At 51.6% G+C, this 57,671-nt stretch carries 47 protein-coding genes and 1 tRNA gene (1 of these 48 running past the window's edge); 38 read left to right on the forward strand and 10 right to left on the reverse strand.

What is annotated here, in order from left to right:
• Positions 1 to 364: 364 nt before the first annotated feature.
• Entirely contained in the window at positions 365 to 1,843 is a 1,479-nt protein-coding gene (locus PCH05_RS23055) for a DHA2 family efflux MFS transporter permease subunit (protein ID WP_127606330.1), read from the forward strand.
• A 149-nt stretch (positions 1,844 to 1,992) separates the two neighbouring features.
• On the opposite strand, the gene PCH05_RS23060 is transcribed toward PCH05_RS23055, so the two are convergent.
• On the reverse strand, positions 1,993 to 2,904 hold the full coding sequence (locus PCH05_RS23060; RefSeq protein ID WP_127606332.1) for a serine hydrolase domain-containing protein: 912 nt from the start codon (positions 2,902 to 2,904) through the stop codon (positions 1,993 to 1,995).
• A 573-nt stretch (positions 2,905 to 3,477) separates the two neighbouring features.
• On the opposite strand from PCH05_RS23060, the gene PCH05_RS23065 reads away from it, so the two are divergent.
• The 7 genes from PCH05_RS23065 (at position 3,478) to PCH05_RS23095 (ending at position 14,939) form a co-directional block, all read left to right on the forward strand.
• Complete coding sequence (locus PCH05_RS23065; protein ID WP_127606334.1) at positions 3,478 to 4,236, forward strand: alpha/beta hydrolase; 759 nt, start codon at positions 3,478 to 3,480, stop codon at positions 4,234 to 4,236.
• 20 nt (positions 4,237 to 4,256) lie between these two features.
• Positions 4,257 to 5,213 carry an ABC transporter permease gene (locus tag PCH05_RS23070; RefSeq protein ID WP_127606336.1) on the forward strand — a complete coding sequence of 319 codons (957 nt, stop codon included), beginning with the start codon at positions 4,257 to 4,259 and terminating at the stop codon, positions 5,211 to 5,213.
• Between the two features lie 18 nt (positions 5,214 to 5,231).
• The gene (locus tag PCH05_RS23075) at positions 5,232 to 6,134 is read left to right on the forward strand and encodes a carbohydrate ABC transporter permease (RefSeq protein WP_127606338.1); all 903 of its coding nucleotides are present in this window, start codon (positions 5,232 to 5,234) and stop codon (positions 6,132 to 6,134) included.
• 54 nt (positions 6,135 to 6,188) lie between these two features.
• On the forward strand, positions 6,189 to 7,787 hold the full coding sequence (locus PCH05_RS23080; RefSeq protein WP_127606340.1) for a type 2 periplasmic-binding domain-containing protein: 1,599 nt from the start codon (positions 6,189 to 6,191) through the stop codon (positions 7,785 to 7,787).
• Positions 7,788 to 8,191: 404 nt separating this feature from the next.
• Entirely contained in the window at positions 8,192 to 10,360 is a 2,169-nt protein-coding gene (locus PCH05_RS23085; RefSeq protein ID WP_127606342.1) for a glycoside hydrolase family 3 N-terminal domain-containing protein, read from the forward strand.
• Positions 10,361 to 10,479: 119 nt separating this feature from the next.
• Complete coding sequence (locus PCH05_RS23090; RefSeq protein ID WP_127606344.1) at positions 10,480 to 13,839, forward strand: GH36-type glycosyl hydrolase domain-containing protein; 3,360 nt, start codon at positions 10,480 to 10,482, stop codon at positions 13,837 to 13,839.
• Positions 13,840 to 13,946: 107 nt separating this feature from the next.
• Entirely contained in the window at positions 13,947 to 14,939 is a 993-nt protein-coding gene (locus PCH05_RS23095) for a LacI family DNA-binding transcriptional regulator (protein WP_127606346.1), read from the forward strand.
• Between the two features lie 76 nt (positions 14,940 to 15,015).
• Here PCH05_RS23095 and PCH05_RS23100 read toward each other — a convergent pair whose 3' ends face one another.
• Positions 15,016 to 15,918, reverse strand: coding sequence for a TetR/AcrR family transcriptional regulator (locus PCH05_RS23100; RefSeq protein WP_127606348.1), 903 nt, complete (start codon positions 15,916 to 15,918; stop codon positions 15,016 to 15,018).
• A 79-nt stretch (positions 15,919 to 15,997) separates the two neighbouring features.
• Here PCH05_RS23100 and PCH05_RS23105 point away from each other — a divergent pair, with 79 nt between their 5' ends.
• Both PCH05_RS23105 and PCH05_RS23110 read left to right on the forward strand, forming a co-directional pair.
• The gene (locus PCH05_RS23105) at positions 15,998 to 16,771 is read left to right on the forward strand and encodes an MBL fold metallo-hydrolase (protein WP_246049920.1); all 774 of its coding nucleotides are present in this window, start codon (positions 15,998 to 16,000) and stop codon (positions 16,769 to 16,771) included.
• Positions 16,761 to 17,852 (forward strand): AbrB family transcriptional regulator, encoded by a 1,092-nt coding sequence (locus PCH05_RS23110; RefSeq protein WP_127606353.1) that lies wholly within the window; start codon positions 16,761 to 16,763, stop codon positions 17,850 to 17,852. The genes PCH05_RS23105 and PCH05_RS23110 overlap by 11 nt, the downstream gene beginning before the upstream one ends.
• Positions 17,853 to 17,971: 119 nt before the next feature.
• Here PCH05_RS23110 and PCH05_RS23115 read toward each other — a convergent pair whose 3' ends face one another.
• The gene (locus PCH05_RS23115; RefSeq protein ID WP_127606355.1) at positions 17,972 to 18,919 is read right to left on the reverse strand and encodes an MraY family glycosyltransferase; all 948 of its coding nucleotides are present in this window, start codon (positions 18,917 to 18,919) and stop codon (positions 17,972 to 17,974) included.
• Between the two features lie 224 nt (positions 18,920 to 19,143).
• Here PCH05_RS23115 and PCH05_RS23120 point away from each other — a divergent pair, with 224 nt between their 5' ends.
• The 4 genes from PCH05_RS23120 (at position 19,144) to pstA (ending at position 23,400) form a co-directional block, all read left to right on the forward strand.
• Positions 19,144 to 20,577: a stalk domain-containing protein gene (locus PCH05_RS23120; protein WP_127606357.1), complete on the forward strand. Its 1,434-nt coding sequence runs from the start codon at positions 19,144 to 19,146 to the stop codon at positions 20,575 to 20,577.
• 30 nt (positions 20,578 to 20,607) lie between these two features.
• A complete protein-coding gene (locus tag PCH05_RS23125; protein ID WP_127606359.1) occupies positions 20,608 to 21,462 on the forward strand; it encodes a phosphate ABC transporter substrate-binding protein in 855 nt (284 codons plus the stop codon).
• A 106-nt stretch (positions 21,463 to 21,568) separates the two neighbouring features.
• Complete coding sequence (pstC, locus tag PCH05_RS23130) at positions 21,569 to 22,522, forward strand: phosphate ABC transporter permease subunit PstC (protein ID WP_371860577.1); 954 nt, start codon at positions 21,569 to 21,571, stop codon at positions 22,520 to 22,522.
• Positions 22,519 to 23,400: a phosphate ABC transporter permease PstA gene (gene pstA, locus PCH05_RS23135; RefSeq protein ID WP_127606361.1), complete on the forward strand. Its 882-nt coding sequence runs from the start codon at positions 22,519 to 22,521 to the stop codon at positions 23,398 to 23,400. The genes pstC and pstA overlap by 4 nt, the downstream gene beginning before the upstream one ends.
• Positions 23,401 to 23,524: 124 nt before the next feature.
• On the opposite strand, the gene PCH05_RS23140 is transcribed toward pstA, so the two are convergent.
• From PCH05_RS23140 to PCH05_RS23150, 3 genes are all read right to left on the reverse strand, one after another.
• The gene (locus PCH05_RS23140) at positions 23,525 to 24,358 is read right to left on the reverse strand and encodes a carbohydrate ABC transporter permease (protein WP_127606363.1); all 834 of its coding nucleotides are present in this window, start codon (positions 24,356 to 24,358) and stop codon (positions 23,525 to 23,527) included.
• An 18-nt stretch (positions 24,359 to 24,376) separates the two neighbouring features.
• The gene (locus PCH05_RS23145; protein ID WP_371860578.1) at positions 24,377 to 25,324 is read right to left on the reverse strand and encodes a carbohydrate ABC transporter permease; all 948 of its coding nucleotides are present in this window, start codon (positions 25,322 to 25,324) and stop codon (positions 24,377 to 24,379) included.
• Positions 25,325 to 25,415: 91 nt separating this feature from the next.
• Complete coding sequence (locus PCH05_RS23150; protein WP_246049921.1) at positions 25,416 to 26,672, reverse strand: ABC transporter substrate-binding protein; 1,257 nt, start codon at positions 26,670 to 26,672, stop codon at positions 25,416 to 25,418.
• A gap of 395 nt (positions 26,673 to 27,067) precedes the next feature.
• On the opposite strand from PCH05_RS23150, the gene PCH05_RS23155 reads away from it, so the two are divergent.
• From PCH05_RS23155 to PCH05_RS23170, 4 genes are all read left to right on the forward strand, one after another.
• Positions 27,068 to 28,276, forward strand: a complete 1,209-nt coding sequence (locus tag PCH05_RS23155) for an ROK family transcriptional regulator (RefSeq protein ID WP_246049924.1) — start codon at positions 27,068 to 27,070, stop codon at positions 28,274 to 28,276.
• Between the two features lie 139 nt (positions 28,277 to 28,415).
• The gene (locus PCH05_RS23160) at positions 28,416 to 29,084 is read left to right on the forward strand and encodes a phosphatase PAP2 family protein (protein ID WP_127606369.1); all 669 of its coding nucleotides are present in this window, start codon (positions 28,416 to 28,418) and stop codon (positions 29,082 to 29,084) included.
• A gap of 194 nt (positions 29,085 to 29,278) precedes the next feature.
• Positions 29,279 to 29,995 carry a FadR/GntR family transcriptional regulator gene (locus tag PCH05_RS23165; protein WP_127606371.1) on the forward strand — a complete coding sequence of 239 codons (717 nt, stop codon included), beginning with the start codon at positions 29,279 to 29,281 and terminating at the stop codon, positions 29,993 to 29,995.
• Positions 29,988 to 31,211, forward strand: coding sequence for a CynX/NimT family MFS transporter (locus PCH05_RS23170; protein WP_127606373.1), 1,224 nt, complete (start codon positions 29,988 to 29,990; stop codon positions 31,209 to 31,211). The genes PCH05_RS23165 and PCH05_RS23170 overlap by 8 nt, the downstream gene beginning before the upstream one ends.
• 157 nt (positions 31,212 to 31,368) lie before the next feature.
• Here the strand turns inward: PCH05_RS23170 and PCH05_RS28045 are convergent, their stop codons facing one another.
• On the reverse strand, positions 31,369 to 31,821 hold the full coding sequence (locus PCH05_RS28045; protein WP_307719575.1) for a hypothetical protein: 453 nt from the start codon (positions 31,819 to 31,821) through the stop codon (positions 31,369 to 31,371).
• Between the two features lie 18 nt (positions 31,822 to 31,839).
• Entirely contained in the window at positions 31,840 to 32,157 is a 318-nt protein-coding gene (locus tag PCH05_RS28050; RefSeq protein ID WP_307719576.1) for a class I SAM-dependent methyltransferase, read from the reverse strand.
• Between the two features lie 304 nt (positions 32,158 to 32,461).
• Between PCH05_RS28050 and PCH05_RS23180 the strand changes: the two genes are divergently transcribed.
• Both PCH05_RS23180 and PCH05_RS23185 read left to right on the forward strand, forming a co-directional pair.
• Positions 32,462 to 34,207, forward strand: coding sequence for an ABC transporter ATP-binding protein (locus tag PCH05_RS23180; RefSeq protein WP_127606375.1), 1,746 nt, complete (start codon positions 32,462 to 32,464; stop codon positions 34,205 to 34,207).
• Positions 34,200 to 36,017, forward strand: coding sequence for an ABC transporter ATP-binding protein (locus tag PCH05_RS23185; RefSeq protein WP_127606377.1), 1,818 nt, complete (start codon positions 34,200 to 34,202; stop codon positions 36,015 to 36,017). Before PCH05_RS23180 ends, PCH05_RS23185 begins: the two co-directional genes overlap by 8 nt.
• A 270-nt stretch (positions 36,018 to 36,287) precedes the next feature.
• Here the strand turns inward: PCH05_RS23185 and PCH05_RS23190 are convergent, their stop codons facing one another.
• The gene (locus tag PCH05_RS23190; RefSeq protein ID WP_307719577.1) at positions 36,288 to 37,265 is read right to left on the reverse strand and encodes a ketopantoate reductase family protein; all 978 of its coding nucleotides are present in this window, start codon (positions 37,263 to 37,265) and stop codon (positions 36,288 to 36,290) included.
• Positions 37,266 to 37,381: 116 nt separating this feature from the next.
• On the opposite strand from PCH05_RS23190, the gene PCH05_RS23195 reads away from it, so the two are divergent.
• Positions 37,382 to 37,948, forward strand: coding sequence for a TetR/AcrR family transcriptional regulator (locus tag PCH05_RS23195; RefSeq protein ID WP_164766778.1), 567 nt, complete (start codon positions 37,382 to 37,384; stop codon positions 37,946 to 37,948).
• Positions 37,949 to 38,054: 106 nt separating this feature from the next.
• On the opposite strand, the gene PCH05_RS23200 is transcribed toward PCH05_RS23195, so the two are convergent.
• A tRNA-Arg gene (locus PCH05_RS23200) sits at positions 38,055 to 38,128 on the reverse strand.
• Between the two features lie 396 nt (positions 38,129 to 38,524).
• Between PCH05_RS23200 and PCH05_RS23205 the strand changes: the two genes are divergently transcribed.
• The 17 genes from PCH05_RS23205 to hemB form a co-directional block, all read left to right on the forward strand.
• Entirely contained in the window at positions 38,525 to 39,379 is an 855-nt protein-coding gene (locus PCH05_RS23205) for a hypothetical protein (protein ID WP_127606383.1), read from the forward strand.
• A 139-nt stretch (positions 39,380 to 39,518) separates the two neighbouring features.
• Positions 39,519 to 40,841, forward strand: coding sequence for a trigger factor (tig, locus tag PCH05_RS23210; protein ID WP_127606385.1), 1,323 nt, complete (start codon positions 39,519 to 39,521; stop codon positions 40,839 to 40,841).
• A gap of 340 nt (positions 40,842 to 41,181) precedes the next feature.
• A complete protein-coding gene (clpP, locus tag PCH05_RS23215) occupies positions 41,182 to 41,772 on the forward strand; it encodes an ATP-dependent Clp endopeptidase proteolytic subunit ClpP (RefSeq protein ID WP_127606387.1) in 591 nt (196 codons plus the stop codon).
• Positions 41,773 to 41,784: 12 nt separating this feature from the next.
• Positions 41,785 to 43,041 (forward strand): ATP-dependent protease ATP-binding subunit ClpX, encoded by a 1,257-nt coding sequence (clpX, locus tag PCH05_RS23220; RefSeq protein ID WP_127606389.1) that lies wholly within the window; start codon positions 41,785 to 41,787, stop codon positions 43,039 to 43,041.
• A 126-nt stretch (positions 43,042 to 43,167) separates the two neighbouring features.
• Positions 43,168 to 44,265 (forward strand): flavodoxin-dependent (E)-4-hydroxy-3-methylbut-2-enyl-diphosphate synthase, encoded by a 1,098-nt coding sequence (ispG, locus tag PCH05_RS23225; protein WP_127606391.1) that lies wholly within the window; start codon positions 43,168 to 43,170, stop codon positions 44,263 to 44,265.
• Positions 44,266 to 44,481: 216 nt separating this feature from the next.
• On the forward strand, positions 44,482 to 46,254 hold the full coding sequence (gene lonB, locus PCH05_RS23230) for an ATP-dependent protease LonB (protein ID WP_127606393.1): 1,773 nt from the start codon (positions 44,482 to 44,484) through the stop codon (positions 46,252 to 46,254).
• Between the two features lie 88 nt (positions 46,255 to 46,342).
• Positions 46,343 to 48,679, forward strand: a complete 2,337-nt coding sequence (gene lon, locus PCH05_RS23235; RefSeq protein ID WP_127606395.1) for an endopeptidase La — start codon at positions 46,343 to 46,345, stop codon at positions 48,677 to 48,679.
• A 15-nt stretch (positions 48,680 to 48,694) separates the two neighbouring features.
• Positions 48,695 to 49,330, forward strand: a complete 636-nt coding sequence (gene yihA / locus PCH05_RS23240; RefSeq protein ID WP_127606397.1) for a ribosome biogenesis GTP-binding protein YihA/YsxC — start codon at positions 48,695 to 48,697, stop codon at positions 49,328 to 49,330.
• A gap of 344 nt (positions 49,331 to 49,674) precedes the next feature.
• Positions 49,675 to 50,262: a non-ribosomal peptide synthetase module gene (locus PCH05_RS23245; RefSeq protein WP_127606398.1), complete on the forward strand. Its 588-nt coding sequence runs from the start codon at positions 49,675 to 49,677 to the stop codon at positions 50,260 to 50,262.
• A gap of 401 nt (positions 50,263 to 50,663) precedes the next feature.
• Positions 50,664 to 51,062 (forward strand): adenosylmethionine decarboxylase, encoded by a 399-nt coding sequence (gene speD, locus PCH05_RS23250; protein ID WP_127606400.1) that lies wholly within the window; start codon positions 50,664 to 50,666, stop codon positions 51,060 to 51,062.
• A gap of 123 nt (positions 51,063 to 51,185) precedes the next feature.
• A complete protein-coding gene (locus PCH05_RS23255) occupies positions 51,186 to 51,710 on the forward strand; it encodes a hypothetical protein (protein ID WP_127606402.1) in 525 nt (174 codons plus the stop codon).
• 226 nt (positions 51,711 to 51,936) lie between these two features.
• Complete coding sequence (hemA, locus tag PCH05_RS23260; protein ID WP_127606404.1) at positions 51,937 to 53,331, forward strand: glutamyl-tRNA reductase; 1,395 nt, start codon at positions 51,937 to 51,939, stop codon at positions 53,329 to 53,331.
• Positions 53,332 to 53,352: 21 nt separating this feature from the next.
• A complete protein-coding gene (gene ccsA, locus PCH05_RS23265; protein WP_127606406.1) occupies positions 53,353 to 54,174 on the forward strand; it encodes a cytochrome c biogenesis protein CcsA in 822 nt (273 codons plus the stop codon).
• An 8-nt stretch (positions 54,175 to 54,182) separates the two neighbouring features.
• Entirely contained in the window at positions 54,183 to 54,848 is a 666-nt protein-coding gene (locus tag PCH05_RS23270) for a precorrin-2 dehydrogenase/sirohydrochlorin ferrochelatase family protein (protein WP_246049922.1), read from the forward strand.
• Complete coding sequence (gene hemC / locus PCH05_RS23275; RefSeq protein ID WP_127606408.1) at positions 54,833 to 55,789, forward strand: hydroxymethylbilane synthase; 957 nt, start codon at positions 54,833 to 54,835, stop codon at positions 55,787 to 55,789. The genes PCH05_RS23270 and hemC overlap by 16 nt, the downstream gene beginning before the upstream one ends.
• 12 nt (positions 55,790 to 55,801) lie before the next feature.
• Positions 55,802 to 57,355, forward strand: a complete 1,554-nt coding sequence (gene cobA, locus PCH05_RS23280) for a uroporphyrinogen-III C-methyltransferase (RefSeq protein WP_127606410.1) — start codon at positions 55,802 to 55,804, stop codon at positions 57,353 to 57,355.
• 36 nt (positions 57,356 to 57,391) lie between these two features.
• A protein-coding gene (gene hemB / locus PCH05_RS23285) for a porphobilinogen synthase (protein ID WP_127606412.1) crosses the window boundary here: on the forward strand, positions 57,392 to 57,671 show its start. It continues 722 nt past the right edge of the window; only the first 280 of its 1,002 coding nucleotides appear in the window; it begins with the start codon at positions 57,392 to 57,394; its stop codon lies beyond the right edge, outside the window.

Below are 57,671 nucleotides of genomic sequence, written 5' to 3' on the forward strand. Positions count from 1 at the left end.
GTGAGAACCCATTATTTGTAGGCCGACCGCTTAGCGTACGAATCTTTCCTCCAATCGCAGTTGCCTTATCCATGGGTATAAACTCGGGGACAAAGTTTATGCTTCCGATGCCAGCTTTCTGTTGGGAAACTATGTGGCTGACTGACTGAGATTACTAGATCTTTATAAACTATGGGATCGCTTATATTCGAGGCGTTGAGTACTGCAAAGAGATGAGTTGAAATAAAATATATTATATTTCTACCTGGGATGTAAGGCGAAAGTTATGCTAGAACTGAGCAAATCATCGCTACGGAAGACAATCGTTTTCTTTGGATGCATGGCGTAAAGGAAGTGAGAAGGATGATTCAACGAGGAGGATTGTATGGAAAATGAAGTGGTGGAACCAAAGCAGAAGCTAAAGCTCTTGGCGCAGGTCGGCTTGTTGATGGGACCGTTTTTGTCGATGATGGACAGCAATATCGTGAACGTGGCACTCCCTGATATCGCCAAGGGTTTGAGCAGCAACTTGACAGATGCACAGTGGATTGTTTCCGGCTATATGCTTGCGCTGGCTGCTTGCTTGGCAGTGAGCGCCTATTTGGCCAAACGCTTCGGTACGTTGTATGTGTACCGTATTTGTTTGCTCGGCTTTACGGCAGGCTCCGCTTTTGGCGCATTGTCCACGTCGATGAGCATGCTGATCATCGCCCGGATTGTACAAGGATTATTGGGAGCTCCATTGATCCCTCTGGCGATGAGTATGATTTTTGGTGGAGGAGAGAAGAGCAACAACCAAGATATCCCGCCTGTGCTCGGGATGATGCTCTTTTTCGCACCTGCGATCGGCCCGACGATCGGTGGCGTCTTTCTCCATTATTTCGACTGGTCATCCGTATTCTGGATCAACGTTCCAATTGGTCTGCTCGGTTTCCTGTTCATCTTCTCCATGCCCAAGCCAATGTATCATGCAGGCGACCCGTCCGTACGTTTCGATCCGCTTGGATTGATTCTCTTGTCCGGTGGCTTGACGCTGGGGGTGTTTGGTTCCTCTCGTGGCCCGATCGACGGTTGGGCTGCGGGTCAGTGCTGGCCTTACTGGGCAGGCGGCGCTCTACTGCTAGTGCTTTATGTCGCGTGGGCTGCCAAGAAAAAGAACCCGGCGGTCGATTTGAAGCTGTTACGCAGCGGTTATACCGCGTTGTCAATCATGTTGTGCGCGTTGACGTCGGTCATTATGTTTTCCATGATTGTGATTATTCCGCTCTTTATGGAGAACGTTCAGGGCAAGTCACCGTTGACCGCTGGTCTCACCATCTTCCCGCAAGCGCTGATCACGGGGATGGGTACGGTAATTGGTGGGCAATTCTCCAAACGATATGGCGTTCGAGTCAGCACCGTCGTCGGGTTGACATTTTTGACGATCGGGTCCGCTTTGCTTCTTGTAATAAACCAGAATTCAGCTAGCTGGTTGATCGCCATTCTTCTGCTGTTCCGGGGACTTGGCATCGGCTTGGTTATCCAACCATTGTTGAGCGCGATTTTGCAAGGTTTGAATGAGAAGGAAAATGCGGATGCCAATACGCTATTCAACATCTCCGAGCGGATCGGCGGTGCAGCCGGTGTGGCCTTGGTTATTACCTATCTGCAGGCTCGGCTGCAGGTCCGTCTGGATGATGCGAAGCATACAGGTGGCAGCCCGCAGGATGTGATGAAAAATGCAGAGGTGATCGGTTTTCATGATACGTTCCTCTTGCTAACATTCCTTGCTTTCATCGGATTGTTGGCTGCGGTAATCTTTCTGCGTAAAAAAGCCTGGAACTCGGTCGCGGATTCGACTTTATCCCAGACGACCGGTAAATAGGCATGAATGAACAAAGGCTACTCTCGCAGGAGAATAGCCTTTGTTTTTGTTTGAGGGTATTTAACGTCCATTATGAATACCTTCATGAACAACTTTTGAGTCAGCGATCCATCAGGAGATTCTGGTCTGAAGAACGCATTCGCTAAAATCTACAACAGAGGCAGAATCTCTTCCCATACGACATCCAAAATCCCCTGCATATCATCTTCCTCGCTGTTGATAGCAATGACTGCCTCTTTGCCGGGAATCACCACGCACAGCTGTCCGCGTGCACCATCGGCGCGGTAGGCGTCATGACGGCACATCCAGAACTGGCAGCCATACCCCTGGCTCCAATCCGGACCGCCTTCATTGTCGATCTGCTTGCAGGTCACAAAGTCGATCCATTCCGCGGGTACCAGCTGTCGTCCGTTCCACTGCCCTTTTTGCAAAAGCAGCTGGCCGAAACGGCTGAGCTCTTCATTGCTGATGGAAAGCCCTGCGCATCCAAGCGTCACGCCAAGCGGGGAAGTTTCCCAGCTGACGTCGTGTATGCCGAGCGGCTCGAACAGGCGCGGCGTCAGATAATCCTTTACCGTTTGCCCGACTGCAGCCTGCACCATTGCCGAAATGACGAACGTATCGCCGCTGCTGTAAGTGAAGGTCGTTCCCGGAATCCGGTCCAGCGGAAGGGACATATAGTATTTCACCCAGTCCTTCTCCTCCAGCGAGGCTCGTTCCTCGGCCCAGAGGGGAGGGGAGTCATGCCCCGTGGACATGCGCAGCAGGTTGTACAGCGTAATTTCACCAGGACGAAGCGCGGGCTCGACTTTGTCGTTCTCCGGTGCATAAGCAGGGAAAAAGTCCTTCAGCTTGGATTGAAGGGACAACTTGCCCTCCTGAATGGCCAAGCCTACGGCCATGCACGTAAACGATTTGCTGATCGAATGCTGCAAGCGACGTTCATCCCCCGCAAGATCCCAGTGCGCGGCCTGCTCGCCATGCTGCAGAACCCGTGCGGACAGCACGTTTAATCCTCGATCGGAGAAGCCGCGGACGAACCCGTTCAATGATATCGACATGGAATATTCCTTCTTTCTATCGTTCTCGTTTGAAGTATCCTTGTTGCATTTCATCCGGAGCCGGGACAATCACCTATAATCCTTTACCGGTTCGAACCTTCGGTGTGGAGCTTCCAAAATCCTGTCTAGTAGAAACGTTTCCATGATTTTCTTCAAACTCGAATGTATTACAGAAGCCTCCGCACTGTCAAATCGCGACACAGAGGCGGTTATTAAGCTACTAAATGGGATTAAATGGAGTATTTATTGCAAAAAAATGAACATCGTTAACGGCTTTACGTCATTTTTACATTTGATAGTTGACACCGGTTGTTAACAGGATTATGATGTTATCGAAACGATTCGAATGAATCGCTTACAAGAGTCGAGATTGAATCCTATTTTCTATATCATTTCATGCTTTGCATAAGCTGGAAAGCCCTGCATGATAAGCTCTGAAGCCAATTCCGGAAATTGATTGCTCTTTTTTGGGAATTAAAGAAACGTTTCGTTTCATTCTTGGGCTTCGATGGTATATATGTGCAACAGCTTATCGTGCAGTCTGTAAAATGCTCGAAATGAAAGGGGTTACATATGGCGCATATCACGATAGACACCGGATCGCCTACTTTGCGAATGACAACCCATATCCATGTGATATCCCCCGTCGATACCGGACAGCCGACCAGCAGCACGCTTTATCTGCTGCACGGCGCGGGCGATAACGCGAGCACCTGGCATCGCCTGACCACGATTGAGCTGTACGCAGCCAAGTATGGCTGCACGGTCATTATGCCTGAAGTGAATCGGAGCTATTACACGGATATGGAGTATGGCCTCGATTATTTTTACTATGTGACCCAGGAGCTTCCCGGAATCGTGCAGCGACTGTTCCGGCTAAACGACGATCCCGAACGTACTTTTGTCGCTGGCTTGTCCATGGGAGGCTACGGCGCGCTGAAGGCGGCGCTTACATTCCCCGGAAAATACGCCAAAGCCGTATCGTTGTCCGGAGTCACCGATATCCAGCAGCGTCTTCGCGATCCGAACATGGAAACGGGAATGGCGAAGGAGATGCAGGCGGTGTTCGGAACGGCGCTTCAGGTCAAGCCGGATCAGGATTTATACTCGCTAGCTGCGAAACGTATCGACGAAGGGGGGCCTCTCCCTCCGGTGCTTTGCTGCTGCGGAACCGAGGATCCTTTTATCGGGATGAACCGCGAGTTTGCCGAGTACATGCGAAAGACGCCGTTTGACTTCAAGTACGTGGAAGGCCCCGGAACGCATGAATGGCTGTTTTGGGAGAAGCATTTGAAGACGGCTTTCGACTTTCTGTTTGACGAAAAGAATTAAGTAGAGTGAGGCGATGCAAATTGAAACCCGCAGCCTTAGGGCCTGACAAAAAATTACGAGTGCGCTCCGCGACTCCCTGGTACAAGGAAATCTGGAAGCACCGGATGACCTACACCCTGCTGATCCCCGGTCTAATCTGGTTGATCTTGTTTGCTTACCTGCCGATGGGCGGACTATCACTGGCGTTCAAGCATTACAAGGCCAATGAGGGCATTTGGGGCAGCCCATGGGTCGGATTCGAAAACTTCAAATACGTGTTTCGCGATCCTACCTTCGCGCAGGCCGTATGGAGAACGCTGTACATCAACATCATCAAGCTGATCATTACATTCCCGTTCCCGATCCTGTTGGCACTGCTGCTGAACGAGCTTCGGATGCGCAAGACGAAGAAGCTGTTCCAAACCGTATTTACGTTCCCGCAGTTTTTGTCCTGGATCATCGTTTCCGGAATTGTCATCAACGTTCTTTCCTATGACGGACTTCTGAACAGCACATTGCAGCTGGTCGGACTTCCGACGATTAACTTCTTGGGTTCGGAAAAAATGTTCCTGCCGATGCTGATTCTCACCGATGTCTGGAAGTCGACCGGATGGGGCGCGATCATCTTCCTCGCAGCCATTTCGGGAATCGACCAGGACCAGTATGAATCGGCGCAGATCGATGGCGCGTCACGCATGCAGCAAATTTTCAAAATTACGCTGCCGAACATTTTACCGACCGTGACCGTCATGTTCATTCTCAATGTGGGCGGCTTGATGTCCGCAGGCTTCGACCAGATCTTCAACTTGGCGAACGCCGCCACGCAAAACGTTTCCCAGGTGCTCGACGTGTACATCTACCGCATTACGTTCCAGTCCTCGACGGATTTCTCGTTCTCAACCGCCGTCAGCTTGTTCCGTTCCCTGGTGAACATGGTTCTGCTGCTGGCCGCTGACCGAGTGGCAAAACTGATGGGCGGAGACGGCTTGTTCCGCTAGGAAAGGAGTGAATAACAGATGAGTACCGCTACTGCAAAAAGGCATAAATACCGGATCGGCAAAATGACGTTTCTCGATTACACTTTGCTGGTCGTCCTGATTATCTTGTCCTTGATGATTCTGATCCCGTTCATCAACGTTATCGCGATTTCGTTCGCTTCGCAAAAGGAATACGCCGATAACCCGATGATGCTGTTCCCCAAACATCCGACGCTGGACGCTTATAAGGCATTGTTCAATGACGGAAGGATTCTGACGGGCTTCTGGAACACGCTCAAAATACTGGTCGTCGGGCTGCCGCTCAGCTTGTTCCTGACAAGCACGATGGCATACGGCCTCAGCCGCGACAAGTTTCCGGGCAAGAAGATCATCTTTTTCCTGGTCCTGTTTACCATGATTTTTAATGGCGGTATCGTACCGCTGTACCTGGTCATGAAGTCGATTCATCTGACCAGCACCTTATGGTCCGTGATCCTGGTTGGAAGCTTCAGCGCCTTCAACATGATCCTGATGATGAACTATTTCCAAGGTCTGCCGGATTCCCTGATGGAATCCGCAAGGCTCGACGGGGCCGGAGAATGGAGAATCCTGTTCTCCATCGTGCTGCCGCTGGCCGCGCCGATCATGGCAACCATTACGCTGTTCTACGGCGTCGCCTTCTGGAATGGATGGTACGATGCGATGATCTTCCTGCGAAAAGCAGATATGCTGCCGCTTCAAAACGTCCTAAGGACGATCATCGTCGAATCGTCGACCAACGTTTCGAACGCGTCCAGTGTGGACGCCCTCAACAAAACCGGCTTCTCGACGGGAATGAAAATGGCTTCGGTATTCGTATCGATGGTGCCGATCATGTGCTTCTTCCCGCTGCTGCAAAAGCATTTTGCCAAAGGGGTATTAACAGGGGCTATCAAAACCTGATTAATGCATAGATTTTTCATCCAAAAAAATCTGATCAAAACATGGGGGTAAAACATGAACACCAAAAAGCTGCTTAAACCTCTTCTGGCCGTCGCGCTGTCGGCGGTTATGGTGACGGTCACTGCCTGTTCGAAAGATTCGGCATCATCCGGCGGCAACGAAAAGGACGCGGAAGGAAACTACAAGGACAAACTGAAAATCTCCGTCGCGCAGACGACCGAAGTGAAAGACGGCGTGCTGGACAATGAGTTCCACAAATACTGGATGGACAAGTTCAACGTCGATTGGGATTACAACTATGTACAGTGGGATTCCTGGCCGGAAAAGCTCCGGCTGTGGATCAATTCCGGCGACCTGCCTGACGTGGCAAGCTGGAACTACGTGCACGGCGATTTCATGAACTACGTGGACCAAGGCCTCTTATACAAATTCCCGGATGACTGGAAGGAACGCTGGCCGAACATAGCGGCAGCCTACAAGCTGACAGGCCTTGGCGACAAGCTGGAAGAGCTGACCGGCGGAACTTACATTTTGCCGAAACCGGTATATTATCAAAACAAACCGGCAGATCCGCTCGTGAACCAAATCGGTGTCATCGCGCTGCGCAAGGACTGGGCGAAAGCCGTCGGCTTCGAGCTCAAGGACGCATACACGACAAGCGAGCTGATGCATTACGCTGAACTGATCAAAGAGAAAGATCCAGGCAAACTGGGCTCCAAGCTGGTTCCGATGTCTTATAACGCGGACGACGCTTTGACGAACATCATCATGGCCAACAGCGAGCACTCCCGCGTGGAATCCGCATTCTACAAAGGCGAAGACGGCAAGTTCCACTGGGGTCCGGCAGATCCTGAAACGCTGACCGGTCTGAAGGATATGCAAAAAGCGTACAAAGAAGGCCTCTTGAACCCTGAGTTCTACACTTGGAAAAACAACGAAGGCAGCGACAACTTCAGAGTCAAAGGTGTTGCCGGCATTATGTCCCTCGGCGGTCTGGCTTCGTACAGACAGGACCTGGATAAGAACATTCAGAAGAACCTGGGCGTTAGCAGCGACGATATGGTGCACACGGCTATCGTTCTCGGCGACGACGGCAAGTACCGCAACCTCGAGCAGGTTAACTTCTGGTCGACTCTGATCTTCTCGCCGAACATCAGCAAAGAGAAGTTCGAGCGCATCATGGACATTCTCGATTACTCGACAAGCAAAGAAGGACAAATGCTCATCAACATGGGCTTTGAAGGAAAAGACTGGAAATATGACGACAAGAACGAGCCTGTAAGCCTGCTTCCGGAAGGAACAACGCTCGAAGACAAATACCCTGCACGTTTTGAAGGCCTGTATGTGCTGGGCGACGACTTTAGTGTCGTGAACCCTGCGATCAAGAAGGAATACCGTGACCGTGCCGTGGAGCTTTTCCAAGATAAAGCCAAGCTCGGAAAAGAAGGCGGCAAGCTGGCAACCTACGATTGGGACGTACAGCTGTATGATTCCAAAGCAAAAAGCCAAGCATCCTTCGATTACCAGAACGAATATGCGAACCTGATTCTTCAAAGCGGAGATCTGGAAGTGAACTGGAAGAAATGGGTACAAAGCAAGCAATCGCTCGTTCAACCGGTACTGGATGAGTTGAACAGCAAATTTGCCAAGTAAGGATACCGCTTCAAACGATTCCGACCGCAGGCTATGCCTTAAGGTCTGGATTCTAGGAACCCGGTGTGCAGCATAGAGTATGCAGCCGGGTTCTTCTCTTCCAAGGTGGATTTCAGGTCCGGTTTTTATTGCTCATGACACCCGGGCCTAAAACCACATCGGAATGAGGATTCTTCTGAATGAGGAATTTGCACAAAAGATGAGGACTTTTTCCATGCAAAGCTCCCTGCTCCGATCCATTGATTTGCGGGCTTTGTGCAAGCTCCTGAGAAAGGAGAAAGAATGAGAGGGTGAAGGATAAGGCTCTTTGATTCGGGTAGGATGTACTTTCGGCATGGAGCCGAGCTGTTTAGAAGAGGTAACCGGTTCAAATCACTTTTTAGCAGGTTGTGGAGGGGAACTGTATGGATATTCAGCAATTACAAGGTCTTGTGAACCAAATGACGCTTGAAGAAAAGATCGCTCAATTGCTGCAGCTTACCGCCCATTTTCATGAAGGCACGGACAACGAGGGACAAGTGACGGGGCCGATGGAGGAAATGGGGATTACCGAACCGATGGTAACCGCCAGCGGTTCCATACTCGGTCTTTCGGGTGCTCAGGCCGTTATAGATGTTCAAAATACGCATTTAAGCAAAAGCCGTCTCGGCATACCGCTGCTTTTTATGGCGGATGTGGTGCACGGATTCAAAACGATTTTTCCGATTCCGCTGGCGATCGGCTGCTCCTGGGATATGGAGCTCGCGGAGAAAAGCGCGGAAATTGCCGCCAAGGAATCCGCTGTTTCCGGCATTCATGTGACATTTGCGCCGATGGTCGACCTGGTGCGCGATCCGCGCTGGGGAAGGGTCATGGAAACGACGGGAGAAGATCCTTATTTGAACAGCCTGTTTGCCAGAGCGTTCGTCCGCGGCTATCAAGGCGATCATTTGAAGGATGACCCGGACCGCCTGGCGGCATGCGTCAAGCATTTTGCCGCTTATGGCGCTCCTGAAGGCGGACGTGACTACAATACGGTCAACATGTCCGAACGGCAGCTGCGCGAACAATATCTCCCGGCCTATCAAGCGGCGCTCGACGAAGGCTGCGAAATGGTTATGGCATCCTTTAATACGGTGGACGGGATTCCGGCCAGCGGCAATGAAAAGCTGATGCGCGGCATTTTGCGGGAAGAATGGGCGTTTGACGGTGTGCTGATATCGGACTGGGCCTCGATTCGGGAAATGGTCGCGCACGGCGCTGCCGAGGATGACGCCGAGGCGGCTTACCGAGCCATTCGCGCGGGCGTGGATATCGAAATGATGACGCCTTGCTACGTCAATCATCTGCCGCAGCTCATTCGGAACGGACGCGTTGACGAAGCGCTGGTCGACGAAGCGGTTCTCCGCATTCTGCGCCTGAAGGATAAGCTAGGACTCTTTGACAATCCGCTGCGGGCAGCAGATCCGGTACGCGAACAGGAGATCATTTTTTGTGAGGAGCATCGAAACGTCTCTTACCAATTGGCAGTCAAGTCTAGCGTTCTCCTTAAAAATAGCGGCATTCTTCCGCTTCGGTCCGACGCGAACGTTGCCCTCATCGGTCCATTCGCGCAAAGCGGCGATATTCTCGGCTGGTGGTCCTGTGAAGGAAACAAGGAGGATGCCGTCCAGCTTGGGGATGCGCTGCAGAAACGCCTCTCCGGAGGGAAACTCGGCATTGCCGAAGGCTGCGGCCTGGACAGCATCACGTCCCAGCAGATCGAAGCGGCGCTGGAAACGGCGAGTCAAGCCGAGATCATCGTGCTCGCTTTGGGGGAAGAATCAGCGATGAGCGGTGAGGGAGGATCTCGGACGGATATCCGTCTGCCTCAGGCACAGCTGGAGCTGGTGAAGCATCTGAAGACGCTTGGGAAACCGATGGCTGCCGTTATTTTTAACGGCCGTCCGCTGGATCTTCACGGGATTTATGAAGAAGCGGATGCCGTGCTGGAAGCCTGGTTCCCGGGCAGTGAGGGCGGAGCGGCGCTTGCGGACATCCTGCTTGGCAACGTGAATCCTTCGGGACGTCTAACCATGTCCTTCCCGCAATCGGTTGGCCAGGTGCCGGTATACTACAATCATTTCAACACGGGTCGGCCTATGGATCCTGCAAACCAGGAGGTACGTTATGTCTCCAAATATATCGACAGCTCGAATGACCCGCTGCTGCCGTTTGGTTTCGGCCTTTCCTACACGACCTTCGCCTATAGTGATTTGACGATTTCCAGTCCGGAGCTGAAGGCTGGGGAGGCGCTGACGGTGCAAGTTAAAGTGACGAATACGGGCGACCGGGAAGGCGAAGAGACGGTTCAGCTGTACATCCGTGACGTCACGGGCGAAGTTGTCCGTCCGATGCGAGAGCTTAAAGATTTCCGCAAGCTGGCTTTAGCGCCGGGAGAAAGCGGAACGGCCAGCTTTACCGTCACGGAGGAGCAGCTGCGATATTATCATTCCGATCTGAGCTTCACCAGTGATCCGGGGTCTTTCCAGGTGTTCGTCGGCCCGAACAGCCGCGACACGCTGGAGCAGCATTTTAAACTGAACCATCTGTAATCAACCGAGGTATCTGCGTGATTTCACTCGGATAAAAGAGAAAAAACAGGATAGCAGCCTAGAAAAACAACCGTCTGATTAGCCGGATTGTTAACTGGATAGGAGGAATAGAGAACCATATGACAGCCACGATGACGAATTCCAAGATCAACCTTCAAGCTGGCGATCTGCGCTTTACCTTCTGGGAGAGCGGAGACTTATACCAGGCCGTATACGGCCGCACCATGATTAACCAACTGATGACGAGCCCGATCGAGGGCTCTATGAATAACTTATACCTGCGTATCCATCAGGAAACGGGCATATCCTTTTACCCGCTGCTCGGGATTCATTCCAAGAGCAAGGTCGGCGTCGGCAGCAGCCGCATCGTATGGGAAGGAGACGCAGAAGGCATCGCGTACCGCGTGACCTTTGCGCTGTCCGAGCGCGGCGTATGGTTCTGGGACGTCGCTGCCTTCGGCGAAGGCGTCAAGATCGACGTCATTTACGCCCAAGATATCGGGAATGCGGATATTGGGGCCGTACGCAGCAACGAGGCCTATCTTTCCCAGTACATTGACCATTCCGTGTACGAGGACGACAAGCGCGGGTTTGTGGTCTGCTCCCGTCAAAATCAGCCGCAGGGCGGCGCCTTTCCTTATCTTCAGCAAGGCGCTTTGACAGGGGCTGCCGGGTTTTCTACCGACGGATTTCAATTTTTCGGATTGTCCTATAAAGAGACGAATGTGCCTTTTTGCCTGACGCAGCCGAAGCTTGCCAATGAAATCTACCAATACGAATTTGCTTATACTGCCCTTCAATCTGAGCTGGTTTCGCTGAACGGGGAAGCCCGGTTTGTCTTTTACGGTCTCGTTAAGAATGATCACCCTGAGGCTGTGACCGGTCTTGAATTCCAAGAAGAAGTGGAACAGGCTTGGCAGGAATATCTCGCTCAAGACGGCAAGAGCCTGCTGGAGCAGCTGCATGCCGTTCGTCTCAATCCGGCGATGGGAGAGCCGCTCCAGGGACTATCGCTGACGGAAGCGGAGATCAATGACCGTTTTCCAAGTCGGACAAGACATCAGGAAGAGCGCGAAGGCGGACGGTTGGTTGCCTTTTTCACGGATACCTACGAGCATATCGTATTGAAGGAAAAGGAATTGCTTGTCGAGCGTCCGCACGGTCATATTCTGATGAGCGGAAACAACGTGGAAATGGGAGCCAAGGTCGTCACGACGACATCCTATATGTACGGAATATTCAACTCGCATCTGGTGGTGGGCAACACGAATTTCAACAAGATGATGAGCAATGCCCGCAGTGCCCTGAACGTTCCCAAGACGGCAGGGCAGCGGATCTACGTGGAAGTTGGCGGAAAGTACCGTCTGCTCACGATGCCATCCCTGTTTGAGATCGGTTTTAACTATGTGCGTTGGTACTATAAAATGGCGGATGACACGCTGATCATAACGAACTTCACGACCGTCGATACGCCGGAGGTGAGCCTTCAGGTGCGCTCCGAAAGCGGCAAAGCCTATCGTTTCCTGGTGACGAACCAGGTCACGATGGACGTGAATGAATATGAGGCACCGCTTCACATGAAGAACGACAATGGCGTGCTCACGTTCTTCGGCGGGCAGGATGCCATCCGTATGGAAGCTTATCCGCATCTGCAATACAAGATGTGGGTGGAAGGGGCAGATGTCCTGATCGGCGATGAAAGCGTGCTTGCGGACGGCGTTTCCTCCGGATGTGCTTCGCTGGTAACCATGCAGATCGCCCCGGCCTCCGAATGGAAAATTACGGTACAAGGTTTGCTGGACGGAGAGGAACTTCCGGCATCAAGCAAGAATATAGAAGAAGAGATTTCGAAATACCGCGACTTTTACCAGCAGGTCATGAACGGCTTCCACTTGAGCGGCGCGGATGGAAATGAAGGGGACGACTTCTTCAAAGTGAATGCGCTGGCGTGGTGGTATACACATAACATGCTCGTCCATTACTCGGTTCCTCACGGGCTGGAGCAGTACGGCGGAGCAGCTTGGGGCACGCGGGACGTGTGCCAGGGGCCTTCCGAGTATTTCATGGCTACCCAGAAATTCGAGCAGGTACGGGATATTCTGCTCACCGTATTCAGCCATCAGTATGAGGATGACGGCAACTGGCCACAGTGGTTTATGTTTGACAACTATGCGCCTGTTCAGCAGGAAGAAAGCCATGGCGACATCATCGTATGGCCGCTCAAGGTGCTCAGCGATTATCTGATAGCCACCCAGGATTTCGGGATTCTGCAGGAGCAGGTTCCTTATACCGTGAAGGGAAGCTTCCGGTTTACGGAGCAGCTTCATTCCGTGCTGGATCACGTGAACAAGGAAATCGGCTACATCCGCAGCCATTTCCTCCATGACACCTACCTTTCCGCATATGGCGACGGGGACTGGGATGATACGCTCCAGCCGGCGAATGCGCAGCTGAAGCAGTATATGGTCAGCAGCTGGACGGTTGCGCTCACGTATCAGACGCTGACCCAGCTTTCTTCCGTACTGCTTTCCGCAGAACCGGATCTCGCGGCAGAGCTGCAGGAGATGGCTGCCGGCGTGAAACGGGATTATAACCATTACATGCTGCAAACGGACGTGATCCCCGGCTTCCTTTATATGGAGGATCCGGCGGAAACGAAGCTGATGCTGCATCCGACGGATATCGAAACGGGCATTCAATACCGCTTGCTTCCGATGACGCGCAGCATGATCGCAGAGCTTCTTGATCCGGAACGTGCGGAGTCGCATTACAAGCTGATCAAGGAGAAGCTGTTCTTCCCTGACGGCGTGCGGCTGATGAACCGTCCTGCCCAATATGCCGGCGGCGTCAGCACGCATTTCAAGCGGGCCGAGCAAGCCGCCAACTTCGGACGTGAAGTGGGGCTTCAATATGTGCATGCCCATATCCGCTTCATTGAGGCCATGGCGAAGCTGGGTCACGCGGAAGATGTATGGAACGGGCTGAACGTCATTAACCCGGTAGGCATCCGCGATGTCGTTCCGAACGCGGAAATCCGGCAAAGCAACACGTATTTCAGCAGTTCCGACGGCAAATTCAATACCCGTTACGATGCGCAGGCGAACTTTGACGAGCTTCGCAGCGGCAAGGTTCAGGTGAAAGGCGGATGGAGAATATATTCCAGCGGACCGGGAATCTACATGAACCAGCTGATATCGAACGCGCTGGGCATCCGTCAGGATCATGAAGGCTTGGTGATCGATCCGGTGCTGCCGGCTTCGCTTGACGGGATGCGTTTTGACTTCCGGTACGAAGGCGTCGAAATTACGTTTGCCTACCATATCACCGGCGCGGCCGTAAGTCAGGTTGCGATCAACGGAGAGACCTTGAATGCGGAACGAGTGGCCAATCCTTACCGCGAAGGCGGCTTGCGTTTATCCAAGGAGGCCCTACACCAAGCCTTGAACGGCAATCATCATGTAATCGACATTTTTATGTAAATTTTTAGGCGATCTTTAGGGATCGCCCTTTTCCATAAGCAAATATTTGATCATAAACATAGCATGAACCGACAAAGAGGGTTAACCATAGTAAGGAGCGAGGACAATTGGTAAGTATAAAGGATATCGCTAAAAAAGCCGGTGTATCGATTTCTACGGTATCTTATGCGCTTAACGGAAGCAGCAAGGTAACGGATGAGACAAGCTCGAAGATTCTGGCGATCGCCAAAGAGCTGAATTATGTCCCAAACGCGGCTGCGCGGACATTAAAGAAAAGAGAATCGAAAATTTTAGGCGTCTTCTTGACCGATTTTAAAGGCGACGTCTACGGGGAACTGCTGGACGGGATGAAGGAAGTATGCAATTCGCAGGGATACGATCTCATCGTATGCAGCGGTAAGCAATCCCACCGCATGCTGCCGGAGCGCATGATCGATGGCGCGGTGATTCTGGATCATACCTTCTCCAGCGAGGAGCTGCTCAAATACGCGGAACGCAATCATAAAATCGTTGTGCTCGACCGGGAGCTTGAGCACCCGAACATCAATCAGGTCCTGCTGGACAATAAAGCGGGAGCTACCCTCGCCACGGAATACTTGGTCGATAAGGGTCACAAAAAAATCTACGTCGTATCCGGTCCTGAAGGCTCGTATGATTCGACGCAGCGGATGAAGGCCGTTAAAATGGTTGCGGACCGGGCAGAGGATGTGGAATGGATCGAAATCCAGGGCGATTTCAAAAAAAGCGGCGGCGAACTGGCGGCGGAGCAAATCATGCGGGAGTATACGGAGCCGGTGGCCGTATTTTGCCTGAACGACGAAATGGCGATCGGCCTATGCAACCGGATTGCCGATACGGAGTTTGCGATCGGCGAACAGATTCATTTGATCGGATTCGATAATATCGAGCTGACCCGCTATATGCAGCCTCGGCTGGCGACGATCGATTATTCCAAGCGCAAATGGGGCGCCCTCGCCTCGGAGCAGCTGATCAAAATCCTTTCCGGGGAAAAGGTGGATCATGAGCGGATTTATGTGACCCTGATTCAAGGAGATTCCGTTAGAGAAGCTGCCCCAAAGAGCGTGACCCGTTTAAAGTGAAAAATGACCCGGAATGAGACGCGTTTTACACGCGTGCCCTCATTCCGGGTCATTTTACTTATTGTGCCTCCGTCGGTCAGATCATCAAACGCAGCTGCTTGGCCAGCTGTCCCAGCACCGGATTATGCTCCAGATAGGATGTATAGACGCGCAGCAGCGTTGGATTAGGCTCTTCCCGGCGAAGCTCCTGCTGCAGCAGGAGAACCACGTCCAGAAGCTCCTTTTGCTGATGCTCGCTCATAGGCAGCACCATAATTTGCTCCTTGAGGGAGTCGAGATCATTTTGAACGAGTTCGAGCCGTGTACGGGCATCGGCCGGATTCAGCTCGTTAATACGCACATTGTTTTGATTCATGACGGGAACCGGTTGTCTCTTCATCATGTCTTGTACAACCGCATCCATCCGTTCCTCGATAAACCGGGCGAGTTCGTCCGTCGGCAGCGAAATGACCTTTTGGTTCGCGTAAGACAGATACTCTCTCAGCATGCCTCGAAAAATGACGACGATATCCCAGATGTACGGCTCGATCGTCGCCCCGTAAGCCTCGTAAAAGAAGTCGTGATGCAGCTGGAGCAGGGTTACTCTTTTCTTCTTCCAGGCAGCGATGAAATGCTCGTTATCTTTGACGGGAAGCTCCTTAAATTCACTTGTGAAATAATAATTTTCAAGCATGTATTGCAGCTGGAATTCGATTTGGAGCCGCAGCCGGTCTTGGGGCGAAGCATGCTGCACATCATCCAAATCCCTTGCAAGCGAGAACATGGTCTGATGGCATGCCACGAATACAGCGGTAAACAGCTCCTCCTTGGAAGGAAACAGCTTGTAAATACTGCCCTTGGCCATGCCGCAGGCTTCGGCAATTTCTTTCATCGAAGCGGCAACATATCCTTTTTCTTTGAAAATATCCATCGCCGTTTGGATGATCTGCTGGCGTTTGATCACTTCCATTACTTCCACCTCACCCTTGTATTTTGCCATGTCAGGCGTGGCAGGTCAATGTGGAGAATTGACGGATAGAACCCATGGGTCATATAATGGACTCGTGGGTTTTTAAATCATGGCAGGAGGTGAACCAAAGCACAGCGCTTTGGAACAGATGAAAATAACCGAAGGATTAGAAGTGCTGGATTTGACCATTGCTGGTTCGGGAATGGTGCTTCATCCGGTGATCGTTGGCCGTAAGGACGACTGGGCCCTCGTCGATACCGGTATGCCCGGCCTGTATGAGGCCATCATGAAACTTGCCGGCCAGGCCGGATTTGAGGCCGAAGGTTTGACGGCGATTATTCTGACGCATCAGGACGTCGATCACGTGGGAAGCCTGCCGAAGTTTCTGGGCATGCGCGGAGATTTGAAGGTATGGGCGCACGCGGAAGACCGTCCGTACATCGACGGGGAAATCGCGTTCCTGAAAATGCGGCCGCAAGTCAAGGAAATGCTGAGTAACTTGCTTGCTGCCGAGGAATATGAACAATTCAAGCATGCTTTTTCCAAAGAATCCGCCCCTCAGGTAACCGAGCTTGCGGCGGAAGGGGATGTTCTGCCCTACGGTGGAGGGCTTACGGTGATTCATACGCCTGGACATACGCCGGGGCATATCAGCTTGTACCATGCGGACAGCAAGACACTGTTGGTCGGCGACGCGCTCACCGTCAACGATGGCGAGTTATGCGGACCCAATCCGCCCGTCACGCCGGACATGGAGCAAGCATTGAAATCCGTGCGTAAATTTTTGGATTATGAGATTGAGACCGTGGTCTGCTATCATGGCGGATCCTTTACAGGCGATATCCCTAAGCGGATCGAAGAGTTGACCGCGGATGTCAAGTAAACCGCTGCGGCTGATCTATACGCTGGTTTGCGGCGTGATTGGCGCTTATGTCTTCCAATGGATACACATGCCGATTCCATGGCTGCTCGGGCCGATGATCTTCGTCCTGATCGCCTCCAAGACAATCAAGACGGTTAAGCCGCTGTGGCCGCCGGTGCTCCGCAACGCAGGGATGATCGTGATCGGCTATACGATCGGATTGTCATTTACAATGGCGACGCTCCAGCAGATCGGAAAGCAGCTGCCTTCCATGATCCTGCTGACGATGCTGCTCTTGATCTGCAGCCTGCTGATCGCTGCGCTGGTCTCCTTCCTCTCCGGCGTCCCGTTTCCGACGGTGCTTATGGGAAGCATTCCTGGCGGGCTGACGCAGATGGTCACACTAGCCGACGATATCAAAGGCATCGACATCACGGTCGTGACCTTTTTACAAGTGTCGCGGCTGATGATGATCATCTTTTTCGTACCGCTGCTCGTGTTCAGCCCGATCTTCGGCGGGGAGGCAAGCGAAGCGGCAGCGGGGATGAACGAAGCGGCTGTCTCCGCCTGGAACGGACTTTTTCCTCATATAATCGTTTATGCGGCGGTCTGTACGCTCTTTGCCTTCGTGGGACAGCGGATCAAATTTCCTACGGCGTATTTGCTTGGACCGATGATTGCCGCCGTACTGCTGAACTTATCAGGATATGAGGGGCATGCGCTGCCGACCTTGTTTCTGAATGCATCACAGCTGGTGATCGGAACCTATGTGGGGATGCTGCTGAAGCCCGAGCAGCTAAGCCACAAGCTGAGGATGGTTGCGCTTGCGCTCTTGAGCGGCGTGCTGCTGATCGGCTGCTCCATCTCTCTCAGCGTGCTCCTGACCAAAATGCATGCCGTAACCATGATAACGGCCTTCCTGGGTCTCGCGCCCGGAGGAATGGATCAAATGGGGATTATCGGCAAGGAGGCGGGGGCGGATTTGTCAGTGGTAATCTGCTATCAGCTGTTCCGCACGCTCTTTATTTTCGTCGCGGTCCCGCCGCTGCTCAAGGCCATCTTCAAATCGGTACAGCGCAAAAAGCTTGCCGGACACGAATAACATCGGATTCATGCGCTTAAAGCACCGATGCTGCGTGTATCTTCCATAAAAGCATAAAAAAGCTCCACTGCCGCTGAAGCGGCACCGTGGAGCTTTTTTGTCGTGCTGTGAATTGAAATTCAACTTAACAGCATCAATATAATGGACGAAAGGGAGAGGCAGAAGCTGATCAAATAAATGAATACGACAGCTTGTTTGGGGCTAAGGCCCCAGGACAGCAGGCGGTAATGAAGCTGGCTGCGGTCGGCCTTGTATACGGGTTGTCCGTTCAAATAACGTTTGATGACAACGTAAATGTTGTCGAAGATCGGAACGCCGAGTGCCAGCACCGGCACCAGAATCGAAATGACGGTTACCTGCTTGAATGCGCCGTCCAAAGCAATAATCCCGAGCATGAATCCGATAAAGGTGGCACCTGCGTCCCCCATATAAATTTTGGCGGGGGGCTTGTTGTATTTCAGGTAGCCGAGCGCGACCCCAACCAGGATGATGGCCATGATGGCGGATTGGGACTGGCCTTTGGCAATCGCCACGACAAACAGCGTCAAAGCTGAAATGCCGGCTACGCCGCCGGACAGACCGTCGAGACCGTCCATGAAATTAATGACCGTCGTCACACCGAAAATCCAAAGAATCGTGAGAATGAACTGAAGCCATTCCGGAAATACGATCATTTGCCCGGCAAACGGAATCGTAACTCCGACGAAGGAAATGCCGGAGAAGTAGACGATGACCGCAGCCGCTACCTGCACGATCGTTTTGGGAAGGGCGGGAAAATCCTTGCCGCGCGTTTTGTACCAATCGTCCACCATGCCGATCGCGAGAATCAGCAGCGAGCCGGCGATAATGCCTGCCATTTCGCCGTCCCAATGCCGGCTCAGGATCAAATACGGGACCATGAAACCGAGGAAGATGGCGATGCTCGCCAAATGGGGAACCGGTTCCTTGTGTATTTTCCGGCTGGTGGGCCTGTCGACAAAATCGACCCGGATGGCAAGCTTCCGCAGAGGCGGAATAAGGGCGAGGACAATGACTAGCGATAAAATAAATCCGATTACATACACAATTTTTCGGCCTCCATCACTTCAGTTAACAATATAACTCTTGCGGTAACTTCCATATTCAGGCATTTTTCTGGGAAAAGCTCTATTTCTAACTAGGATAATACCTATTTTTACAAAAGACAACGCCAAATATTTAATACTTCCATAACATACCAATCGAACACATTTAACAAATGTATACGAAAATAGACCTATATCCAATATGCGATTAGAAAAGGGTGAGCCATTTGAAAAACAATAAAATGCTTCAGATCATTGCAGCAGCAGCTATCGTAACCACAGCCCTGTCGGCGGGAACTGCCGAAGCAGCGACCGTTAAAGCACCTGCCAAAAGTCCTGCCTCCAAAACCGTGGCAGCGAAATTTGCGGTTTCCAGCGCACAAGTTTTGGTAAACGGCCATGATGTTACCGTTCAAATGCTGCAAGCCGGAAACGGCAAGCTGATCGCCGTAAGCGATCTGGCCAAAGCATTCGGTGCTTCCGTGACTTCCGCCAAAGGTGTCATCACCATCACAACAGGCAAAGACGGTCACAACCTGCAGTTTCAAGCGGGCTCCAAAACGTTCAAGCTGAACGGCGAGGCACACTCTTTTACGACAGCGCCGGTTCTGCAGGACAACCGTTCCTACGTTGAAGTGAAGCCGATTGTGGCTGCGCTTGGCGGTGAAATTCTGGACGGGCAAACGCTGAACGTCCTGACGAAGGAAAGAATCTCCGGAAGCTTCGCATCCGTAAACTTTGACGCTAGAGGTCAAGTTTTCGCGGTAAGAGATGATGCGGATCCGGCCGAGCTGCTGCAGCTGAACAGCGATTACAGCTCATCCTTATTATCTTCAACGGACAACTTGCTGAGTATGACAATTTCTCCGAGCGGCGACACGGCAGCTTATACGGATGAAACCGGACAACTGTATCTGGTGGCGCTTCACGGCGGCTCCCCGCTCAAACTGGGCTCGGATACATCCGTGAAAACCGATCTGACTTGGTCGGCCGACGGCAAAAAAATCTTTTTCGTGCAGGGCGACAAGCAGGAGAAAATTTCTTACATAACCCTGGACGGCAAAATCACCGAAGTGGTAGCGGACAAGGTTGAAAACAAATCCGAGGTGCATGTGTCTCCAGACGGAAACAAAATTTCCTATATCGTCAACATTACCGGCGTAGCGTCAACCGACAAGGACGGTACGGAAGATTCCTTGAAAATTGACTACTCCAGTGCGGGCGAGCAAATTTATACGCTGGATCTGGGTGTGAAGGACGCTAAACCGGCAGCTGTCACCACTTCGGCTGACAATAAGCTGTATCCGGCGTTCCTGAGCAACGGCAGCGTAGCCTATCTGAGCGCGGATTCCGATAATCCGAACGCCAAAGGATCCATCAAAGCAATTTCCGCAGACGGCAAAAATCAGGATCTCATCAATGATGTGGACGTGACGATCAGCGCGGCAAGCGCGAACGGAAACCTGGTTGCTGCAGGTGAAGCGGCGGACGGAAGCAATAAAGTTTACAGTATCGTAGGCGGAGTCAAAACCGAAATTTACAGCACGAAAGCCGACATTACCGATCTGGCAATTTCCGCGGACGGCAAGCGCGTGGTTGTTGTGGCCGACGGCAAAATTGTGGTTATCGAGAATGGCAAAGCAAGTCAGCTTACTAAATAATTTGCGGCAAATCGAGAGGAGATTATTCACATGAAATGGTATAAAAAAATGTCCCTACTGGCTGCGGCGTCCCTGGTAGCCGTATCTACCCTGGTCGGCTCCGCTTCTGCGGCATCCAGCCTTTCCGGCAAAATCACCATCAACGGTTCGACGGCGCTGCTTCCGCTGACGCTGCAAGCGGCCAAGGAATTCCAGAAGCTGAATCCGAAGGTTAAAATCGCTGCATCCGGCAAAGGCTCCGTGACCGGACCGCAAGCCGTGAAAAAAGGCATCGCCGACATCGGCGCATGCGACTGGGATGCAAGCATGGACGTTCCAGGCTTCAAAGCTTTTGACGGACAGGTGGCAAACAAGGTTGCAGTCATTCCGTTCGCGACCATCACGAATAAAAACGTGAAGGTGACTAACCTGACGACCGAACAGTTGAAAGGAATTTATTCCGGAAAAATCACCAACTGGAAGGAAGTTGGCGGAGACAACGCAGACATCGTCGTCATTACCCGCGCATTCGGTTCCGGCACTCGCGTTAACTATCAAGCCAAAGCTTTGGGCGGCGGAGACATCGTCAAAAAGGATAAAAACTACAAAGAAGTGGGCTCGAGCGGCGATATGAAAACCGCTGTCGCTACAACTCCGAATGCCATCGGTTATATCGACTTGGTATACGTGAACAGCGATATCAAAGCGATCAGCCATAACGGCGTGGCACCAACGACGGAGAACGTCATCAACGGAACTTACAAAATCTGGGCATACGGCTATTACATGACCAAGGGCCAGCCTACAGGCGCAACCAAAGCATTCATCGATTACGTACAAAGCCAAAAGTTCCAGCAAGGTTCGCTTAAAAAGCTGAAATTCATTCCAATCTCTGCAATGAAATAATGCCAAGCGGCAAAGCAGCTACCGGCTGCTTGAACCTCGAAGACGTATACGACAACGGCCAGCCCTGATCGATCACGGGGCTGGCTGCTTTATAGGAGGAAAACTTGTGAGCACGTCCCCCCAGCAATTAGCGCCTGATGACCGCGCCATATTTGCCAAACCGCCCGGTAAGGAACGGTTCAGCCGATATATGCGCGCACGGATGGCAAATCGGCTGTTTAGGTATTATTTTTTGTTCAGCATTCTGGCCTTATGCTTCGTTCTTGGCCTGGTTATCTTTTTTATCGGCAAAACGGCGCTCCTGACTTTTTCCAACATCTCGTTCAAAGAGTTTTTCTTTTCGTTTAACTGGACGCCGGAAGAAGATCATTTTGGGGCTGCCGGCATCATCGTGAATACGCTGACCCTGACCGCCCTGACGCTGCTAATGGCCGTTCCGGTCGCTGTCGGCCTTGCCGTATTGATCGCCGAAATCGCTCCGAAATGGCTCAAAAATGTGATGCGTCCGGTCTTGGATCTGCTTGTCGGCATTCCTTCCATTGTATATGGATATCTGGGATTGACCGTCCTCATTCCTTTTTTACGCAGGCTGAGCGGAGAGAACCTGGGCGATGGACTGCTCGCAGCGGCGCTCGTGCTGGCGCTGATGGTGCTGCCGACGATATGCCGGATCAGCGACGAAGCGATTTCCATGGTGCCGAAAAAATACCGGGAAGCAGGCTATGCGCTGGGTTCCACGCGGCTTCAAGTCATGATGCGCGTGGTCATTCCCGCTGCCGGCAGAGGCATCGTTGCCGCAATCATCATGGGCATGACCCGTGCCATTGGCGAAACGATGGCAGTCGTGATGGTTATCGGCAATACGGCTCAGCTGGCGAAGTCGCTGTTCACCCCGGCTTCTGTGCTTACAAGCAACATCGTCATGCAGATTTCCAACGTGGAGTTTGATTCCACCTGGAACTATGCGCTGCATATGATGGCATTCCTGCTGCTGGTCATTTCGTTCATCCTCATTCTGTTTATCCGTTATCTTGGACGAAAAGGAAGTGACAAGGCATGACGGATATGACGCGCAGCCGTAAAATGCAGCGTTCGCTTGTGTATAACAAACTTGCAACCGGGGCCTTTTATGCCCTGGGGGCATTGGTCGTACTGCTGATCCTGTGGCTTCTCTTCACGATTCTGAGCAAAGGACTTCCCGGATTATCGCTGGACTTCCTGCTTAAGCTGCCGGAGGACATGGATGCTGGGGGCGGCATTGGACCGGTATTGTTCAATTCCTTCTATATATTGTTTCTTTCGCTTGTCATCTCGATCCCGATCGGGGTGGGAGCAGGGATTTATATGGCGGAATACGCGCCCGAAAACCGATTCACCGAAGTGCTCCGCATTTGCGTGGAAAGCTTGTCATCCGTACCGTCCATCGTTTTCGGGATGCTTGGCCTCGCCATTTTCGCAGAGTATTTTCAAATCGGCTTGACCATTCTGGGCGGCGCTGTCAGTCTCGCGTTCCTGAATTTGCCGATGCTGGCACGGGTAACGGAAGAATCTGTGCGGGCGGTACCGAACGATGTGAAGAATGCCTCTTACGCCCTTGGCATGACCAAGTTCCAATGCATTCGCACGGTAGTGCTTCCGATGGCACTGCAGGGGATCATCACGGGCATCTGTCTCGTGGCCGGCCGGGCATTTGGCGAATCGGCCGTTATTTTGCTGACAGCGGGTCTCAGCACCTCGGGCGAAATGTGGGATTTCAATTTGTTTTCCCCGGGCGAGACGCTTGCGGTTCATCTCTGGTACGTTCAATCGGAAGCCATCGTTGAAGACGCTGCGTCGATTGCCGACAGATCGGCAGCGGTGCTTGTCATCATCGTGCTGCTGATCAATCTGCTGTTCCGGATTCCGCTCTGGATCAATAACCGCAAGCTGAAGAAATAACCCGTTTTCAGGCTCTAAACATAAAAGAACCTTCTTTCCCAAGGGAGAGAAGGTTCTTTTTTAGATATGATTGCAAACCGCCGCTTGTCAGCTTCGAAAGTCATCGGTAGTTGTTATAGCTTCGTTAACCTTTGATTCCGTTCATGGCAATGCCTTCAATGAAATACCGCTGCAAGAAAATAAACAGGATGATGATCGGCAGTGTCGCCATGACCGCTCCGGCCATCAGCAGCGGATAATCGGTGGAGTGCTGGCCTTGAAAGGTGGAGATGCCGATCGACAGCACGCGCATATCTTCGGAGCTGGTCATGATGAGCGGCCAGAGCAGCTCGTTCCAGGAAGCCAGAATAGTGAAGATCGCCAAAGACACCAGGGCGGACTTGGAAAGCGGCAGATAGATGCTCCAATAGATGCGGAAGTAGCTGCAGCCGTCGATTTTCGCGGCTTCCTCCAGATCCTTGGGCAGCGTCATGAAGAACTGGCGCAGCAGGAAGGTGCCGAAGGCGCTGAAGATGCCCGGAATAATGAGTACATAAAACGTGTCGAGCCAATTCAGCTCACGCATAATGACGAAGCTCGGAATCATGACCACTTGGGATGGAACCATCAGAACGGCGAGCAGCGCCAGGAAAATGATGTTCTTGCCCGGGAACTTCAGGCAGGCGAAGGAGTAGGCTGCAAGTGAGCAGAGCAGCAGCTGCCCGACCGTTCTTCCTACCGTGACTACAATGGTATTGGCGTAATACCGGCCGAAATCGATGGTGCTCAGCACCTTGGCGTAATTGTCAAAATGCCACTCCATCGGAAACAGAGTCGGCGGCACCTTCATGGAGTCGGCAAACGATTTGAAGGATGTGGACAACATCCATAAAAATGGCATGATCATGATCACGGCGCCGGCAATCAGCAGTATATGCACCGCGATCCGGCGGGTTCTGTCCGCGGCATAGCTTGTCATTGATGTGTCCCTCCTTGATTATTGGTAATGAACCCAGCGCTTCTGAAAGTACATCTGAAAAGCCGTGATTACCAGGATGACAATGAACAGGATAAAGGCTTCCGCGGACGCATAGCCCATATTAAAGTACTTGAAGCCGTCCTCCCATATGCTGTACACGACCGTACGGGTCGAATCCAGCAGCGAGGTCTGCTGTCCCATCATGATGAAGACCAGATCAAATACCTGGAAGGAGTTGATGAAGGACATGACCAGGACAAAAAACAGGCTTGGCGTCAACAAGGGAAGTGTAATCCGGAAGAAGCGGTAGAGCGTCCCGGCGCCGTCCAAGGAGGCCGCTTCATAATAGCTTGCCGATATGCCTTGCAGGCCGGAAAGCAGAATGACCGCATTATAGCCGATACTGGTCCAGACGCTGACAATTACGATCGAAAATAAGGCGAATTTCTCGTCGAACAGCCAGTTCGGCTGCGGCAAATGCAGCGATCCGAGCACGAAATTGATCAGCCCGAATTCCGAATTGTAGAGCCATTTCCACACCATGCCGACGGCAATGGGCATCGTGATGACGGGAATAAAATAAAGCGTCCGGTAAAGAATCATTCCCTTGATTTTTTGATTGAGCAGTACCGCGAGGATCACGGCCAGAGCGATGGATATCGGTACCGTGGCTACAGTGTAGAGCAGGGTGTTGAGCAGCGAACGGACGAATTTCTCGTCTCCCGCAAGCTGTACGAAATTATCGATCCCGTTAAAGACGGGGGAGGACATGCCGTCCCACGTCGTGAAAGAGAGAAACAGCGAGGCGGCGGAGGGGGCCATATAGAAAACGGCAAGCCCCAGAGCCACCGGCAGGATGAACAAATAACCCCAGGCCGCTTCGTGAAACGCAAGCCTGGAGATTTTGCGCTTTTTCTTGACGGGGATGTCAGGCTGATGCTTCGCTGAAGCCGCTTGAATACTCACGGGCAGCACCTTCCTTTCGTGTCTTGTCGGTCAGCCCCTTGGGAGGGGCTGGCCGGTTATCCAAAGGGAAACACTATCATGTGTGCCAAGGCTACTTCTTTCCTTCTGAAGCGAGAATTCCATTCATCTTGTCGGCTATTGTTTTGAGCGCCACCTCAAACGTCTTCTTGCCGAGGAAGGCATCCTGAATCTCCTTCGATTCGACATCCTGCCACTCAGCCGTCTTCTCGGATACCGGATAAGGGACGGCAAATTTGAGACTGTCCACAAAAACCTGCAGGTTCAAAGAAGGAATCGATTTAAGCCAGCCGTCCTCGGTGCCTTTGTATGCAGGAATGCTGAAACCGGAGTCTGCCAGCAGCTGCTCGCCTTCCTTGCCGGAGAGAACCTGAATCAGATCCCACGCTTCTTTTTCATGCTTGGTCTTCCCGTTCATGGCCCAGCTGAGTCCATGGACGATGGTGGCTTGCTTTTTGCCTGCCGGCAGTGGAGCTACGCCCAGCTTGTCGCCGAGCAGCTTGTACAGCTCCGGAGCGCTGACGGAAATGGCGGGAAACATGGCAATCTTGCCCGAACCGAACAGCTGAAGCGGCTTCGTTTCAAGCTGCTGCTGCGCGCTCGGGGAATAGCCTTTTTCCATCAGGCTTTGCTCCCACTTGAAAGCGGACAGCGTTTCGGGAGAATCAAAACCGGAAGTTTTCTTGTCATCCGAAATGACGTAACCTCCAGCCTGGTGAATGAGATCGTAATAACCGGACTGACTGTCGACGAGTGCTGCGTAACCGTAAACGCCATTTGATTTATCGGTCATTTTGGCGGCGTTCTCTTCGATCGTGTTCCAGGTCCATTTGTCATCCGGATAGGCGATTCCGGCTTTGTCAAATAATTCCTTGTTATAGTAAAGACCTACGGCGTCAAGGAAATACGGGAGGCCGTACAGATGGTCCTTGTAAGAATAGAGATTCACAAGCGCGTCCGTGTATACAGAGGTGTCGAGCTTGCTTTCATCAATCAGGGGCTGGAGATCTTTGATCCAGCCGTTCGAGGCATAAGCGTAGAAGTTGGGGCCGTTCATCCAAAACACGTCGGGGCCGCTGTTGCCGGCGAGGCTGGTCTTAAGCTTGGTCCAGTAATCGGCCCATGGCGTATACGTGACCTTCACTTCAACATCCGGGTGGCTTTTATTGTACACCTGGATGGTTTTGGTGAGCGTGTCCTTGACGTTTTTATCCCATAAGGCGACGTTGATGACTTTCTTTCCGCCTGCATCCCCAGAGGAAGAACCGCCGCAGCCGGCTAAAACCGTAGTAAACAGGAACAGAATCGTTATGAGTCCAGAAATTCTCATCGACATTTCCTCCTTAAATTGTTTAAAATACGGATTTATTCTTCAATTTACGCTGCCTGATATGTAAGCTGACCTCCTTTCCTGCCTTATACTGTCATAGTTATTCCATTCACCGAAAAAAGTGAATGCAAGTCATAATCAAAAGCGGGTTGCATTTCAGGAAAACTATGGCATCTGTTGCGTAAGATTATAGCTTTGCAGTATATTTTTTTCAAGTAAGCGATTACAAAAATAACAAATTTTATTTTTTAGCCGAATCAGAAAGCGTACATATAATTTCAATTGGAATAAGTCTTGGGAAAGGTGCCGGACGAACTATATTTCACCGGTGAAATGGAATAGTATGGAATATAATATCGTATTTTGAAAAAGAAAGGAGAACCCGATTGAAAAAAATGCGAAAAGGCGATTTGAAGCTTGTTCAGGAGCTCAACCGTTCGATCATTTTGAATAAAATCCGGAGTCAGGGACCGATTTCCCGCATCAGCCTGGCCAAGGAATGCCGCATCAGCCCTTCGACCGTCGCTTCGGCGGTGCAGGAGCTGATGAAGGAGGGATACGTGTCCGAAGTGGGCGAAGGCGAATCGAGCGGGGGGAGAAAGCCGATTCTGCTGCAGTTTGCGCCGGATAACCATTTTATTATTGCAGCGGTCATTACCAATAGCGCGATCGAAGTGGCGGAGCTGAACCTGGATGCCAACCTGCTACGCAAGCGGGTCAAACCCGTAGAGGGCCAAAAAGGCGATGAGGTCATTCGGCTTATGACGGAGGAACTAGACCGGTTCATGGAGGAAGGCGGAGGGCTTGATCGCTGCATCGGCATTGCCGTCACGGTTCCCGGAGTGGTGAATGTGGAGGAAGGAATCGTGTATTACAATTCGAAGCTTCGCCTGGACAATGTCCCCTTGAAGATGATTATCGAGCAGCGCTACGGTCTCAGGACGTGGATCGAAAACGACGCCAATGCCGTCGTGCTCGCGGAGCGGAGATTCGGAAGCTGGGGAGACCATCAGGATTTAATTTACATTGTGGTCGGAGATGGCGTGGGAGCAGGGATCCTGGTTAATGACAGCGTGTTGAGGGGGAGCAGGGGCGGCGCCGGCGAATTCGGTCATACAAGCGTAAGCCGGAGCGGCATCCGCTGCGAGTGCGGAAACGTAGGCTGTCTGGAAAATGCGATCAGCTGGCCTACCGTATATTCGAAAATTGTGGCGGGAATATCGTCCGGAAGGCCGACGTGGATAAATGGGCAGTGCAGGGGTAACTTTTCGGAGATAAATCCGTCTTTATATAAAGAAGCTGTTCGGCTTGGCGATCCCCTTGCCCTGGATATTAACGAAGAGATTGCCGAGCATCTGAGCGCGGGCATCGTTAATCTGGTGAATTTGTTCAATCCCGGAGCGATCATTCTAGACGGATGCCTTGCCTATGACAATCCCGCGTTGCTGGAGAGGGTCAGGGATCATGTTCTTAAACATGCCATGCGGGTATTGAAGGACGAGATCAGCATCGCCCAGTCTTCGCTGGGACCTGATGGCAGCCTGATTGGCGGAGCCGCTGTCGTGTTGCGTCACATTTTCAGGTTTTCCTTGGCCGAGGGCTGAATCCTTCACAAAATATCTACATATATTGGTGTTGAATCGTGGCAGATCGCGGAGTACAATAATTCAGCATAGTTTTGAGCCTTACCGGGCCAAGAAGACAAAGGGCCCCAATTTTTGCATACAGAAAGGTACTGATGAAATGACTTGGCTTACGACCAGGATTCCCAAGCCGCTGCTTCGCTGGGCTCCTCTGCTCTTGATGCTTATTTTTCCCGTTCTCGGAAACTTATATCACTTGGTGAACCAGCCGACCCATAAGGTGTATTCGCTCCTTACGCCTCTGGATCAAGCGATGCCGTTCATTAAATATTTCGCATTGCCTTACGGGGTTTGGATTTTCTACATTTATGTCTGCATCGTATACTTCTTTTTCCGGGACCGTCCGTCTTATTACCGCTCGCTGCTCCTTTATACGGTATGCGCGCTGACGTGCTACGGGGTGTATCTTGTTTTTCAAACGACCGTGCCGCGGCCAGTCGTCCTCGGGGATGATCCGTTTGCGCAGCTGTCCCGTTTTATTTACAATCGTGATCAGCCGTTCAATTGTTTTCCTAGCATCCACTGCTTCTCCAGCTACATGGTGATGCGGATGATCTGGAAAAGTCCGGCACGCAATCGCGTCAACGTGACGCTCATCAGCGGAATGTCGCTTCTGATCATTGCCTCGACTCTCTTTATGAAGCAGCATGTGATCATGGATGTCGTTGGAGCCATAGCGATCGTGGAAATTTATAGCTTCCTGTTCATTAAGCTGCCATCGCTTTACCGGAACAAAATGGCTTCCCAGCATCGTGAATTTCAGGCGTGACTGTATGTGATGATTATTGAAAAGCACAAGGACTGCTCCTTAAAGGGGCAGTTCTTTTTTTTGGAATCGGAAAGAAAGTAAAACAAATCCAATATTCCATTAATTTAATTACATATTGTTTTCAGAAAAAAGTCTGCAAAATACGAAAATGTATGCTACAATGAACCAAACATCCTATGTTTGGAGGAATCGCTATGACAAACTTGCAGCGGCCCATGAAACGAACGCTGGTCGAGCAAATCGTGGCCCAGCTGGAAGAATTGATCGAGAACGGCACCTGGCCGGTCGGAGACCGCATTCCTGCGGAACCTGAATTGGTCAAAGAGCTTGGCGTCAGCAGAAATACGATCCGCGAAGCCATTCATGCCTTGATTCATGCTGGCATGCTCAGAACCCGGCAGGGCGACGGAACCTATGTCTGCTCGTCGAGCAGCCTGGCGCCGGCACTAACGCGCAGGCTGGAGCGCTGCGAGCTCAGCGATACGCTGGACGTGCGTTCCGCGCTGGAACAGGAAGGTGCCCGCTTGGCGGCGCTGCGGCACACACCGGAGGATCTTGAACGCATACGGTCCGCTTACCAACAGGTGCGCTACGCGTGGGAAGAGCGGGACTTTGAACACCTGATCCGGCTCGATTACGCCTTTCACAGCGCAATTATTGCCGCGGCCCACAATGCCATATTAAGCGACCTGTATGATTCGATCAGCGAGGCGGTTCAGATGGCGGTGCATGAGGGCAGCACAAGCCTGGAGCTGCTGCGGATTCACACGGAGCTGAACGAAAAGCTTGTGGAGGGAATCGTCGCCAGGAATGCGGCAGGTGCAGCGGATACGGTTCGGGCTTATATCGACGCATCGCGAACCATGCTGCTTCAGGATATAGAAGGAGGAAATGAGAAACATCATGAATAACACCACTACGCAAGCCAATCAACGGACGGGCAGCGGGCCGGCATCGAACGGCATGAAAGCCGCCTTGCTGCTCGTCGGCATAATTTTGATCGCAACCACGCTGCGGTCCCCGATTACGGCGGTCGGGCCGCTGATTGAAACGATTCGCAGCGATACCGGCATGTCGCATACGCTGGCCGGACTGCTTACCACGTTCCCGCTGCTGGCGTTTGCCCTGATGTCCCCGCTGGCTCCGCGCATCTCGCGGCGCTGGGGCATGGAGCGGACTTTGTTTTTCGGCATCTGTGCCGTTACCGCCGGCATCCTTTTGCGGTTCATCCCGTCGCTGGCCGCTTTGTTCGGAGGCACGATTTTGCTGGGTCTGGGGATCGCGCTTGGAAACGTATTGCTGCCGAGCTTGATCAAGCGGGACTTTCCGCTGCGAACCGGCGTCATGACAGGCATTTATTCCGTATCGATGAATATTTTCGCGGCCGTCGCCTCCGGCATCAGTGTGCCAATGGCCGGACAGCTGCATTCGGGATGGCGCGGTTCCCTGCTGACATGGGGAATTCTGGCCGTGCTGTCGGTGCTGGCTTGGCTGCCGCAGCTTAAATACCGGCAAGATGCGATGCAGGCGCAGGTTTCCGGCAAAAGCAGCGTTTGGACCTCGAAGATCGCTTGGCAGGTGACGATCGTAATGGGATTGCAATCGTTCGTATTTTATTCCATCGTCGCCTGGCTTCCGGAAATTCTGACTGAGCGCGGCATGAGCCCGTCCGCTTCCGGCTGGATGCTGTCGCTGATGCAGGTGTTCAGCGTGCCGGTTACCTTTATCGTGCCGATCCTGGCGGCCCGCTTCAAAAATCAGCGTCTGCTCGTATTCTTGACGTTCCTGTGCTTCATGCTGGGCTTCACGTTGCTGCTGACAGGCGTTAGTGCGCTGGTTCCGGTCGCGGTCATTCCGATTGGCATGGGAACAGGGGCCGCGTTCGGCCTCGTGACGATGTTTTTCGTGCTTCGCACCCGCCATTCCCAGCAGGCGGCGGAATTGTCCGGCATGGCGCAGTCCATCGGCTATTTGCTGGCAGCGGTCGGACCGCTGCTGTTCGGCCTTGTGCATGACCTGACCGGCAGCTGGACGGCCGCTATGATTCTGCTGCTTGTCGTCGGTATGGTCTATATGCTTGCGGGCTGGGGAGCAGGAGCCAACCGGTTCATCGGAGAAAACGAATAAAATGAATCTTAAAACAGGAGCGCCTACGTTCGGTTGACGATAACCGAACGTAGGCGCTTTTGCGTCGTAAGCTTCTTTACCGGGCAAGAGAGTATGCTTGAGAACGGAGGGGAAGAAGCATGAGAAAAGAGCTGCCGTACAACTCTTGTTCTCGATGCTACTTCAGTGAAGCAGCCTCCGCGGGTTTCTCCGCCATCACGCGCAACCGTCTGTGGTCGGCGTATATCGCGCCGTCTTTCCACAAGGCAGCACGCACCTTGTCGCCAATTTTGGCGCAAGCCTCTCGTACGGCTTCCTGCGGCATCCCTTGAAAGAAATCGTCGCCGAATTGGGCCAGCCAGCTGAGCATGCCGTCCGCGCCGTCATGAAGCTTGGTGGGGCGGTCAAAATAGTACACCATGCGTACGACGAATCCTTGCTTTTCCAGAAGGGAGCTATACTCGGCAGGGCTAGGAAAATACCACGGATTTCTTGCGGCCGCTTCGATTCCGTAATCCGAGGTTAATACCTCCGTAATTGCGTCGACGATCGCCCGCACATTGCCTGCGCCTCCGAACTCGGCGACGAACCGGCCGCCGGGCTTTAAAGCGTTCCATACGCTTTTGGCCACCCCTGCGGCATCCTGCATTCAGTGAAGCGCGGCATTGGAGAAGACCGCGTCGCATGCATAATTCAGTTTGAAACGCTGGGCGTCACCGACGGCAAACACGATCTCGGGATACTTCTCTTGCGCTCGGCGGATCATGTCCCCAGAGGCGTCCAAGCCGCCAACGCGTGCGCCCGCCAAGGATATTTCATGCGTCAGGTCGCCCGTTCCGCAGCCTAAATCCAGAATGACTTCATCCTTCGCGGGCTGCAGCCAGGCAATCAGGTCCTTGCCGTACGAAGACACAAAGTGGAGCTTTTGATCATAGGAACCCGGCTGCCACTGATTTTTCAAATTCATGATTCAAGCACCTCCATTTGGTTTGCTGGCCTTATTGTGGCATAGTGAGTCCTATAAGTGAAATATATTAATGATATAAAACATATAGTTTATAACTATAAGAGTCCGGACCTTCCAACGCTCGTTTTGAGAGAAGATGCGCATGATAATCTTTTTTTCTTATATGAAAACCTAGTCATATCAAGGGTTGACGGCCTCCAGAGCTTGATGGTCAAGCCGCCGGTCATTTGGATATATGCTATATTTTAGATATGTGAGAACGGTAAAGGGAATGTAAAGTATCGTACAAGGAGGGAAGTACCCGATGAAAAACTTTGAACTCCTCACCCGTTATCTGAAGCAAAACAAGCTGCTCTATTTGATGGCAATCGTGCTGATCATCTTGTCGAACGTAGACCAGTCTTTGCTGCCGCAGGTGCTGGGCAACGTCACGGACGGTTTGAAGGACGGCACGCTGGGACGGGAGGGAATCATTCAGCAAAGCCTGATTTTGCTTGCGATCGCCGTGTCGTACGGCATTTTGTTCGGACTCGGCCAGTTTACGATCATGAGGCTGGGACGGCGCTTCGAATTTTTGACCCGGGGGCGCATATTTGCGCAGTTTTCCCGGCTGAGCGAAGATTTCTTTTCCAAGCAGGGGACCGGCAAGCTGCTGAGTTATGTCATGAATGATGTGACCTCGGTTCGCGAAGCGATATCCTTTGGGGTAACGCAAACGACCAACGCGGTGTTCATGGTGATCTCATGCGTGGCGATGATGCTCATTACAGGCATTCCTGTCATTTTGATTCTGGTCAGCGTATGCCCGCTGATCCTGATTCCTTTTCTGGTCATCTATTTCGGCCCGCGCATTCGCGAAAGATCCATGCATGTGCAGGAAGATTTGGCAACCATGACCGAATCGGCCGACGAGCAAATCGGCGGAATCCGCGTGACAAAGACCTTCGCCATGGAGGCAACCGCGCAAAAAAGATTTGACGAAACCGTCGATGGCGTGCGGTCCGCGCAGCTTCGGCTGGTTCGGATGTCCTCTCTGTTCCAGGCAATCCTGCCTTTTCTTGGGGCATTATCTCTTGTGGTTTCGCTTCTCGTCGGCGGATACATGACCATTCAGCATCACCTGACGCTGGGGAACTTCGTTGCGTTAACCTTCTACTTACGGATGCTGACCGGACCCCTGCAGCAGATCGGCAATGTCATCAACATGATGCAGCGTTCCGGCGCTTCACTGGAACGGGTCAATCGGCTGTTGGCCGAGGTGCCGAGCGTAAGGGATCATGATGCAGCGATCGAGCTGGATTCCATTGGCGATATTGAGATCAGCCACCTGAATTTCTCTTATCCGGGCACTTCGGAAAAGGCGCTTCAGGATATCAGCTTTACCATCCGTAAGGGTCATACGATCGGACTCATCGGCCGCACGGGCAGCGGAAAATCCACGCTGGCAAAGCTGCTGCTTCGTGTATATGAGCCTCCGGCCGGCAGCATCCGCGTCAGCGGGGAGGATATCACGGAAGTATCGCTTGAGACGCTGCGGCGCAAAATCGGTTATGTCCCGCAGGATGGCTTTATGTTCAGTACGGATATTGCCGATAACATCGCCTTCAGCGACCGTTCCGCGAATATGGAGCAGGTACAGCGCGCGGCGGACCAAGCTTTACTGCTGGAAAGCGTAAACACATTCAAGGAAGGCTTCCAGACCAAGCTCGGTGAACGCGGCCTTACGCTTTCAGGCGGTCAAAGGCAGCGCGCCAGCCTGGCGAGGGGCCTGATGAAAAGGCCGGAGCTGCTTATTCTCGATGACAGCATGAGCGCGGTGGATACATTGACGGAATCCGGCATTTTGAGCAATCTCGTCAAAGAGCGGCAGGGTAAAACCACGCTGATTATCGCCCACCGGATCAGCAGCGTGCAGCATGCGAACGAAATTATCGTGCTGGACGAAGGACGGATTGTGCAGCGCGGAAGCCATGAAGAGCTTATGGCACGTAGGGACGGATTGTACGCATCCATGTATCGGATTCAACAGGAGGGACTGCAGCATGCCTAATCCACAGGCCGCCGCGTTGGCGGCACAACAGTCATCCGGCAAGAGCAAAGGAAAGTCTTTTGAAGCTTTTAATAATATATTGAAGTACGCCAAGCCGCATAAGCTTACGTTTGCCGGTATTTTTATCTGCGCGCTGCTTGGCATTTCAGCGGATTTGCTCCAGCCCTTTCTGGTCAAAATCGTCATCGACGATCATCTGGCCAAAGGCAAAGCCGAGTTTGGCTTCATCGCCCTTATGGCGGGAATATATCTGGGAATCTCGCTCATCAGTTTTCTGTTTACATATCTGCAAAATAACCTCCTTCAGTTTGCCGGACAGGGCATCGTGGCGAAGATTCGAAAAGATTTGTTTCATCATATCTCTAAACTTTCCATGTCTTACTTCGACAAGGTCCATCGCGGAAGCCTGGTTACGAACGTGTCCAGCGACACCGAGACGATCAGCCAATTTTTCACCCAGGTTCTCCTGAGCCTGATCCGCGACGGAATGACGCTTATCCTCATTATCTATTTCATGTTCCGTCTGGATACGACGCTGGCCTGGTATTCTCTGACCATTTTGCCCGTGATCGCGCTGGTGGCCTTCATGTTCCGGCGTTATTTGCGCCAGGCTTATCAAGTGACACGCAGCCGGCTGTCGCGGCTGATCGGCTTCATTGCGGAGAATCTCTCCGGCATGGGCCTCATCCAAGCCTTTCGCCAAGAAGAAGAACAAACCCGGCGCTTTAACGAGCATAATGAGAGCTATTGGGAAGGCAATATGCGCGAAGTACGGGCCAATGTTTTGTTTAACCGCACCTTTGATATTTTGGGAAACCTGGCCCTCGTTTTGGTCGTGTGGCTTGGCGGCATGGCCGTCTTCCACAATGCGATGGAGGTTGGCGTCCTTTATGCTTTCACGAGCTATATCCGGCAATTTTTCCAGCCGATCAACCAAATCACGATGCAGTGGAACACGTTTCAATCGACGATGGTCTCCATGGACCGGATCTGGAAAATACTCAGCACCGAGCCGGAGGTCCAAGATCCGCAGCCTGATCGCCGCAAGATGCTGAAAGCGGACGATGCCCGCGGTAAAGTGGATTTCGATCATATTACATTCGGATATTCGCCGTCGAGTCCGGTGATCCCCGATCTTGATCTGCATCTGGATGCCGGAGAGATGGTTGGGATCGTAGGTACGACGGGGGCTGGAAAAAGCACGCTGATCAGCCTGCTGAACCGGTTTTACGATGTGAACGGCGGCAGCATCCGGATTGACGATATCGATATTCGCAATATTCCGCAGCAGCAGCTTCACCGTCTGGTCGGACTTATTCAGCAGGAGCCGTTCCTGTTCTCGGGCAGCGTGCTGGACAATGTCCGTCTTTTTCAAACCGACATTTCCCGGGAAAAGGTGACGGAGGCGTGCCGGCATGTCGGGGTGCATGATATGATCATGCGGATGCCGCAGGGGTATGACTCGCTGCTCTCGGAACGGGGCAGCGGGCTGTCCGCGGGTGAACGCCAGCTAATCTCCTTTGCACGGATCATGGTATTCGAGCCGAGGATTCTGATCCTTGACGAGGCGACGGCGCATCTGGATTCGCAGACGGAGCAGCTCGTACAAAATGCCCTGCAAACCGTGTCCGAGGGACGCACGACGCTGATCATCGCGCATCGGTTGTCCACGGTAATGCACGCCGACCGCATTCTCGTCATGAAGGACGGAAGAGCGGTGGAGGAGGGGACGCATGATGAGCTGCTTGCCATGCACGGCTATTACGAGCAGCTGTACCATCATGCGCGGCAGGCGTCGGAGGAGGAATAGGTTACGGGGATTCACAATGCTGAGTACGAAACATTCCTCTGATCGCTATTGCCCCCAAGTTTATTGAATGAATATTAACGTCCTCTCCGCTGCTACGAAGTGAATAAGATTCGGCCCCTCCGCATTGGGATGGGGAAAGGACAACAACAGCAGCCACCACTTCATATGGTGGCTGCTGCTTTATTTCGTTGTGGTTCGCGATTCAAGTGGAGTGTGTTTTAGGAAAGGCAATACGGATTTAATGAGCTGGATGGAATGAGATTCGGGAGTTTAGCGGCTAACAAACTTGGACATCGTTCGCTTCTCCATTTCATCCCAATAGGGAGTCGCGATATTGATATGTTTTTTCAGCTTTTTGAACGAATCGAACAAAGCGGCAATTTCACTGAAAGAACCATCTATCAATTTCATAAACGGCAAATTGTGAACGATGATTAGACCCATGTATGTGATCCGTCTATGCTTACGAACAAGGTTAACCTGACTGGCAGGAGTAATCGTGTAATTTAACTTCTCCAATAGTTGAAACCCCTCGTCCATAGCGGAAATGGCCTGGTTAAAGAGTTTCTTGTCCTTCGTTGCTTTCTTTAAATCGCCGTCGTAAAGATAACTAACCGAGTTCAAGGCAACGATCGTCACGATATGGCTTTTAAGCCATGCGTCGATATCCTCATGATAAGCTAATGTATACTTCACTTTCTTAAATGCGCTCTCTAGGATAGGCTTTATGGTGATCTCTCCGTCTAAGCTGCCTAATATCATTTGCCCGCCTCCGCGGATGCAGATCATGCGTCCGCTCTCCTCTCGGATTCCAGCGCTAATCTGAAAGCCGAAGATGACGTTTTTCTTTGCCTTACTTTTTTCTTGAATTTCGTTCTGCATCCCAAGGGCATCCGCATTGTTCCCAACGAGAACGATGTTGGAAGACCGATTCTCGGCTAGTATAGATAGAACGGATGGGAAATCATTGTATTTCATAACGACAAAAATGAGATCGTAGAGATCGTCGGCCGTAAGCTCTTGAATGACGTTTACTTCATCGACCGTGGTGCGACGCTGAAAATAATGTCGGATGACAAGCCCATTCGTCTTGAGTTGCACAGCTCTCTTGCCTCTTGCCAGCACGGTAACCTCATTCCCTCCGCGCACCAATACATGAGCAAGATAACTGCCCAGAACGCCCGCCCCGTAGACCAATATCCTCATCTTCACATCCCCTTTATTGAACATCTGTTGATTTTTGACCATTCATTGAATAAAGTAAGGATAGCAGTCACTCAAACCGGCAGCAATCGCTAGATTTACCGGTTTTGTTGGTTTTTCAACAGATGAATATGAATTGTTTAATAAAGGTGGACTCTTTCGTGGACAGAAGAATCAAAAAAAATCAAGCCGCCATAATGAATGCCTTAATGCAATTGATAGCGGAGAAAGAATTCGAGAAAATAACGATCAACGATATCGCAGAACGTGCCGACGTCAATCGAGGCACCGTGTATTCGCATTACTCGGACAAATACGATCTATTGGATAAGTGCATAGAAGCCCAACTGACTCATTTGATGGAAAGCTGTTACTCCCCGGATGCAACCGGAACTTTTCCGACGAAGACTCTCTTGCTCCATACGATTAAAGAAATCAAGCAAAACGCTCCATTATATAAGACCCTGTTGAGCATCAAAGACGTTTCTTCCTTCAGGATTCATCTGAACAGCATGATCAATAAACAGATCATGGAACAGATGGACGAAACCAATGTAAGCATAGATGACCTGAGCAAATCGATATTTGCGCAATTCATGAGTTCGGCGATCGTCGGTGTGATCGAGTGGTGGTTCAACCAATCCATGCCATGTTCTACGGAAGAATTGACGGACAGGTTATGGTCACTTCTGGAGATGAATCAGCTGATCCCATTGAAGACAAGTTAATCTGACTGCGAAGCGGTTGCTATCGAGGATTATGCTCCGACGAACCCTAATGGGTTCTCATCCCTCCGAGGAAATCAAAAAGCCACTCCGAAGAGTGGCTTTGTTACGTCCCAGGAGGGATTCGAACCCCCGACCGACGGCTTAGAAGGCCGTTGCTCTATCCAGCTGAGCTACTGGGACATGAAAAATTTCAAGCAAGAAATATCATAGCATATGGATAAAAATATTACAACAACAAATTAACACAATTAAATAAAAGCATAAGCAGCGCCTGCAAAATCAACGGAAACTGATTCAATCGGCCGATTCTTCATTAATGAATTTCATATCCGAAATCGAAATGTCAATCGAAATGTCGTTCGGTATGATGAAACGGTTTTATATATTATACGATAGAGCATGGTACATATGCAGGCTGTTTTTTTTCATGTGCGAAGAGGGTATGCTATAATCAACAAATTGAGATACCCGGACAGAAAGGAGGAATCCCCTATTAATGATTCCCATTCCCCAACGAAAGACAACATAGTCCTCTTTCCAAAGACACTCGACTTTTATCAAATTCAGCTGACGGTCATGCTGGAAAATGAACGATACGGGGAAGCGATGGATCTGCTGCGTTTTTTGCTGCAATGCCAGGGACAGGATCAGCGGCATTATGATGAATGGCAGGCGCTTTTGGAATGGCTGGAAGCCGCGTTTCCGCAGTACAACCGCGACAATAACGGGGAGGCTGCGGACGGAGAGCCGTGGGAGGCTGATGAGGAAGAGCCGGACGAAGATGAGATGAAGCGCAAGAACGTACAGGCCAAGCTCGCTGAAGACCGCCTTTATGCAGATAAGCTGCTCCAGACGGCCATGCAGGAGCCTCTCGGCGAGCAAAATTTGCTTGCGCTCGAGCAGCTGTCGTATTTGGAAGGCGCCGAGATCGACGAATCACTCGTCACGTGGCTTCAAAGCAAGCCGCTGCATCCGTTGCTGCAATTCCGGGTTCTGCAGGCACTGCGCAAGCGCGGCATGCAGGGGAACATCGAACTGATCCGCGGTCAGGAACGGGCGCGTATCGATATTGAATCCGTGCCGCTGAGCCCGGATGAGTTTCCGCCGCAAATCGGGCTGATTACCGAGCGGGTAGCCGGGCAGACGGAGGTTCAGGAGCCGACGCTGTACTATTTTGCGCAGGAGCTTTGGACGCAGTTTATCATGGCCATTTACGGCACGGATGATTATTTCTCCATTGTGGATGAAAATGACGAGACGATTGACATCTGGGCTGCGTCATTGCACCAGGTCGTTTCCGAAAGCCTTACAGGCAGCCGCAGCGATGAAGAGATCAGATATATGTACGGCGTGACGGACACCATGCGGTTTCGGTTCGAACAGGCTTACCGCACGATGAAGCAATTTGTTGCAGCAGGGACCAACGGTTAGAAAAAGTAGGAGGCTCTGCCTTAGACTTGCCACAGGGTTGCCCTTGAAAAAGGGTTCAATCTTGTTTATACTATAGTGGTTATTCTGTGCGTGTTAAACTCATGACCATGTGAAATATTTTTGGAGGGGAAGGCATAAAATGAAAGCAACCTGGGAAAAAATAGAGAAGAACCTTGGCGTTCTTGAAGTAGAAGTAGAGGCGGATCGTGTTACTGATGCGCTTAACAAAGCCTTTAATAAAGTTGTGAAAAAAGCGAGTGTACCTGGATTCCGTAAAGGTAAAGTACCTCGGCCGATTTTCGAGTCTCGCTATGGAGTAGAGGCTTTATACCAAGACGCCATCGATATTTTGCTTCCAGAGGTATATACAGAAGCTGTTGACCAAACGGATATTTTTCCTGTAGACCGTCCTGAAGTTGAAATCGATCAATTTGCAAAAGGACAAGCCTTCAAATTCAAAGCGAAAGTAACAGTTAAGCCAGAAGTTACTCTTGGCGAATACAAAGGCGTAGAAGTTCCTGCACAAAAAGTCGAAGTATCCGAAGAAGAAGTGAACGAAGAACTGAACCGCCTGCAAGAGCGTCATGCTGAACTGGCTGTCATCGACGAAGGCACAGCTCAAGACGGCGACATCGCTGTTATCGATTTTGACGGCTATGTGGACGGCGTTCCTTTCGAAGGCGGAAAAGCAGAGCGTTACTCGCTCGAGCTTGGAAGCGGCACGTTCATTCCTGGTTTCGAAGAACAGGTTGTCGGCTTGGCAACAGGCGACTTCAAGGATGTTGAAGTGACATTCCCTGAAACGTATCATGCTGAAGAGCTGGCGAACAAGCAAGCCATCTTCAAAGTGAAGGTTCACGAAATCAAACGCAAACAGCTGCCTGAGCTGGATGACGAATTTGCCAAAGACGTAAGTGAATTTGAAACACTGGCCGAATACAAAGAAGATCTGAAAAAAGAACTTCTGGTTCGCAAGGAACAAGAAGCGAAAGGCAAAAAAGAAGCTGCTGTCGTAGACAAAGTTTCCGAGAATGCCGAAATCGAAATTCCTCAAGCGATGATCGACAGCGAAATTCAAAACATGATGCGTGATTTTGACAACCGTCTGCGCAGCCAAGGCATGAACCTTGAAATGTTCCTGAGCTTCTCCGGACAAACGACTGCGGATCTGCAAGAGCAAATGAAGGATGACGCTGAAAAACGCGTTCGCAACAACCTGGTGCTCGAGCAAATCGCCAAAGAAGAGAACATCGAAGTAACCGAAGAAGACATCAACAAGGAACTCGAAACGATGGCAGAAGCCTACAAACGTTCCGCTGACGAAATTCGCAACATTTTGGCAGCTAACGGATCGCTTGCAAGCCTCCGTGATGAAATTTCCCTTCGCAAAACGGTTGAACTCCTCGTTGACAACAGCAAGGAAGTTGAAGTTGCCGAAGAGGCTGCTGAAACTGCAGAGTAATAACCGGAAGATTGTTGAATATTCCATTTGAGGCTTCGCATTGCAAAGCCGAACATAGGATACTATAGAGAGATAAGGCACGTATATTCCATTGCGTGCCTTATTTTTAACTGGGATTATCCATTTTATGCCTAAATAAAGTATAAAATGGATAAAACTTTCTTCCATACATAACCGATCTTGAAAAGTGTCGAGTTTCGATTAGGCTATATTTTACGGCCGGGTTCATACAATGTATTGCGGGGTATAAAGTGAAAAAATGACATCATGCTTTGAACATGTTAGAATAATGCTGTAAGGCGGATGAAATGCATCTTTAAATGGAAAAGAGGTTGGACACATGAGTCTGATACCTATGGTTGTAGAGCAAACGAGCCGGGGCGAGAGATCTTACGATATCTACTCCAGATTATTGAAGGATCGCATTATTTTTCTCAGCAGCGCGATCGACGATGATGTCGCCAATCTCGTCATAGCACAGTTATTGTTCCTTGCTGCGGAAGATCCGGAGAAGGATATTCATTTATATATCAATTCTCCTGGTGGTTCTGTTACGGCAGGGATGGGTATATACGATACAATGCAGTACATCAAACCGGATGTATCCACGATTTGCGTCGGCATGGCCGCGAGCATGGGCTCGCTGCTGTTAACGGCGGGTGCGCCGGGGAAACGTTTTGCGCTCCCGAGCAGCGAAGTGATGATTCACCAGCCGCTGGGCGGAGTTCAGGGGCAGGCGGCAGACATCCAGATCCATGCGAGCTGGATCATTAAGACGAGAGAAAAGCTCAATCAAATATACGTGGAACGCACAGGTCAGCCCCTTGAAAAAATTGAACGCGATACCGATCGTGACTTTTTCATGAGCGCGGAAGAAGCCAAGGCTTACGGCCTTATCGACCAGGTTCTGACTTCACCGATTAAATCTTAAAGGGGTGTTTACATGTTTAAATTTAACGATGAAAAAGGGCAGCTGAAATGCTCTTTTTGCGGGAAATCCCAAGAGCAAGTCCGCAAGCTTGTCGCGGGTCCCGGAGTTTATATATGCGATGAATGCATTGAGCTCTGCACGGAAATTGTAGAGGAAGAGCTCGGCCACGACGAAGAGCTGGATCTCAAAGACATTCCGAAACCGAAGGAAATCTGCGATATTCTCGATCAGTATGTCATTGGTCAGGAACAAGCGAAGAAATCCCTGTCCGTTGCCGTATATAACCACTACAAACGGATTAACACAGGCAGTAAAATAGAAGACGTCGAGCTGCAAAAGAGTAACATTTTGCTGCTGGGTCCTACCGGTTCCGGTAAGACGCTTCTGGCTCAAACCATGGCTAAAATCCTGAACGTGCCGTTTGCGATTGCGGATGCGACATCCCTGACGGAAGCCGGCTATGTCGGCGAAGACGTCGAGAACATTCTGCTGAAGCTGATCCAGGCAGCGGACTATGATGTGGAAAAAGCCGAACGCGGCATTATTTATATTGATGAAATTGATAAAGTGGCTCGCAAGTCCGAGAACCCGTCGATTACACGCGACGTATCCGGTGAAGGCGTGCAGCAAGCCCTGCTCAAAATTCTTGAAGGAACGGTTGCATCGGTTCCACCGCAAGGCGGCCGTAAGCATCCTCATCAGGAATTCATCCAAATCGATACGACGAACATCCTGTTCATCTGCGGCGGCGCCTTTGATGGTCTCGAGCAGATGATCAAACGCCGGATCGGTAAAAAAGTGATTGGATTTAACGCGATGGGCGAAAACCAGAAGGACCTGAAACCGGGCGAATACCTCGGCTTGGTGCTTCCGGAAGACCTGCTGAAATTCGGTCTGATTCCGGAATTCGTAGGACGTCTTCCCGTCATCTCCACGCTGGAGCCGCTTGATGAGAAGACGCTCGTACGCATTCTTTCCGAGCCGAAGAACGCCCTGACGAAGCAGTATCAGAAGCTGCTTGAAATGGATAACGTTGCGCTCAAATTCGAGCCGGAAGCTCTGGAAGCCATTGCGAGAGAAGCGATTAAGCGCAATACCGGCGCCCGCGGCCTTCGGGCGATCATCGAGGGCATCATGCTGGACGTGATGTATGAGGTTCCTTCCCGCGATGATATCAAGGACTGCGTCATTACGGAGCAGGTCGTGAAGGAAAAAATCGTGCCGGAATTAATCAGCAAGAAAGAAAATAAACAGGAAGAAAGCGCCTAAGCCTTTTTGGAAACGAAGGGCCGCTTTCGGAAATTCATTGCCGTCTCTCCACTTCCTTCCCGCTGGCCGCTAGGCTTTTCAGCGGGGTAGGGGTGGAGTCTTGGCGTTATGGGAGAGAACAAGATCATGTTTTTGAGACAAGACACAAGACCTGTTAAAGTCGGTAATTTGACGATCGGCGGAAGCAATGAAGTCATTATTCAAAGCATGTGTACCACGAAAACAGCGGACGTGGAGGCTACAGTTGCGGAAATTCTCCGTCTGGAGGAAGCGGGCTGCCAGATCGTCCGTGTAACGGTCAACAACAAGGAAGCTGCAGACGCGATCAAGGAAATCAAGAAACGGATTCATATTCCGCTTGTAGCGGATATCCATTTTAACTATCAGCTCGCGTTGAAGGCTATTGAGAATGGTATCGATAAAGTGCGTATCAATCCGGGGAACATCGGTAGCCGTGACAAGGTCGAAGCGGTTGTCAAAGCTTGTAAGGAGCGCGGAATTCCAATCCGGATCGGAGTGAATGCCGGCTCGCTGGAAAGCCATCTGCTTGAAAAATACGGATATCCTACGCCGGAAGCGATGGTCGAAAGTGCGCTGTATCATATCAACATTCTGGAGGAGCTGGACTTCCACGACATTATCGTATCGCTGAAAGCATCCGATGTGCCGATGGCCATCGAAGCTTACCGCCAAGCGGCTGAAGTCATTCCTTACCCGCTGCATCTGGGCATTACCGAATCCGGAACGCTCTTCTCAGGCACGATCAAAAGCTCGGCAGGCATCGGGGCGCTGCTGTCCATGGGCATTGGCAGCACGGTGCGGATTTCACTGAGCGCCGATCCGGTCGAAGAGATTAAGGTGGCGCGCGAGCTTCTGAAGACCTTCGGGCTCATCTCCAACGCGGCGACGCTGGTATCCTGCCCGACCTGCGGTCGTCTGGATATCGATCTGTTCTCGATTGCCAACGAAGTCGAAGAATATATTTCGAAGCTGAAAGTGCCGATCAAGGTATCGGTGCTGGGCTGTGCCGTCAACGGTCCGGGCGAAGCACGTGAAGCGGATATCGGCATTGCCGGCGGCCGCGGCGAAGGCTTGCTGTTCCGCTACGGGGAAATGATCCGCAAGGTGCCTGAAGCCGAAATGGTGGAGGAGCTCAAAAAAGAAATCGACTCGATCGTGAAAGTATATGAAGAAACCGGCACGATTCCGGGACGTAAGCATTAATCCATCCCAAGCAAGATCAAGCTGCATTCCTTTTCATTCGAAAGGGAGTGCGGCTTTTTTTTGTGCGATCCTGAAAAAGCTGCCCATAAATCGTGGCTTTAGCGTTTATGCGTGTGTGAAACGGCTATACTACCATGTATCAGGCCAACCCGTAGCAATACCTAAGTAGAGTTGAAGGGAAAACTGGCCGCATAAGAGAAACGGGAGGGTTTTGAAATGAACATAAGCATGATTATGATGTTGGTTCAATTTTTCTTTGCCGTCATTATCGGCATTTATTTTTGGAACTTGCTGCGCGGACAAAAAACGAATCGTACCGCGGTGGACCGGGAATCACGCAAGGAGATGGATAAACTGCGCAAGCTTCGCTCCATATCGCTGACCAAACCGCTTGCGGAGAAAACGAGACCGCAGTCTCTCCAGGATATCGTCGGCCAAAAGGATGGCCTGCGTGCATTGAAGGCGGCGCTGTGCAGCGGCAACCCGCAGCATGTGATCATCTATGGACCGCCGGGAGTGGGAAAAACGGCCGCGGCGCGCGTCGTGATGGAGGAAGCGAAACGGAATCCGGCTTCTCCGTTTAAAGCCGATGCCAAGTTCACGGAAATTGATGCCACGACGGCACGCTTTGACGAGCGCGGCATTGCCGATCCGCTCATTGGGTCCGTGCATGATCCGATTTATCAAGGGGCAGGCTCTATGGGAGTGGCGGGAATTCCCCAGCCGAAGCCGGGGGCGGTTACCAAAGCGCACGGCGGTATCTTGTTTGTGGATGAAATCGGTGAATTGCATCCGATTCAAATGAATAAGCTGTTAAAAGTATTGGAAGACCGTAAAGTTTTGCTCGAGAGCGCATACTACAATTCGGAGGATAATAATACTCCGGCGTATGTCCATGATATTTTCCAAAACGGTCTGCCCGCCGATTTCCGTCTGGTGGGCGCGACGACCCGTTCCCCGCAGGAACTGCCGCCGGCTCTGCGTTCCCGCTGCATGGAGATCTATTTCCGCCCGCTGCTTCCTGAAGAGATCGGACGCATTGCGGAGGACGCCATCCAGAAAATCGGACTTAAGCCTTGTCCGGAGGCCGTGGAAGTCGTGAAGCAGTATGCGACCAACGGTCGCGAAGCGGTCAATATCATTCAGTTGGCCGCGGGGCTTGCCTTGACGGAGAAAAGGGATTCGCTGGCCGCGTCCGACGTGGAGTGGGTGGCAAGCAGCAGTCAGCTTCAGCCGCGTCCGGAACGGAAAATTCCGGAGCATCCGCAAGTGGGGCTTGTCAACGGGTTAGCTGTGTATGGCCCGAACATGGGTACTCTGCTTGAAATTGAGGTGACGTCGGTGCCCGTGGCTGCCGGACAAGGGAAATACAATATTACGGGCGTGGTGGAGGAAGAGGAGATTGGCGGAAGCACAAGAACGCTGCGGCGCAAGAGCATGGCCAAAGGATCGGTTGAAAACGTACTGACCGTCCTTCGCTCCCTGGGACTTCAGCCCAGCGATTATGATCTTCACATCAATTTTCCCGGTGGTACCCCCATCGATGGACCGTCGGCAGGCATCGCCATGGCGACAGCCATCATGTCGGCGATTCGCGGCATCCCGGTAGACAACAGAATCGCCATGACCGGGGAAATCAGCATTCACGGCCGGGTGAAGCCGATTGGCGGCGTCATTGCCAAAGTGGAGGCGGCATTCCAGGCGGGCGCAACGACGGTAATCATTCCGAAGGAAAACTGGCAGACGCTGTTTGAGGATTTGGACGGACTGCGGGTTATTCCGGTGGAGAATGTGCAGGAAGTATTCATGCATGTATTTGGTACCGAGCTCAAGCCGGCGCACCATGTTTCGGTGCAGGAAGGGCTGGATGATGCACTGGAGAAGAGCGCGGCCCAGAAGCCCGAAATCTTCCCTTCCTCGCCTTCAGCTCCATTTTTACAGGCTAATTCAGGCCAGTCCGGGCAAGTCACCGATGCGGGGACATGTTAAAGCAGCTTAATTATTGGTGTTTTCTGTGAACATTTGCTAAAATATAACCGGATGTTATAACTTGAGAACGGCTGGAGGTGCGAAAGCGATGGGGCTTAGTAAAGCGAAAGGCCGCCGTTTTCCGTTATTGCCTTTGCGAGGCCTCCTAGTCTACCCGAGCATGGTGCTGCATCTCGATGTAGGCCGGGAGAAATCGGTCAAGGCTCTGGAAAAAGCGATGGTGGAAGATAACCTGATTCTCCTTTGTTCTCAATCCGAGGTGAACATAGAAGAACCGACGCAAGAAGATATTTTCCGGATTGGCACCGTTGCCAACGTGAGACAAATGCTCAAGCTACCAAACGGAACGATCCGTGTCCTGGTGGAAGGCATGGAGCGAGCCGAAATTATACAGTATACGGACAATGAGGAGTATTACGAAGTCCTTGCCCGCGAGCTGCATGAAGAGGACAGCGACAATCCTGAAGTGGATGCGCTGATGCGTACCGTCCTGAGCCAGTTTGAGCATTATATCAATTTATCCAAAAAGGTAACTCCCGAGACGCTCGCGGCGGTCTCTGACATTGAGGAGCCGGGGCGCTTGGCGGATGTCATAACCAGCCATTTGTCACTCAAAATCAAGGATAAGCAGGAGATACTCGAGACGGTCGATGTCGGCAAGCGTCTTGAAAAGCTGCTGGATATTCTGAATAATGAGCGCGAAGTGCTGGAGCTGGAGCGCAAGATTAATCAGCGCGTCAAAAAGCAGATGGAGAAAACCCAGAAGGAATACTATCTGCGCGAGCAAATGAAGGCGATCCAGAAAGAACTGGGCGAGAAAGAAGGCCGCGCCGGCGAAGTGGAAGAGCTGCGCGACCTGATGGATAAACAGGAGCTTCCGGAAAAGGTGAAGGAAAAGGTCGAGAAGGAAATCGACCGTTTGGAGAAGATGCCTGCCAGCTCTGCTGAGGGCGGCGTCATCCGCAACTATCTGGACTGGTTGCTGGCTCTTCCTTGGAACAACAAAACCGAAGATGACCTGGATATCCATAAAGCCGAACAGGTGTTGAACGAGGATCATTACAGCCTGGATAAACCGAAGGAGCGGGTACTCGAATATTTGGCCGTGCAGCAGCTGGTCAAAAAGATGAAGGGCCCGATTCTTTGCCTTGTTGGCCCTCCGGGCGTAGGTAAAACCTCGCTTGCGCGTTCCATCGCGAGATCGTTGAACCGGAAGTTCGTCCGCATATCGCTAGGCGGAGTGCGTGACGAAGCCGAGATCCGCGGTCACCGCCGCACCTATGTCGGTGCCATGCCGGGACGCATCATCCAGGGGATGAAGAATGCCGGGGCTATTAATCCGGTGTTCCTGCTTGACGAGATTGACAAAATGGCATCGGATTTCCGCGGCGATCCGTCTTCCGCCCTGCTTGAAGTATTGGATCCTGAACAAAACAACACCTTTAGCGATCACTTTATCGAAATACCGTTCGATCTGTCGCAAGTGATGTTTATTACGACGGCGAATGCGATTCATAACATACCGCGGCCGCTCCTGGATCGTATGGAAGTGCTCAACATCCCGGGTTATACGGAGCTGGAAAAGCTGCAGATCGCCAAGCGCTATTTGCTGCCAAAACAGAAACGCGAGCACGGCCTGCAGGATGAGCAGCTTCAGATCAGCGAGGATTCGCTGCTAAAAGTGGTTCGCGAATATACGCGCGAATCCGGTGTCCGCAATCTGGAACAGCAGGTGGCGGCGCTATGCCGCAAAGCGGCTAAGAAAATCGTATCGAATGAGTCGGAATCCATCGTGATCGAGCCGGACGATATCAAGGATTGCCTGGGAGCGCCGAAGTTCCGCCACGGTGTAGCCGACCTGGAGGATCAGATCGGTACGGTTACAGGCCTGGCATGGACAGAGGTTGGCGGCGAAACGCTCGTGATTGAGGTCACCGTCGTACCGGGGTCCGGGAAGCTGACGCTGACCGGCAAGCTGGGCGACGTAATGAAGGAGTCCGCGCAGGCTGCATTCAGCTATACCCGCAGCAAAGCGGCCGAGCTGGGCATCGCAACTGACTTCCATGAGAAGAACGATATCCATATCCATATTCCAGAAGGGGCCATTCCGAAAGACGGTCCTTCTGCCGGCATTACGATCGCCACGGCTCTTATATCGGCTCTTACCAAAAAGCATGTTTCCAAGGATGTGGCCATGACCGGGGAAATCACGCTGCGCGGCCGAGTACTTCCAATCGGCGGTCTGAAGGAAAAATCGCTTGCGGCACACCGCGCAGGCTACAAGAAAATATTGCTCCCGAAAGACAACGAGCGGGATCTGAAAGACATTCCCGACAGCGTCAGAAATGAAGTGGAGTTTGTTCCGGTATCCCATATGGATCAAGTGCTGAAACATGCGCTTGTGGAACAGGCGGGAGTGCATTAGAGAGGAACCATTGACATGAAAGTAACCCAAGCGGAATTCGTAATCAGCGCCGTTGGCCCTGACCAGTATCCTGAGGACGCCTTGCCGGAGATTGCTCTGGCAGGGCGTTCCAATGTAGGTAAGTCTTCACTTATCAATCGTATGATCAACCGCAAAAATTTGGCGAGAACGAGTTCGACGCCGGGCAAGACCCAGCATCTCAACTATTACCGCATCAATGAAGATTTGTATTTCGTCGATTTCCCCGGATACGGTTACGCGAAGGTGTCCAAGACCCAGCGGCAGGTGTGGGGCAAAATGATCGAGAAGTACCTGCTGGAGCGGGATACGCTCAAGCTGGTGCTGCTGATCGTGGATCTGCGCCATCCGCCGACCAAAGACGACGAAATGATGTATGACTGGCTCAAGCATTATGACATTCCGATTTGCGTGGTAGCCACCAAAGCGGACAAGATTCCGAAGAGCCGCTGGCAAAAGCATGTGAAGCAGATGAAGGAAGCTCTTTTACTGCGTAAAACCGACGCGTTTGTCATGTATTCTTCCGAAACCGGGTTGGGCAAAGAAGAGCTGTGGGCCCACATTTCATCTGCTGCCGGACTCGGACAGGAAGAAGCTCAGCAGCAAGAAGGCGAGCATCACGGCGAAGCATAGAGAATGCGCGGGTTATATAGAAATCGCGATATTTTCGGCGTATCGCCTAGGGATCGAGACTTTATCCGGCAGGAAAGTGAGCATCCCGTAAAAAGTTTGCTTAAAAATCCGTTTTAATCCGGTTTTTTATGAAATATGAAGAAAATTCATGCTTTCATCCGCAAGCAATCGTTTCGAGATGTGCTGTATAATAATACTAAGGATCTTTAGAAGTTCGTCTTCGGCGTACGTTCACGGAAAGCCAGACCGCCTGACGGCGGAAATTTTTCTTGCGATTATGGAATGAATCCGGTGCAGCAATGGGATTAATTCCGTAATCATAAAAAAGAATTGAGGAGATTTTTATGGCTCAGCGGTTAGCCACAGAGTATGTTAAAGCCACTTTTCAAATGACAGAGCTCCAATTGAACCAGTTTATGCATTCGGCTGAATGCTGTCACATGCACATCATTGTCAAGGTGCTGGACAGCGGAGGACAAGAGATTGTACTGGAAGACGAAAGCGGTGAGGAGGTTCATTTCCCTCTGGAAAGCAAAAATGGCCTGTACTTCTGTGAGTTGTCATGCCGCTTGGTGAACCCTCGTATGACAAACCTGGTACGCAAGCTGTTTGTTGCCTGCAAAGGCGAAGGCATTGTTAACCGGATTTATCAAGGATTCACAATGATGTATTATTATGAAAACGGCTCGGTCCGCATGATTTCGGAAGTGACTCCATCCCGAAGCAAGCTTGTGTATGAATATAAGCATACGGCTGGCGAACTGCAGCGTGTCTATCAGCTCGATGACGTGGAGCAGGAAATATCCCTGCTTTACCAGGATATAAACTACTGGCTGGATGAGCGGAACAAAGCGGAAACCAGCGAACAGATCGCCCGCATCGACGACAAGCTGCGCCAAGGCGCCGCAAAATGGTTTGCTTTAGAGGCCTAATTGCATACATGATGTAGGGAATTCCTTTTTTCGATAAAATGAATGATTATCCAAGAGAAGCAGCGGCTTCCTATCGTTCAATTTATGGAGATGAAGGGGTTCCTTTTTTGTTGAAGATCAGAGCAGAGCGCTTTATGCATAAGTATCGATAACACCCATTTATCCGCATTCCAGCTGGGACAAAAAGGAATAAAATAAAACGCCGGGGAACGTAAAAAAAGTATTGCAATTCGCCCTTATAGATGTTATTTTTAATCTCGTTGAAAAGAATATATTAGGAACCAGGATTCACTCAGGACATTGAATGTTGCGAGAGATTATTCCCTCGGGAAGTGAATGACGTAGGTCCTAGCGGATGAAATTTTCAAATATTTTATTCCTAGGAAGGGGGAAACCGGAAGATGGAATATTCAACTTTCGGAAGACACGTTGCTGTTGATACTTGGGGAGTCGACTTTGATATGCTGAACGACGCTGAGTTTTTGCAGGCCCAGATGGTTGAGGCAGCGGAAGCATGCGGCGCTACAGTGATGTCGGTTCAATCCAAGCAGTTTGAACCTCAAGGAGCGACAGTGCTTGTTTTGCTGTCAGAAAGCCACCTCTCGATTCATACGTATCCTGAGAGAGGATTTGCAGCCATTGATTGCTACACCTGCGGCGAAACAGTCGATCCACAACTGGCAATTGATTACCTGGTGTCCGTATTGAAGCCTGAAAAAACGTATGCGAAAAAGCTTGTGCGCGGTTTGGGTGAGTTGAAGGTGGAAACGCCGGAAATGAAAGAGGCCGAGCTGGTATAAAGGCTGCGCGCTTACCAACGATAATGAATCATGGCCATGGAGATCCTTCTCCGTGGTCATTTGTTTTCTATGGCCCCATATACTATAGGTATGAAACAAGCTCGTGATAAGGGGGCGGGGTCCATGAGAAGACGAAAGCTCAGAGATCTGCTATTTTTGGGACTGATTGTCCTGCTGCTGATCGTTTTGGCGTACCAGGCATACCGGATGATGCGACCGCAGTCCGGACATGCCGATGCGGAGCAAATGTTGTATGAAGTATCCGTTTTTCAAATACAGGTGCTGAACACGTCCCTTTTGGACGCGGCGCATATGAATAACACCGGGGAGCTGAATGCGCTGAAGCTTGCGGCTTATTCGGCTGCCTACACCCATGAGCGGCTGGTGAAATCGCTCGGCATGAATAAGCTTTATTCTTTTCCGGCCATAGATGGGTTGATCGACCTCATCACGACCTGGCAGATTGGAGGCAACCGGCCGTTAAGCGATGCGGAAAAGGAACTGATCGGCAAATACAGTGAGTTATTTTCGAATGTGGTTTTGCCATATCAGCAGCTGCTCAGTGAGAACGGGAAGGTCATCGCTTCCCAGGACGACCAGCTTGAAAAAACGGGCAAGCAGCTTGCAGACCTGGTTAAGGGCAGGTAACGAATGGTTAATAAGACAGTATAATCTCCGGTGGTTTAAGGCAAGATAGTAAAACACAAGCGTACTTTTGACCAATCCATGTATTTTCATAAACATTTCATAAAATCTCTCGGGGTTACTTTACAACTGTGATATAATTAACATGATGAAAATGAATAGCAAGCAAAAAAGTAATCCTGAATTGGATCTTTTTTTTTGAAATGAACCTTAGGCAGGTGAACATGTAATGCATATCGTCGTTGTCGGATTGAACTATCGCACAGCGCCTGTAGAAGTAAGGGAACGTTTTACATTTGAACAAAATGAACTGCCGGAAGCGCTCAGCCAGCTTATGCTGACTAAAAGCGTGATGGAAGGCGTCATCGTTGCGACTTGCAACCGTACGGAGATATATGTTGTGGTGGACCGCCTGCATATGTGCGGATATTTTATTCGCAGCTTTATGGAGCAGTGGTTTGACATTCCCCGTGAGGAATTCACCCAACATTTATATATATATGAAGACGAGCAGGCGATTTCCCACCTCTTCCGCGTGACCTGCGGACTTGATTCCATGGTGATCGGGGAAACGCAAATTCTGGGTCAGGTTCGTACCGCATTTTTGCAAAGTCAGCAGGAAAAAGCGACCGGAACATGGTTTAACATGCTGTTTAAGCAAGCTGTGACGCTTGGCAAAAGAGCACATTCCGAAACTTCGATCGGCGAGAGCGCCGTTTCCGTCAGCTACGCGGCTGTAGAGCTGGGCAAACGGATTTTTGGCATGTTTGATGATAAGAAGGTGCTGATTCTAGGGGCCGGCAAAATGAGCGAGCTTACGGTTAGGCACTTGTACGCGAACGGGGCGGAAGAGGTTATTGTAGCCAATCGTACCCTCGCCCGTGCGGAGGAGCTTGCCAGCAAGTTCAAAGGCACACCGTGCACGATGGAGCAGGCGCTGGAACGTCTGCATGAAGTGGATATCCTGATCAGCTCCACAGGAGCAAAGGATTATGTGCTGGACCGGGCACAAGTGAGCGAAAGTATGAAGAAGCGGCAGTCCCGTCCGCTGTTTATTATCGACATTGCCGTTCCGCGTGACATCGACCCGACCATTGCGGAACTGAACAACGTCTTCCTGTACGATATCGACGATCTGGAAGGCATTGTGGAGAGCAATCTGGAGATGCGCAGAGCCGAGGCAGCCAAAATCGAAGTGATGATTCAGGAAGAAATGGACGAGTTCCATCAATGGCTCAAAACGTTGGGCGTTCGTCCGGCCATTCGGGCCTTGCAGGAAAAATCCTCAAGCATTCACGAAGAGACGCTGCAAAGCTTGTTTAACAAGCTGCCGGAGCTCGATGAGCATCAGCGCAAAGTCATCCGCCGCCTGACCAAGAGCATCGTCAACCAGATGATGCATGATCCGATCAACCGGATCAAGGAAATGACGGCAGGCAAGAACGGAAATGAGGCGCTGGAGTATTTTACGCAAATTTTCGCATTGGAAGACGATTTGAATGAAGCCGGACGGGAGACGGACGCGTTGAAACCATCCGTTTCGGGCAAAAATGAACTCAGCAGAGAGAAGCATGAAAACAAACCATTTGCCATCAAAGGTTCGCTGACGCCAGCAAGCCTGTAAAGGCGCTTAGGGGGAGTGGACATGCTCACTGGATTTTATGATGCCGGTATTTATATCTATGCCCTGAGCCTTCTGTTTTTTATCTCGGATTGCATACGACGCAATCGGGACGCGAAGCGGATGGGAACAGGGCTTCTTGCTGTAGTCGGAGTGTTACAGGCAGGTGCCTTAGTCATCCGGGCGGTTGAGGAGCGGGCGCTTCCTATTTTTACGCCTTTTGATTTTCTGCTTCTGCTATCGTTCAGTCTGGTGGTTGCTTCTTTAATCATCAATCTGCTGCAGCGGGCGGAATTTGCCGTTCTTCTGCTCAGCCTCATCGGCTTTAGCATTCACGTGCTGGACAGGCTCTGGTTCTCGCCGGGGAACAATCCGTTGAAGCACTGGGAGACCGTACACGGACTTCTTGTTCTGCATATTACATTAGCCAATCTCAGCTTTGTCATCTATACGATCGCTGCGGTATTCGCGGTGATGTATCTTTTCCTTCACCGAAAATTGAAAGGAAAGAAATGGACGGATACGGTTCGGCGGCTGCCCAGCCTGGAGCTGATGGACAAATACGCTTACTCGCTGGCCTTCATCGGAACGCCGGTGCTGACCGTCTCCTTTATTGTCGCGGCGCTATCCGTCATTTCAGAAGGAAGGCTGAATCTTCTTCTGGATTTGAAGGTAATAGCCACGTTCGCTGGGCTCGGCTTCTATTATTTCTATTTGTTCAAGAAGCGTTCGCATCAGCATTCGGGCTCTTTCATGGCCAAATGGATTTTGACCGGGTATGTTTTTATTATTCTCATTTTCGTGTTGAATACGTGGTCTGATTTTCACCACTGGAGCGGGGAGTGAGGGCATCCTTGTCTACATATGTACCTGTCATGCTGGACTGCAAAGACCGGGTTTGCATCGTCATCGGCGGGGGGCAAGTAGCTGAAAGAAAGGTGAAGGAGCTGCTGGCCGGACAGGCATCGGTCACGGTCATCAGCCCTTCGGTAACCCCGGCTCTGCGGCATGGTCACGAGCAGGGAGAACTGCGGTGGCTCTGCCGAAAATATGCCGAAGGCGATCTGCAAGGCGCTTTTATGGTCCATGCCGCCTCGGACGATCCCAAAGTGAATGAAAACGTGGTGGCCGAAGCCAGGACGAGAGGGATTCTGGCGAATGTGGCCGATCAGCCGCAGCTAGGGAATTTTATACATCCCAGCGTGCTGCGGCGCGGCCGGCTGGTAATATCCGTTTCGACCTCAGGGGCGGGACCGCTTGCCGCCAGGGCAATCCGGAGAAGGCTGGAAGAGGACTTTGGAAAGGAATTCGAGGCATATCTCGATCTTTTATATGATTTACGGAATGGGATCAAGCAGCAGGTTAGCGATCCGGTTACCCGGCAAGCCTTATTAAGGAAGGCGAGCGATTTGCGGCTGGCGGACGCTCTGCGCCATGGGGCTGCAAGGCCTTGGAGTATGGAAGAGATCGAACAGTGGATCAAAGACAATCAGGAGGAATGGGAATGCGGACAATCGTAGTAGGCAGCAGACAAAGTGCCCTTGCACTGACTCAGACGGGGCAGGTAATCGATGACCTGAAGAGGCTTTGCAAGGAGCATGGCTTTGATTTTGAGTTTGAGGTGAAGAAAATCGTGACCAAGGGCGACCGCATCCTGGATGTGACGCTCTCCAAAGTGGGCGGAAAAGGATTGTTCGTCAAGGAAATCGAGCAGGCCATGATGGATGGCGAAATCGACATGGCTGTTCACAGCATGAAGGATATGCCGTCCGTGCTGCCTGATGGCCTGGTGAACGGAGCGGTGCCCCGCCGTGTGGATCCGCGCGATTGCCTGATCACGCTGGAAGGAAAAAGCATCGATGAGCTGCCGCAAGGCGCCAAGGTGGGGACGAGCAGCCTGCGCCGCTCCAGCCAGCTGAAGGCGTACCGCCCGGATCTTGTGCTTGAGCCAGTTCGCGGCAATATCGACTCGAGGCTGAAAAAGCTGGAGACCGAAGGCTTTGAGGCGATCCTGCTTGCAGCGGCCGGACTGTACCGGATGGGCTGGGAGGACAGGATTACGGCCTATATTCCGGTTGAAACCTGCCTGCCTGCGGTCGGACAAGGGGCGCTCGGCATCGAATGCCGTGAAGACGATACGGAGCTGCTGAAGCTGCTGGCCCTATACAATGATAAGGAATCCGAAATAACGGTTGCGGCAGAGCGCAAGTTTCTGGGCGTTCTGAACGGCGGCTGCCAGGTGCCAATTGGAGCGCACGCGGTCCTGGTGGAAGCGCCGGAAGGACATTCCCTTGCCGGACAAAACGTTATACAATTGACAGGAATGGTCGGCTCTCCGGAAGGGGACGTCATCCTGAAAGAAACGCTGCTTGGCACGGATCCGGTACAGCTTGGGGAAGAAGTTGCCGGGAAGCTGATTGAACGGGGAGCAGAGAAAATTCTCGAACAAGTCCGGGAGTAGGGGGATGTGGAGATGGCGGGAAAAGTATATCTGGTTGGTGCAGGCCCAGGCCACGCCAAGTTAATTACTGTGAAAGGTCTTGAATGCCTGCAAAAAGCGGATGTGGTTGTCTACGACCGTCTTGCTGCTCCTCAATTGCTTGGGGCCGTGAAGCCGGGCGCCCGCAAAATCTATGTGGGAAAGCTGCCGGATCGTCATACGATGAAGCAGGAGGAGATTAACCGGCTTTTGGTCGACTTGGCCTTGGAAGGAAACACGGTTGTGCGCTTAAAAGGCGGCGATCCCACCATTTTCGGACGCGTAGGCGAAGAAGCCGGACTTCTTCAAAAGAACGGAATCCCTTATGAGATTGTCCCTGGCGTAACGGCCGCGATCGGCGTTCCGGCTTATGCCGGCATTCCCGTCACGCACCGGGAGCTGGCATCCTCGCTGTCGATTATTACCGGCCATGAGAGTCCGGACAAGCTGGACCATATGATCGATTGGGAAAAGGTAACGAATGCGACGGGCACGCTGATTTTTATGATGGGCGTGTCCAAAATTGGATATATTGCGGATCAGCTTATGAAGCACGGGCGTCCGGGGCATACGCCCGTAGCCCTTGTCCGCTGGGGAACCCGCGCTGAACAGGATACGCTAACGGGCACGCTTGCTGATATTGAGGAGCGGGTGCTCGCCGCAAACTTTCAGCCTCCAGCCGTCATTGTCGTCGGCGACGTCGTGCTTCAGAGAGAGCAGCTGAAGTGGGCGGAGCATCTTCCGCTTTTCGGCAAACGGATTCTCGTGACGCGCGCCAAGTCGCAAGCTTCCGAGCTCGTGGACCGGATTGATGAGCTTGGCGGCGAACCTTATGAATTTCCCGTCATCGAGACGGTTTATCCGCAGGATCCGGATAAGCTGGACTGGATTCGGGATGCTTTTTCCAGGCTTGAAACCTATGACTGGGTGTTTTTTACGAGCGTTAATGGCGTGGAATATTTCTACCGGCATCTGGCTGAGCAGGGCCTGGATATTCGGAGCCTGCACCGGGCGAAGATTGCCGCGGTCGGCCCGGCTACGGCCCAAGCGCTCAAAGAGCGGGGAGTGATACCGGTCGAGCTGCCCGGAAAATTCCAGGCGGAGGGCATGATCGAAACCTTGGGCGGGCATCTTGAGCCCGGAGATAAGGTGCTGCTGCCCCGCGGCGATCTGGCGCGGACCTGGCTGCCCGAGAAGCTGGAAGAGATGGGGCTGGAGGTTACGGCTGTCGATACGTATCAGACAGTAATTACCGAGGACGAGGATCGGGAGCTGATCCGGCTGCTTGAGGAAGGCGCCATTCATGTCATTACGTTTACCAGCTCTTCCACGGTAACCTATTTGATCGAGAAATTGAAACGGATGGGGATCGGGGACCCGGTTCAACTTCTCAGCAGGTCGGCGACGGCATGCATCGGAGAAGTGACTGCCAAAACGGCCAGTGAAGCAGGCCTGCGGGTCAGCATGGTTGCCGGTCAGGCGACGATCGAAGGGCTTATGGAAGAGATCTGCTGCTATATGAACGGTCAACACCAAGAAGTGAACTGAAAATAATGAACAAATGCGAATTAGGAGGTCACAGATATGAGTTTTCCCATTGTTAGACATCGTCGTCTGCGTCAATCCACAGGCATGCGCAATATGGTGCGCGAAACCGTACTGAATGTGAACGATTTGATCATGCCGATTTTCGTGACATACGGACAAGGAATCAAGAATGAAATATCCTCTATGCCGGGAATCTACCATTTCTCGCTGGATACCTTGAAGGCTGAAGTGGATGAAATCGTGGCGCTCGGCATTCCGGCCGTGCTGCTGTTCGGCATTCCGGAAACGAAGGACAGCGTAGGTACATCCGCTTTCA

Origin of the sequence: Paenibacillus chibensis, from assembly GCF_004001045.1 — a bacterium.
Classification (GTDB): Bacteria; Bacillota; Bacilli; order Paenibacillales; family Paenibacillaceae; genus Paenibacillus_AQ; species Paenibacillus_AQ chibensis.

Coding starts and splice junctions, on each gene's coding strand:
- PCH05_RS23255 (WP_127606402.1), top strand. CDS start 51,186: ATGAGAAGACGAAAGCTCAGAGATCTGCTATTTTTGGGACTGATTGTC.
- PCH05_RS23065 (WP_127606334.1), top strand. CDS start 3,478: ATGGCGCATATCACGATAGACACCGGATCGCCTACTTTGCGAATGACA.
- PCH05_RS23125 (WP_127606359.1), top strand. CDS start 20,608: ATGAAATGGTATAAAAAAATGTCCCTACTGGCTGCGGCGTCCCTGGTA.
- PCH05_RS23205 (WP_127606383.1), top strand. CDS start 38,525: ATGCTGGAAAATGAACGATACGGGGAAGCGATGGATCTGCTGCGTTTT.
- PCH05_RS23110 (WP_127606353.1), top strand. CDS start 16,761: ATGTCAAGTAAACCGCTGCGGCTGATCTATACGCTGGTTTGCGGCGTG.
- lon (WP_127606395.1), top strand. CDS start 46,343: ATGGGGCTTAGTAAAGCGAAAGGCCGCCGTTTTCCGTTATTGCCTTTG.
- PCH05_RS23060 (WP_127606332.1), bottom strand. CDS start 2,904: ATGTCGATATCATTGAACGGGTTCGTCCGCGGCTTCTCCGATCGAGGA.
- PCH05_RS23185 (WP_127606377.1), top strand. CDS start 34,200: ATGCCTAATCCACAGGCCGCCGCGTTGGCGGCACAACAGTCATCCGGC.
- PCH05_RS23140 (WP_127606363.1), bottom strand. CDS start 24,358: ATGACAAGCTATGCCGCGGACAGAACCCGCCGGATCGCGGTGCATATA.
- tig (WP_127606385.1), top strand. CDS start 39,519: ATGAAAGCAACCTGGGAAAAAATAGAGAAGAACCTTGGCGTTCTTGAA.
- PCH05_RS23105 (WP_246049920.1), top strand. CDS start 15,998: ATGGCAGGAGGTGAACCAAAGCACAGCGCTTTGGAACAGATGAAAATA.
- clpP (WP_127606387.1), top strand. CDS start 41,182: ATGAGTCTGATACCTATGGTTGTAGAGCAAACGAGCCGGGGCGAGAGA.
- PCH05_RS23155 (WP_246049924.1), top strand. CDS start 27,068: ATGCGAAAAGGCGATTTGAAGCTTGTTCAGGAGCTCAACCGTTCGATC.
- cobA (WP_127606410.1), top strand. CDS start 55,802: ATGGCGGGAAAAGTATATCTGGTTGGTGCAGGCCCAGGCCACGCCAAG.
- PCH05_RS23090 (WP_127606344.1), top strand. CDS start 10,480: ATGACAGCCACGATGACGAATTCCAAGATCAACCTTCAAGCTGGCGAT.
- PCH05_RS23180 (WP_127606375.1), top strand. CDS start 32,462: ATGAAAAACTTTGAACTCCTCACCCGTTATCTGAAGCAAAACAAGCTG.
- PCH05_RS23160 (WP_127606369.1), top strand. CDS start 28,416: ATGACTTGGCTTACGACCAGGATTCCCAAGCCGCTGCTTCGCTGGGCT.
- ispG (WP_127606391.1), top strand. CDS start 43,168: ATGTTTTTGAGACAAGACACAAGACCTGTTAAAGTCGGTAATTTGACG.
- speD (WP_127606400.1), top strand. CDS start 50,664: ATGGAATATTCAACTTTCGGAAGACACGTTGCTGTTGATACTTGGGGA.
- PCH05_RS23055 (WP_127606330.1), top strand. CDS start 365: ATGGAAAATGAAGTGGTGGAACCAAAGCAGAAGCTAAAGCTCTTGGCG.
- pstA (WP_127606361.1), top strand. CDS start 22,519: ATGACGGATATGACGCGCAGCCGTAAAATGCAGCGTTCGCTTGTGTAT.
- PCH05_RS23075 (WP_127606338.1), top strand. CDS start 5,232: ATGAGTACCGCTACTGCAAAAAGGCATAAATACCGGATCGGCAAAATG.
- clpX (WP_127606389.1), top strand. CDS start 41,785: ATGTTTAAATTTAACGATGAAAAAGGGCAGCTGAAATGCTCTTTTTGC.
- hemA (WP_127606404.1), top strand. CDS start 51,937: ATGCATATCGTCGTTGTCGGATTGAACTATCGCACAGCGCCTGTAGAA.
- PCH05_RS28050 (WP_307719576.1), bottom strand. CDS start 32,157: ATGAATTTGAAAAATCAGTGGCAGCCGGGTTCCTATGATCAAAAGCTC.
- ccsA (WP_127606406.1), top strand. CDS start 53,353: ATGCTCACTGGATTTTATGATGCCGGTATTTATATCTATGCCCTGAGC.
- PCH05_RS23245 (WP_127606398.1), top strand. CDS start 49,675: ATGGCTCAGCGGTTAGCCACAGAGTATGTTAAAGCCACTTTTCAAATG.
- PCH05_RS23100 (WP_127606348.1), bottom strand. CDS start 15,918: ATGGCAAAATACAAGGGTGAGGTGGAAGTAATGGAAGTGATCAAACGC.
- PCH05_RS23080 (WP_127606340.1), top strand. CDS start 6,189: ATGAACACCAAAAAGCTGCTTAAACCTCTTCTGGCCGTCGCGCTGTCG.
- PCH05_RS23165 (WP_127606371.1), top strand. CDS start 29,279: ATGACAAACTTGCAGCGGCCCATGAAACGAACGCTGGTCGAGCAAATC.
- lonB (WP_127606393.1), top strand. CDS start 44,482: ATGAACATAAGCATGATTATGATGTTGGTTCAATTTTTCTTTGCCGTC.
- PCH05_RS23085 (WP_127606342.1), top strand. CDS start 8,192: ATGGATATTCAGCAATTACAAGGTCTTGTGAACCAAATGACGCTTGAA.
- PCH05_RS23170 (WP_127606373.1), top strand. CDS start 29,988: ATGAATAACACCACTACGCAAGCCAATCAACGGACGGGCAGCGGGCCG.
- PCH05_RS23150 (WP_246049921.1), bottom strand. CDS start 26,672: ATGAGAATTTCTGGACTCATAACGATTCTGTTCCTGTTTACTACGGTT.
- PCH05_RS23190 (WP_307719577.1), bottom strand. CDS start 37,265: ATGGTCAAAAATCAACAGATGTTCAATAAAGGGGATGTGAAGATGAGG.
- hemC (WP_127606408.1), top strand. CDS start 54,833: ATGCGGACAATCGTAGTAGGCAGCAGACAAAGTGCCCTTGCACTGACT.
- yihA (WP_127606397.1), top strand. CDS start 48,695: ATGAAAGTAACCCAAGCGGAATTCGTAATCAGCGCCGTTGGCCCTGAC.